General features: G+C 63.8%; 57 protein-coding genes (2 of these 57 only partly in view). 23 read left to right on the top strand and 34 right to left on the bottom strand.

The features are described from left to right. Window positions 1-135, bottom strand: partial view of a bleomycin resistance protein gene (locus AC25Z0_RS13490; RefSeq protein WP_488133529.1) — the 5' end (the start) only. The gene continues 324 nt to the left of window position 1, outside the view; the window shows 135 of its 459 coding nt (coding positions 1-135); it begins with the start codon at window positions 133-135; its stop codon lies beyond the left edge, outside the window. Window positions 136-205: 70 nt separating this feature from the next. Between AC25Z0_RS13490 and AC25Z0_RS13485 the strand changes: the two genes are divergently transcribed. Further along, a complete protein-coding gene (locus tag AC25Z0_RS13485) occupies window positions 206-532 on the top strand; it encodes a hypothetical protein (protein ID WP_488120165.1) in 327 nt (108 codons plus the stop codon). Between the two features lie 9 nt (window positions 533-541). After that, window positions 542-1,507 carry an ROK family protein gene (locus tag AC25Z0_RS13480; RefSeq protein WP_488133528.1) on the top strand — a complete coding sequence of 322 codons (966 nt, stop codon included), beginning with the start codon at window positions 542-544 and terminating at the stop codon, window positions 1,505-1,507. 158 nt (window positions 1,508-1,665) lie between these two features. Here the strand turns inward: AC25Z0_RS13480 and AC25Z0_RS13475 are convergent, their stop codons facing one another. Both AC25Z0_RS13475 and AC25Z0_RS13470 read right to left on the bottom strand, forming a co-directional pair. Then, entirely contained in the window at window positions 1,666-2,448 is a 783-nt protein-coding gene (locus tag AC25Z0_RS13475) for an alpha/beta fold hydrolase (protein ID WP_488120163.1), read from the bottom strand. 156 nt (window positions 2,449-2,604) lie between these two features. After that, window positions 2,605-3,828 carry a CynX/NimT family MFS transporter gene (locus tag AC25Z0_RS13470; protein WP_488120162.1) on the bottom strand — a complete coding sequence of 408 codons (1,224 nt, stop codon included), beginning with the start codon at window positions 3,826-3,828 and terminating at the stop codon, window positions 2,605-2,607. Between the two features lie 22 nt (window positions 3,829-3,850). Here AC25Z0_RS13470 and AC25Z0_RS13465 point away from each other — a divergent pair, with 22 nt between their 5' ends. Further along, the gene (locus tag AC25Z0_RS13465; protein WP_488133527.1) at window positions 3,851-4,513 is read left to right on the top strand and encodes a maleylpyruvate isomerase family mycothiol-dependent enzyme; all 663 of its coding nucleotides are present in this window, start codon (window positions 3,851-3,853) and stop codon (window positions 4,511-4,513) included. 233 nt (window positions 4,514-4,746) lie between these two features. On the opposite strand, the gene AC25Z0_RS13460 is transcribed toward AC25Z0_RS13465, so the two are convergent. The 5 genes from AC25Z0_RS13460 to AC25Z0_RS13440 are packed head-to-tail and all read right to left on the bottom strand — an operon-like array spanning window position 4,747 to window position 8,180. Beyond that, window positions 4,747-5,679 carry a bifunctional riboflavin kinase/FAD synthetase gene (locus AC25Z0_RS13460; protein ID WP_488120160.1) on the bottom strand — a complete coding sequence of 311 codons (933 nt, stop codon included), beginning with the start codon at window positions 5,677-5,679 and terminating at the stop codon, window positions 4,747-4,749. Beyond that, window positions 5,679-6,122, bottom strand: a complete 444-nt coding sequence (locus AC25Z0_RS13455) for a hypothetical protein (RefSeq protein ID WP_488120159.1) — start codon at window positions 6,120-6,122, stop codon at window positions 5,679-5,681. Before AC25Z0_RS13455 ends, AC25Z0_RS13460 begins: the two co-directional genes overlap by 1 nt. Window positions 6,123-6,160: 38 nt before the next feature. Further along, on the bottom strand, window positions 6,161-6,529 hold the full coding sequence (locus tag AC25Z0_RS13450) for a hypothetical protein (RefSeq protein WP_488133526.1): 369 nt from the start codon (window positions 6,527-6,529) through the stop codon (window positions 6,161-6,163). Beyond that, window positions 6,526-7,542: a tRNA pseudouridine(55) synthase TruB gene (gene truB, locus AC25Z0_RS13445; protein WP_488133525.1), complete on the bottom strand. Its 1,017-nt coding sequence runs from the start codon at window positions 7,540-7,542 to the stop codon at window positions 6,526-6,528. The genes AC25Z0_RS13450 and truB overlap by 4 nt, the downstream gene beginning before the upstream one ends. Beyond that, a complete protein-coding gene (locus AC25Z0_RS13440; protein ID WP_488133524.1) occupies window positions 7,539-8,180 on the bottom strand; it encodes a TetR/AcrR family transcriptional regulator in 642 nt (213 codons plus the stop codon). Before AC25Z0_RS13440 ends, truB begins: the two co-directional genes overlap by 4 nt. Before the next feature lie 70 nt (window positions 8,181-8,250). Between AC25Z0_RS13440 and AC25Z0_RS13435 the strand changes: the two genes are divergently transcribed. Next, window positions 8,251-9,702 (top strand): DHA2 family efflux MFS transporter permease subunit, encoded by a 1,452-nt coding sequence (locus AC25Z0_RS13435; protein WP_488133523.1) that lies wholly within the window; start codon window positions 8,251-8,253, stop codon window positions 9,700-9,702. On the opposite strand, the gene AC25Z0_RS13430 is transcribed toward AC25Z0_RS13435, so the two are convergent. Both AC25Z0_RS13430 and AC25Z0_RS13425 read right to left on the bottom strand, forming a co-directional pair. Further along, complete coding sequence (locus AC25Z0_RS13430; RefSeq protein WP_488120154.1) at window positions 9,699-10,055, bottom strand: TraR/DksA family transcriptional regulator; 357 nt, start codon at window positions 10,053-10,055, stop codon at window positions 9,699-9,701. The two genes, AC25Z0_RS13435 and AC25Z0_RS13430, sit on opposite strands and share 4 nt — an antisense overlap. A 169-nt stretch (window positions 10,056-10,224) precedes the next feature. Further along, window positions 10,225-11,088, bottom strand: a complete 864-nt coding sequence (locus AC25Z0_RS13425; RefSeq protein WP_488133522.1) for a helix-turn-helix domain-containing protein — start codon at window positions 11,086-11,088, stop codon at window positions 10,225-10,227. A gap of 102 nt (window positions 11,089-11,190) precedes the next feature. Here AC25Z0_RS13425 and AC25Z0_RS13420 point away from each other — a divergent pair, with 102 nt between their 5' ends. Next, window positions 11,191-11,883 carry an SDR family NAD(P)-dependent oxidoreductase gene (locus AC25Z0_RS13420; protein ID WP_488133521.1) on the top strand — a complete coding sequence of 231 codons (693 nt, stop codon included), beginning with the start codon at window positions 11,191-11,193 and terminating at the stop codon, window positions 11,881-11,883. Between the two features lie 74 nt (window positions 11,884-11,957). Here the strand turns inward: AC25Z0_RS13420 and AC25Z0_RS13415 are convergent, their stop codons facing one another. Further along, entirely contained in the window at window positions 11,958-12,566 is a 609-nt protein-coding gene (locus tag AC25Z0_RS13415) for a GNAT family N-acetyltransferase (RefSeq protein ID WP_488120151.1), read from the bottom strand. Window positions 12,567-12,787: 221 nt separating this feature from the next. Here AC25Z0_RS13415 and AC25Z0_RS13410 point away from each other — a divergent pair, with 221 nt between their 5' ends. The 5 genes from AC25Z0_RS13410 to AC25Z0_RS13390 all read left to right on the top strand — a co-directional run bounded on the left by AC25Z0_RS13410 (window position 12,788) and on the right by AC25Z0_RS13390 (window position 16,443). Continuing rightward, a complete protein-coding gene (locus AC25Z0_RS13410; protein ID WP_488133520.1) occupies window positions 12,788-13,414 on the top strand; it encodes a YdeI/OmpD-associated family protein in 627 nt (208 codons plus the stop codon). 69 nt (window positions 13,415-13,483) lie between these two features. Beyond that, window positions 13,484-14,011 carry a GNAT family N-acetyltransferase gene (locus tag AC25Z0_RS13405; RefSeq protein WP_488133519.1) on the top strand — a complete coding sequence of 176 codons (528 nt, stop codon included), beginning with the start codon at window positions 13,484-13,486 and terminating at the stop codon, window positions 14,009-14,011. 136 nt (window positions 14,012-14,147) lie between these two features. Continuing rightward, window positions 14,148-14,846 carry a helix-turn-helix transcriptional regulator gene (locus AC25Z0_RS13400; RefSeq protein WP_488133518.1) on the top strand — a complete coding sequence of 233 codons (699 nt, stop codon included), beginning with the start codon at window positions 14,148-14,150 and terminating at the stop codon, window positions 14,844-14,846. Between the two features lie 100 nt (window positions 14,847-14,946). Further along, a complete protein-coding gene (locus tag AC25Z0_RS13395) occupies window positions 14,947-15,354 on the top strand; it encodes a VOC family protein (RefSeq protein WP_488133517.1) in 408 nt (135 codons plus the stop codon). 90 nt (window positions 15,355-15,444) lie between these two features. Further along, window positions 15,445-16,443, top strand: a complete 999-nt coding sequence (locus tag AC25Z0_RS13390) for a ketopantoate reductase family protein (RefSeq protein ID WP_488133516.1) — start codon at window positions 15,445-15,447, stop codon at window positions 16,441-16,443. A gap of 89 nt (window positions 16,444-16,532) precedes the next feature. On the opposite strand, the gene AC25Z0_RS13385 is transcribed toward AC25Z0_RS13390, so the two are convergent. Next, a complete protein-coding gene (locus tag AC25Z0_RS13385; RefSeq protein WP_488133515.1) occupies window positions 16,533-17,135 on the bottom strand; it encodes a nucleoside/nucleotide kinase family protein in 603 nt (200 codons plus the stop codon). 20 nt (window positions 17,136-17,155) lie between these two features. On the opposite strand from AC25Z0_RS13385, the gene AC25Z0_RS13380 reads away from it, so the two are divergent. Further along, complete coding sequence (locus tag AC25Z0_RS13380; RefSeq protein WP_488133514.1) at window positions 17,156-18,097, top strand: HhH-GPD family protein; 942 nt, start codon at window positions 17,156-17,158, stop codon at window positions 18,095-18,097. Between the two features lie 253 nt (window positions 18,098-18,350). Next, on the top strand, window positions 18,351-18,638 hold the full coding sequence (locus AC25Z0_RS13375; protein WP_488133513.1) for a hypothetical protein: 288 nt from the start codon (window positions 18,351-18,353) through the stop codon (window positions 18,636-18,638). Between the two features lie 85 nt (window positions 18,639-18,723). Here the strand turns inward: AC25Z0_RS13375 and rbfA are convergent, their stop codons facing one another. From rbfA to nusA, 4 genes are all read right to left on the bottom strand, one after another. Beyond that, window positions 18,724-19,236, bottom strand: coding sequence for a 30S ribosome-binding factor RbfA (rbfA, locus tag AC25Z0_RS13370; RefSeq protein WP_488120143.1), 513 nt, complete (start codon window positions 19,234-19,236; stop codon window positions 18,724-18,726). Between the two features lie 244 nt (window positions 19,237-19,480). Further along, window positions 19,481-22,336 carry a translation initiation factor IF-2 gene (infB, locus tag AC25Z0_RS13365; RefSeq protein ID WP_488120142.1) on the bottom strand — a complete coding sequence of 952 codons (2,856 nt, stop codon included), beginning with the start codon at window positions 22,334-22,336 and terminating at the stop codon, window positions 19,481-19,483. 76 nt (window positions 22,337-22,412) lie between these two features. After that, the gene (locus tag AC25Z0_RS13360) at window positions 22,413-22,670 is read right to left on the bottom strand and encodes a YlxR family protein (RefSeq protein ID WP_488120141.1); all 258 of its coding nucleotides are present in this window, start codon (window positions 22,668-22,670) and stop codon (window positions 22,413-22,415) included. An 8-nt stretch (window positions 22,671-22,678) separates the two neighbouring features. Continuing rightward, the gene (gene nusA / locus AC25Z0_RS13355; protein ID WP_488120140.1) at window positions 22,679-23,689 is read right to left on the bottom strand and encodes a transcription termination factor NusA; all 1,011 of its coding nucleotides are present in this window, start codon (window positions 23,687-23,689) and stop codon (window positions 22,679-22,681) included. A gap of 208 nt (window positions 23,690-23,897) precedes the next feature. Here nusA and AC25Z0_RS13350 point away from each other — a divergent pair, with 208 nt between their 5' ends. The 3 genes from AC25Z0_RS13350 (at window position 23,898) to AC25Z0_RS13340 (ending at window position 25,957) form a co-directional block, all read left to right on the top strand. Then, window positions 23,898-24,824 carry an SPFH domain-containing protein gene (locus AC25Z0_RS13350; RefSeq protein WP_488133512.1) on the top strand — a complete coding sequence of 309 codons (927 nt, stop codon included), beginning with the start codon at window positions 23,898-23,900 and terminating at the stop codon, window positions 24,822-24,824. Window positions 24,825-24,826: 2 nt separating this feature from the next. Continuing rightward, window positions 24,827-25,036 carry a type II toxin-antitoxin system antitoxin gene (locus tag AC25Z0_RS13345; protein WP_488133511.1) on the top strand — a complete coding sequence of 70 codons (210 nt, stop codon included), beginning with the start codon at window positions 24,827-24,829 and terminating at the stop codon, window positions 25,034-25,036. A 165-nt stretch (window positions 25,037-25,201) separates the two neighbouring features. After that, the gene (locus tag AC25Z0_RS13340; RefSeq protein ID WP_488133510.1) at window positions 25,202-25,957 is read left to right on the top strand and encodes a DUF1206 domain-containing protein; all 756 of its coding nucleotides are present in this window, start codon (window positions 25,202-25,204) and stop codon (window positions 25,955-25,957) included. Window positions 25,958-26,039: 82 nt separating this feature from the next. Here AC25Z0_RS13340 and AC25Z0_RS13335 read toward each other — a convergent pair whose 3' ends face one another. The 6 genes from AC25Z0_RS13335 to AC25Z0_RS13310 form a co-directional block, all read right to left on the bottom strand. Beyond that, window positions 26,040-27,821 (bottom strand): proline--tRNA ligase, encoded by a 1,782-nt coding sequence (locus AC25Z0_RS13335; RefSeq protein ID WP_488133509.1) that lies wholly within the window; start codon window positions 27,819-27,821, stop codon window positions 26,040-26,042. A 182-nt stretch (window positions 27,822-28,003) separates the two neighbouring features. Further along, the gene (locus tag AC25Z0_RS13330) at window positions 28,004-29,626 is read right to left on the bottom strand and encodes a M28 family peptidase (RefSeq protein ID WP_488120136.1); all 1,623 of its coding nucleotides are present in this window, start codon (window positions 29,624-29,626) and stop codon (window positions 28,004-28,006) included. Between the two features lie 202 nt (window positions 29,627-29,828). Beyond that, window positions 29,829-30,989 (bottom strand): flavodoxin-dependent (E)-4-hydroxy-3-methylbut-2-enyl-diphosphate synthase, encoded by a 1,161-nt coding sequence (gene ispG / locus AC25Z0_RS13325; RefSeq protein ID WP_488120135.1) that lies wholly within the window; start codon window positions 30,987-30,989, stop codon window positions 29,829-29,831. 83 nt (window positions 30,990-31,072) lie between these two features. Next, on the bottom strand, window positions 31,073-32,173 hold the full coding sequence (locus AC25Z0_RS13320) for an alpha/beta fold hydrolase (protein WP_488133508.1): 1,101 nt from the start codon (window positions 32,171-32,173) through the stop codon (window positions 31,073-31,075). Continuing rightward, complete coding sequence (locus AC25Z0_RS13315) at window positions 32,170-33,102, bottom strand: alpha/beta fold hydrolase (protein ID WP_488120133.1); 933 nt, start codon at window positions 33,100-33,102, stop codon at window positions 32,170-32,172. The genes AC25Z0_RS13320 and AC25Z0_RS13315 overlap by 4 nt, the downstream gene beginning before the upstream one ends. Further along, window positions 33,099-33,845: a 3-hydroxybutyrate dehydrogenase gene (locus AC25Z0_RS13310; protein ID WP_488133507.1), complete on the bottom strand. Its 747-nt coding sequence runs from the start codon at window positions 33,843-33,845 to the stop codon at window positions 33,099-33,101. Before AC25Z0_RS13310 ends, AC25Z0_RS13315 begins: the two co-directional genes overlap by 4 nt. 204 nt (window positions 33,846-34,049) lie before the next feature. Here AC25Z0_RS13310 and AC25Z0_RS13305 point away from each other — a divergent pair, with 204 nt between their 5' ends. Continuing rightward, window positions 34,050-35,234 carry an acetyl-CoA C-acetyltransferase gene (locus AC25Z0_RS13305; protein WP_488133506.1) on the top strand — a complete coding sequence of 395 codons (1,185 nt, stop codon included), beginning with the start codon at window positions 34,050-34,052 and terminating at the stop codon, window positions 35,232-35,234. Window positions 35,235-35,517: 283 nt separating this feature from the next. Next, window positions 35,518-37,068 (top strand): Mur ligase family protein, encoded by a 1,551-nt coding sequence (locus AC25Z0_RS13300; protein ID WP_488133505.1) that lies wholly within the window; start codon window positions 35,518-35,520, stop codon window positions 37,066-37,068. A 78-nt stretch (window positions 37,069-37,146) separates the two neighbouring features. On the opposite strand, the gene AC25Z0_RS13295 is transcribed toward AC25Z0_RS13300, so the two are convergent. Together AC25Z0_RS13295 and AC25Z0_RS13290 are read right to left on the bottom strand one after the other, a co-directional pair. Beyond that, complete coding sequence (locus tag AC25Z0_RS13295; RefSeq protein WP_488133504.1) at window positions 37,147-38,139, bottom strand: DUF1648 domain-containing protein; 993 nt, start codon at window positions 38,137-38,139, stop codon at window positions 37,147-37,149. Beyond that, window positions 38,136-38,486 carry a GntR family transcriptional regulator gene (locus tag AC25Z0_RS13290; protein WP_488133503.1) on the bottom strand — a complete coding sequence of 117 codons (351 nt, stop codon included), beginning with the start codon at window positions 38,484-38,486 and terminating at the stop codon, window positions 38,136-38,138. Before AC25Z0_RS13290 ends, AC25Z0_RS13295 begins: the two co-directional genes overlap by 4 nt. 74 nt (window positions 38,487-38,560) lie before the next feature. Here AC25Z0_RS13290 and AC25Z0_RS13285 point away from each other — a divergent pair, with 74 nt between their 5' ends. The 3 genes from AC25Z0_RS13285 (at window position 38,561) to AC25Z0_RS13275 (ending at window position 42,525) form a co-directional block, all read left to right on the top strand. Beyond that, entirely contained in the window at window positions 38,561-39,079 is a 519-nt protein-coding gene (locus AC25Z0_RS13285; protein ID WP_488133502.1) for a hypothetical protein, read from the top strand. Between the two features lie 51 nt (window positions 39,080-39,130). Next, entirely contained in the window at window positions 39,131-40,726 is a 1,596-nt protein-coding gene (locus AC25Z0_RS13280) for an ABC-F family ATP-binding cassette domain-containing protein (protein ID WP_488133501.1), read from the top strand. Between the two features lie 182 nt (window positions 40,727-40,908). Next, window positions 40,909-42,525: an HNH endonuclease signature motif containing protein gene (locus tag AC25Z0_RS13275; protein ID WP_488133500.1), complete on the top strand. Its 1,617-nt coding sequence runs from the start codon at window positions 40,909-40,911 to the stop codon at window positions 42,523-42,525. A 156-nt stretch (window positions 42,526-42,681) separates the two neighbouring features. Here AC25Z0_RS13275 and AC25Z0_RS13270 read toward each other — a convergent pair whose 3' ends face one another. The 9 genes from AC25Z0_RS13270 to AC25Z0_RS13230 all read right to left on the bottom strand — a co-directional run bounded on the left by AC25Z0_RS13270 (window position 42,682) and on the right by AC25Z0_RS13230 (window position 51,154). Beyond that, a complete protein-coding gene (locus AC25Z0_RS13270) occupies window positions 42,682-43,347 on the bottom strand; it encodes a response regulator (protein ID WP_488120124.1) in 666 nt (221 codons plus the stop codon). Further along, window positions 43,340-44,599 carry a sensor histidine kinase gene (locus AC25Z0_RS13265; RefSeq protein ID WP_488133499.1) on the bottom strand — a complete coding sequence of 420 codons (1,260 nt, stop codon included), beginning with the start codon at window positions 44,597-44,599 and terminating at the stop codon, window positions 43,340-43,342. The genes AC25Z0_RS13270 and AC25Z0_RS13265 overlap by 8 nt, the downstream gene beginning before the upstream one ends. A gap of 167 nt (window positions 44,600-44,766) precedes the next feature. After that, window positions 44,767-44,904, bottom strand: a complete 138-nt coding sequence (locus AC25Z0_RS13260) for a hypothetical protein (RefSeq protein WP_488133498.1) — start codon at window positions 44,902-44,904, stop codon at window positions 44,767-44,769. A gap of 104 nt (window positions 44,905-45,008) precedes the next feature. Further along, the gene (locus tag AC25Z0_RS13255; RefSeq protein WP_488133497.1) at window positions 45,009-45,428 is read right to left on the bottom strand and encodes an SHOCT domain-containing protein; all 420 of its coding nucleotides are present in this window, start codon (window positions 45,426-45,428) and stop codon (window positions 45,009-45,011) included. A gap of 126 nt (window positions 45,429-45,554) precedes the next feature. Beyond that, a complete protein-coding gene (locus tag AC25Z0_RS13250) occupies window positions 45,555-46,304 on the bottom strand; it encodes a response regulator (protein WP_488133496.1) in 750 nt (249 codons plus the stop codon). Further along, complete coding sequence (locus tag AC25Z0_RS13245) at window positions 46,301-47,749, bottom strand: sensor histidine kinase (protein WP_488133495.1); 1,449 nt, start codon at window positions 47,747-47,749, stop codon at window positions 46,301-46,303. The genes AC25Z0_RS13250 and AC25Z0_RS13245 overlap by 4 nt, the downstream gene beginning before the upstream one ends. Before the next feature lie 135 nt (window positions 47,750-47,884). Next, window positions 47,885-49,273 carry a M50 family metallopeptidase gene (locus AC25Z0_RS13240; RefSeq protein WP_488120118.1) on the bottom strand — a complete coding sequence of 463 codons (1,389 nt, stop codon included), beginning with the start codon at window positions 49,271-49,273 and terminating at the stop codon, window positions 47,885-47,887. Window positions 49,274-49,406: 133 nt separating this feature from the next. Continuing rightward, entirely contained in the window at window positions 49,407-50,246 is an 840-nt protein-coding gene (locus AC25Z0_RS13235; protein WP_488120117.1) for an ABC transporter permease subunit, read from the bottom strand. After that, complete coding sequence (locus AC25Z0_RS13230) at window positions 50,243-51,154, bottom strand: ABC transporter ATP-binding protein (protein WP_488120116.1); 912 nt, start codon at window positions 51,152-51,154, stop codon at window positions 50,243-50,245. The genes AC25Z0_RS13235 and AC25Z0_RS13230 overlap by 4 nt, the downstream gene beginning before the upstream one ends. Window positions 51,155-51,330: 176 nt before the next feature. Between AC25Z0_RS13230 and AC25Z0_RS13225 the strand changes: the two genes are divergently transcribed. Beyond that, the gene (locus tag AC25Z0_RS13225; RefSeq protein WP_488133494.1) at window positions 51,331-52,254 is read left to right on the top strand and encodes an NAD-dependent epimerase/dehydratase family protein; all 924 of its coding nucleotides are present in this window, start codon (window positions 51,331-51,333) and stop codon (window positions 52,252-52,254) included. Here AC25Z0_RS13225 and dxr read toward each other — a convergent pair. After that, window positions 52,251-53,336: a 1-deoxy-D-xylulose-5-phosphate reductoisomerase gene (gene dxr / locus AC25Z0_RS13220; protein ID WP_488133493.1), complete on the bottom strand. Its 1,086-nt coding sequence runs from the start codon at window positions 53,334-53,336 to the stop codon at window positions 52,251-52,253. The two genes, AC25Z0_RS13225 and dxr, sit on opposite strands and share 4 nt — an antisense overlap. Before the next feature lie 352 nt (window positions 53,337-53,688). On the opposite strand from dxr, the gene AC25Z0_RS13215 reads away from it, so the two are divergent. Further along, complete coding sequence (locus tag AC25Z0_RS13215; protein WP_488133492.1) at window positions 53,689-54,465, top strand: AMP-binding protein; 777 nt, start codon at window positions 53,689-53,691, stop codon at window positions 54,463-54,465. Next, window positions 54,375-56,019, top strand: partial view of a Pls/PosA family non-ribosomal peptide synthetase gene (locus AC25Z0_RS13210; RefSeq protein WP_488133491.1) — the beginning only. Its footprint extends 1,868 nt past the window's final position; 1,645 of the gene's 3,513 nt are visible here — the first part of the coding sequence; the start codon lies at window positions 54,375-54,377; its stop codon lies beyond the right edge, outside the window. Before AC25Z0_RS13215 ends, AC25Z0_RS13210 begins: the two co-directional genes overlap by 91 nt.

Here is a 56,019-nt window from a genome sequence, read left to right as displayed (position 1 = left end):
CTCCGGGCGGTCGTAGAGCACCTCGAAGCCGCAGAGCGTCACCCAGAACCCGAGGCTCACGGCGAGATCCGTGACGGTCAGTTCGGGCACGAGCCTCGGAAATGGCGTCGGCTGCTCTGCAGGAGAGGATGTCATTCCCTCAGTATGGCAAGCAGGGCCGACACCGAAGGTGGTGCTTTCCACGCACGTGCATGACCATGGGGACATGCACATCGAGGACGTAGACGAACGAGACAGCACCTGGGAAATGTGGGAATCAACCTTTCGGGTGTATTTCGCCACAGGACCCTCCCGATCGATCCGCACAGTCGACGTGACAGACGCCACCTTCAGCGAGGTGCATGCCTGGGCGAAAGAATCGGCAGCTGCAGGCGTACTCATCGCAATCGCACTCGTCGGCCGCGACGACCGCGGATTGAAAGGGCTGACCTGGCTTCTCGGGATGGATCCGAATGACTACCCTGAAACGCCGTATCGAGAGCGGATGTTTGCGGAGCTACACGCAAACACGTCGCCGCCGACCACGCCCTAAACTCTGGGGATGCAGACCGAAGCCCCAGCACAGCAGCCAGCGACAACCCGTGGCGCGCTCGCCATTGCCATCGATCTCGGTGGCACCAAGGTCGAGTCCGCCCTCGTCGATGACATTGGTGCGCTGCTTCCGGGAACCCGGGCGCGCGCGGCAACCGGCCCTGCAGCGTCGAGCGCCGACCTGGCTGCGAGCGTGGCATCCGTTGTCAGGAGCGCGCTCAGTGCGCTGCCGGCCAATGCGACACTCGCCGGGATCGGCATCGGTACCGCCGGCCCGATCACCGTGGCCACCGGTGCGGTCTCACCCCTCAACCTTCCCGTCTGGCGCGGCTACCCGCTGCGCGACCTGGTGCAGGAGCTGGCACCGGAGACCACGGTGCGCCTCCGCATGGACGGCCTCTGCATCACGCTCGCCGAGCACTGGGTGGGTGCAGGCATCGGCGTTCAGAACCTCATGGGCATGGTGATCTCTACGGGCATCGGCGGTGGACTTATCCTGAACGGCCAGACTGTCGCTGGCCCGAGCGGCAACGCCGGGCACATCGGACACGTCGAGGTGGGCGGCTTCGACGATGCGTGCGCGTGCGGGGGCCGCGGCTGCCTCGAAGCCGTCGCATCCGGTCCGAACACGGTCGCCTGGGCCAAGCGTCAGGGCTGGGCTGGTCACACCGGCGAAGACCTCGCGGCGGCCTACGCGGCTGGTGACGAGATCGCCCGCGCGGCTGTTCGGCGGAGCGGCACGGCCATCGGCCAGGCCATCTCGTCAGCGACCAACCTGGTCGACCTCGATCGGGTGGCCATCGGCGGCGGCTTCTCACACGTGACGCCCGACCTGTTCGACTTCATCCGGGAGGCCATCGAGCGGCGAACGGAATTCGAGTTCGCGCGTCGCGTAGAGGTAGTACCGTCGTCGCTCTCAGGCGAAGGCCCGCTCATCGGCGCCGCGGCGCTGATTCATCGCGCAGCGCTCGTATAAGGTCAACGACTCCGCTCCGCGTCGCCAATACAGGATACGCGGTCTAAAACCGGCCGATTTTTCCTGTTTTCGGTGACAATCCGCCGATTCATCCTGTATTCGAGACACGGCAGCAGACTGCCGATGCGGATGCGCACGCCGACTGCCGAGGCAGGTGCCTAAACCTCCTGGCCGAACCACTGGGCCAGCACCGGGGCCAGCACGTCATCTGACACATTGTGGTCCTGGCCCTGCAGGATGACGTAGGTCGCCTCCGGAACATACTGCGCGATGGTGCGCGCGGCATTGCCCGCCCAGGCTGGACTCGCTTCGCCCGCGATCGCAAGAGTGGGCACGGTGACCTTCTCCAACCGGTCGGTCGGCGCCACTCCCCCATTGCCGAGTGCCACGTCGTAGGGAAGCGTGTGCGCCATGGCAGCCATCGACGGGAAGTACGGCGACTGCTTCACCTGGTCGATCATCTGCGGCGGCATGCCGACCAGCGCCATGAACTCCGCCGCGGCCTCGTCGCGGTGGCCATTCTCAACCAGGGAGCGAAGCTTCTCGGCAGCCTCGGCTGTCGGTCCGTCCTGGCCGGCATACGGCGGCTCGTAGACGGCCAGCTTCTGCATGGCCGCTCCTCGCGCCGAACTCTCGAGCGCGATGGCTCCGCCCGATGAGTGCCCGTAGACGAACGCGTCACCGCCCGTGGCCGCCAGGATTGCGGCCAGATCCTGAACTTCCCACTCGATGTCGTAGTCGCCGGCGTCGCGTGTGCCGCCGCTGTCGCCGCGCCCTCGCCTGTCGTAGCAATAGACCGTGAATCTGTCGCTCAGCAATGCGGCCAGGCCACTCGCCGACATCCGTGTGTTGAATGCACCGCCAATGATCACGAGCGGCAAGCCGCTGCCGGATCGGTCGAATGCGATGGCCGTGCCGTCGGCCGAATGAACGGTTTCCATGCTTCTTGCTCCCACCCGGCGCCCGTGCGCCTGAGGCACAGGGTACTCAGGGTCGATGCGCTTGGGGGCTCACGCGGCAAAGTTCAGAGAGCGACGAGAGGGATTTCGAGACGCTCGCTGGGGCTCGCTCCTCAATCGACGGGGAGAGCGGATGCCTTAACTCGGGATGCGCAGTTCGTCTTCCAGCATGTGCGGGCGCGAGATGACGGCGCCGGCGATGGCCACGACAAGGGCGGTGACGATGAGCACGACGAGCGGCCAGGTCCAGCCACCCGTCAGTTCGTGCAGGATGCCGACGGCCAGCGGGCCGAGCGCCCCGATGGTGTATCCGACGCTCTGGGCGAAGCCGCTCAGTGCCACTGCGCCGTCATGCGTGCGCGTACGCAGGTTGATGAGAACGAGCACCAGCGGGAAGAGCATCGGACCCAGTCCCGCGAAGAGGACCCAGAGCCACGTGAGCGATTCTGGCGCGAGCATCAGCCCGAGGTATCCCAGCACGAAACACAGCGCACCCGTGTAGACCAGAATGCCAACGTTGCGGATGCGCGCGGTGAGAATCGGAATGATCAGCGAGCAGGGAATGCCCATCGCGGCATAGAGCGACAGCAGCGTCCCGGCCTGCGCCGCGCTCACCCCCGCGCTCTGCATCAACAGCTCCGGCAGCCAGGCGAACATCGCGTAGGCGTTGAGAGAGGATGCGGCGAAAACGATGGCGATCGCCCAGGCGATGGACGAGTGCCAGATCTTCCCGAGTATCTGTGGCTCGGCCTCATCGATGGCCGTCGCCTGCTCAGGGGACGCGCGACGCTTGGTGATCATCGCGATCCACGGCACGAGTGCCACGAGAGCGAGCACCGACCAGAGGCCGAGGGATACACGCCACCCGGCCGACTCAGCGACCGGAACGGCGACGAGCGGTGGCACGAGAGTGCTGAAGGCAAGCACCGTGGCATAGAGGGACGTGAGCAGGCCGACCCTGTCGGGGAAGTATTTCTTCACCAACGGTGGCAGCAGCACGTTTCCGGCACCCATTCCGGCGAAGGTGATGATGCTGCCGATCAGCAGCACAGCCAATGACTCGGTCAGTCCCCTGAGGAGGTGCCCGAGCATGATCGCGCAGAGGGCGACGATCAGAACCTTCTCAAGCCCGAACTTTCGAGCGAGCACGGGCGTGAAAATGCCGAAGAACGCGAAGCAGACCGGCGGCAGCATGCCGAGAACGGCGACTGCGGTTGTGCTCAACGGCACATCAACGTTGATCTCCGACACGATCGGCGACAGCGCTGTGACAGCGGTACGAAGATTTGCAGCGACAAGCAGAATGCCGAGCAGCGCAAGTGTTCGACCTGCCCAGAGAGCGCGGGCAGGTTTTTCGATCACTGATGAAGTCTAGGCTGATGCCATGGCCAATTTCGCCAACTATCTTCCGCTGAGCCTCCGCGCGCACAGCGACGAATCACGGGTGAACTCGAACTGGGGCGGGCACACCGCCGCCACGCTCGGGGCTATTGCCGACATCCTGTCCGGGCTGACGCCTGAGCAGTGGGAGACGCCGAGTCTCTGCGACGGCTGGCGAGTACGGGATGTCGCCGGTCACCTCGTGTGGCGCACCGGGAGCTCAACGCGGACAATGCTCGGCAGCGGCATCCGTGCCTACGTCGGGCACCACGTGAACCCGAACAAAGCCATCGACGATCTCAGCCGTCGCGCGGCAGAGGCAGAGCCGGCTGAGCTGATCGCCCGCATCCGTGGCATCGCCGCCGACAAGGCGGCCGGCCGTGGCCGCACCGGCATCGGTGAACTCACCGAGGCTGTCGTGCACGGCATCGACCTGGCAGAGCCACTCGGCATCACGCTGAGAGTCGCTCCCGCAGCATCCGGTGCCGTGGCACTCAGGCGCAGCCTCATCACCCCCACCGAGATCAAGGCCGTCCTCCGCACTCGCACGCTGGTCGCAACGGATGCCGGCTGGAGCGTTGGCACCGGCGCCGCCCTGGAGCGCACGGCCCAGCAGCACCTCGTGTTCTTGTTCGGGCGCGAAAAGGGACCGCTCCCCGTTCGTTGAGTCCGTTGGTCGAGGAAGGTGCGAGCCTGCGAGCCCCTGTCTCGCCCGTACCGAGTGCATAACTCCTGCAGATTCGGCGAGAGGAGCCGGAACTGGCGCTTCACAGCGGGATACGGGCAAAGTGCAGGAGTTATGCACAAAAGTCTCGAGACCCGAACGAGCCGCGCTGCGTGCCGGAACGACCTGCTGGTTTCACGACGACCGCGAGCGGCCTCCTGAACCAGCGGCGGGAGCTACGCGGAGAGGACTGCGCGCACCTTGTCAACATCGTCGGCCATCTGCGCGATCAGCGGGTCGATGCCGGTGAATGCGACCATGCCGCGGATACGGTCAACGAACGACACGTCGACCACGTGGTCGTAGAGATCGATGTCTTCATCGAGTACGTAAGCCTCGACCTGTTTGTGCGGAACACCCTCAAACGTTGGGTTGTTGCCAACGGAAATCGCTGCCGGGTAGCGGATGCCGGCATCCGTCAGCCAGCCGGCATACACACCGTCTTCGGGAATGAGGCCCTCAGACTCCGGTGAGAGGTTGGCCGTCGGATAGCCCAGATCGCGGCCGCGGGCTGCACCGTGAACGACAACGCCGCGCACCGTCGGAAGGTGGCCGAGAAGGGTGCTCGCCGCACGCACATCCCCGTTGGCCAGCAGTTCGCGAATCCATGTCGACGACACCCTGCGCGTCGAATCAGGCTTCACATCATCGATGAGGTGCACCGTGTAGCCGTACTCGGTGCCGAGGTGCTGAAGCAGGGCGACGTCACCGGCGCCCTTCCCTCCGAAGCGAAAATCAGACCCGACCAGTACGTGTGTGGCGTGCAGCGATCGCACGATGATGCTCTCGATGAACTCGCGCGGGGGCAGCGCGGCGAAATCCGCGGTGAAGGCGAGAACCACTGTCGCATCGAGGCCGGTCTCGGCCAGCAGATCGAGCTTCTGATCGGTGCTCACCAGGGACTTCGGGCACGCGTGCGGCGCCAACACCGCCAGCGGGTTACGGTCGAACGTCACAGCAACGGATGCCAGTCCATCACGGTCGGCAAGCGCTTTGAGCTCGCCGATAACCGCGCGGTGGCCAGCGTGAACGCCGTCGAATTTCCCGATGCTGATCGCGGATGCTGGCCAGTCTGCCGGGATGTCTTCGATTCCGTTGAAGATCTGCATCAGAGCGTCGAACGCTTCGTTCGACCTGGCAGCGGGTGCTTGGCCAGCCACCACATGCCGAGGATGGGCAGGACCAGTGGGATGAAGAGGTAACCACGGCCGAAGACCGACCACACGGTGTCGTGCGGGAAGAGCGCTGGGTCAACGAGGCTGAGGGTGCCGACCACGAGAACGCCAAGCAGTTCGAATCCGATGGTGATCCAGGCGATCCGGTACCAGACACCCCCGCGGGCGATCAACGCGACAGTGGCGAGGATGTAGACGACAGCAGCCAGCGCCGAGAGCGAATACGCGAGCGGAGCCTCATCGAATTTGGCGATGATCTGTACGACAGAACGCCCGGTGGCGGCCAGCGCCAGGATGCCGTACACCGCAATCAGGAGTCGGCCAATGCCCGTCGCTCGAGTTGACGGGGCGCCTAATTCAGTCTTCAGTTCAGTCATCGCCTTGTAATTATCTCAGTATCGGGATGCGCCACAAATCAGGCGGCCTGCACAGTCCAAATCTGCAGCATCCGGTAGAGCATGACGCCCACAGACAGGCAGGCGACCCCCAGAATAACGGTGCTCCACTTGTTGCGTTCGATCAGCGCCCAGAACCCGGCCGCGAGCGGGAGCAGGATGGCACTGATCAGGTACACGTAGAACTCGAGAGGGCTACCGGTGGGGGAATTGCCAACGGCTGGCGCGACCAGGGCAATGACCAACTGCACGATGAGCAGCACCTCAACGAGAAGCGTTGCACCCATTGTCAGGTCGGTGGGCTTTCGCCCGATCAGGCCAAGGACGATGCACAGCACTCCGGCTGCGCCGGCGATGGCGAACTGGGCCCAGGCGAACCATTCGATCATTCTGCGGATACCTCTGTTGTCGTGGTGGTGGTGGTTGGTAGGTCAGTGTGAGCGCTCGCCTCGGCCGGCGTGCTCACGTCGTCTGGCGGGAAGTTCACCAGGACTCTGGACGTAGAGCCCTTGCGCTCAATGAGCCCGACGAGGCGCCCATCGGGGGCAAGCGCGGCGATGGGAGCGGATGCAGGCAACGCGGCATCCAGTTCGATGCGCTTGCCGTGGCCGAGGTCGATCGTCTGTTCGGCGGTGAGGTCCAGTCGGGGAAAGAGCAGGGTGGCTGCCTCTGCCGGAGGGATGAGGGCTGTGGACACGTCGAGATCGTCCAAGGTCGGTGCATCGGCGACGTGGAACGGGCCGATGCGGGTGCGCCGGAGGGCGGTGAGGTGTCCCCCGACGCCGAGCGCTGCACCAAGGTCGCGGGCGAGCGCCCTGATGTAGGTGCCAGACGAACAGACGACCCGCACCTCCAGATCGAGAAAGCCGTCGACGCTCGTCGACGACAGCACCTCGAAGGCACTGACCGTGACCGGGCGCTTGGGCAGCTGAACGTCTTCGCCGGCCCGGACGAGTGCGTACGCGCGCTTGCCATCAACCTTGATCGCGCTGACAGAGCTCGGCGCCTGTTCGATGTCGCCGGTGAGCGTCGCAATCTCAGCGAGGATGGCGTCAGTGCCGATCGCGGCCACAGCGCCGGGAGCCGCGCTCTCCAGCAACTCACCTTCGGCGTCATCCGTTGTGGTGGATGCGCCAAGCCTGATTGTGGCGAGGTATTCCTTGTCGAGCCCGACAATGTAGGTGAGCAGCCGGGTCGACGAGTTGATGCCGAGGATCAGCAGGCCGGTGGCCATGGGGTCGAGCGTGCCGGCGTGGCCGACCTTGCGCGTGTTGGCCAGGCGGCGAGTGCGGGCGACGGCGTCATGGCTCGTCCAGCCCTGAGTCTTGTCAATCAGCACGATTCCGCTGGCGGTTGACTGCACGCGCGGCGTTGATCGTTGCTGCTGCTTCTTTGTTCTCATGCACGGTCCTCCGCTTCGCAGGCCACGCCCATCACGAGGTCGAGCTTGGTGCGGAATGTCGCGCGCATCATTTCGTTCGCGGTCGCATCGTCGTTGAAGATATCGGGGAGCCGAAGCGCCAGGAGCGTGTTGAACAGCATGCCCTGCGCCAGGAATTCCATGGTCGCTTCCGGGTCAAACCCCGCCTCATCGCGCAGCAGGCGATAGATGGCGAGGAACCCGGCGCGTGCCCTGGCGCCGATCACTGGCTCGTGACCGGAGATGAACGCCTGCATGAGTGAGAGCAGGATGCCGCGATCCTCGATCAGGTCGACGTAGGTTGCCGCGAGGCGCGTTACCAGCACGTCACTGCGGCTTTCATCGGCCGGGGTCGGTTCGGCCAGTGCTGCGCGGAAGGCGCCCGTAAGCTTCTCAAGCGCACGTTCAAGCACCTCGACGAACAAGTTCTCCTTGGTGCCGAACATCCGCACGACGTATGGCTGGCTGATGCCTGCAGCCTGCGCCACCTGGTCGGTTGTCGCGCCGGAATAGCCGCGCTCACCGAACACCTGGCTGGCGGCGCCAAGGATTTGTTCGCGGCGCTGGACGGCGGGAATTCGCTCCGTGCCCGCGGATTTTTCGACTTTTGTCTCACTCACACTTGACATGTTATCAGTCGATTACTAACGTGGCGTCTTGTAATCATTCAATTACAACAAAGGATCACCGATGTCTCCTCAGTCCGCCCGACGCGTGCCTATTTGGCTCGCCGTGGTCGCATCCGCCCTGCCGATGTTCATGGCCACCCTCGACAACCTCGTGGTCACGAGCGCGCTCCCCGTCATCTCACGCGACCTGTCGGCATCCATTGAAGAGCTGCAGTGGGTCATGAATGCGTACTCGCTGAGCTTTGCCACCTTCATGCTCATGGCTGTCGCTCTCGGTGATCGTTTCGGTCGCCGCAGCGTGTTCCTGGTCGGCATCGGTGTCTTCACCGTTGCATCGGCGCTCAGCGCCCTCGCCGTCGAACCCTGGATGCTCATCGGCGCCCGCGCGCTGCAGGGTGTCGGAGCCGCTGCGCTCATGCCGCTGTCGCTGACGTTGCTGGTCGGCTCGGTCAGTGATCGGCTTCGCCCGGCGGCGATCGGTATCTGGGGTGGCATTGCCGGTCTTGGTGTCGCTCTCGGCCCACTCGTCGGCGGCGCCGTCGTTGAAGGGTGGAATTGGCAGGCCATCTTCTGGCTGAACGTGCCGCTCGGCATCATCTCCGTTCCGCTGGTGCTGTTCGCCCTGCCGAACAGTTTTGGAGCACGGGTGCGCGCCGACGTGATTGGACTGCTTCTGGCCGGTGTCGCCGTCTTCGGGCTGGTCTACGGCATCGTGCGCGGCAACGAAGCCGGCTGGGCAAGCGGCGAGGTACTCACGGCACTCATCGGGGGCGCCATACTGCTGGTCGCATTCGTGGTGTGGGAGTCGCGAGCAAGCGCTCCCCTGCTTCCGCTCCGTCTCTTTCGGGATCGCAGTTTCACCGTCGCGAACCTCGTGGGTGTCACGTTCAGCTTCGGCATCTTCGGCTCGATCTTCATCCTGATTCAGTTCCTGCAGGTTGTTCAGGGGTACTCACCTCTTGAAGCCGGCCTCATGACCATGCCGTGGACCCTCGCGCCGATGGTCATCGCCCCGCTGACCGGTTTCCTCAGCCCGCGAACCGGCACCCGGCTGCCGCTGGTGATCGGGCTGTCGTTCCTGACAGTCGCGATGTTCTGGTTGGCGACGACAATGTCGGCGACGGTGGAATACACCGAATTGTTGCCCGGCTTCATCCTGGCCGGAATCGGAATGGGTCTCGTCTTTGCGCCGAGCTCGACTGCGGTACTGGTGAACATGGCTCCGGCAGATCATGCCAAGGCATCCGGCACCAACTCAACGCTGCGCGAGATCGGGGTCGCGCTCGGTGTCGCCGTTCTCACCGCGGTGTTCACCGGTGCAGGCGGGGAACTTACCCCCACCGGCTACGTCGACGCTGCGATTCCCGCCGTCTTCGTTGGCAGCGCCGTACTTGCGGTGGCAGCCGTCATCGCCCTGTTCATGCCGTCCAAGCGCGTGGCTCAGCGGATCGTTGCGGCGAGAGCCTTGAGCGAGGAGAGCGCCGCGCGTCCCCTGGCTGATGCCGCTGTCTAGCGCCCCAGCCGCTCAGCACACGGGACGCAGAATTCGGCGAACGGCCGCACCTTGAGCCGCTCGACTGGAATCGGGTTTCCGCAACTCGCGCACCGCCCGTAGGTGCCGGCTTCCAGGCGCGCGATGGCATCGTCGACCTGCTGCAGCTCTAACCGTGCGGCATCAGAGAGCCCCGTCAGCCGCGACCATTCCGCCGACAGCGGCGCCCCGTCTGGGTCATGCTCGTCGTCATCGTTCGCGCCCTCCCTGTCGTGGGTGAGGGTAGCAAGCATCGCCGTTATGGAGGTGAGCCTCGTGGTCGCCTCCTCGCGCAGATTATCCAAGACCGCGCGCATCCGCTCGTCAACGTCCATGCCTCCACTCTAGGCACGCCGCCTGACACCTGCCCGGCGTGGCCGTGAGAACACCGAGCGGCGCCTCAACAGCCATGGCGACTTCTCTACCCGCTGCTTCGGGTCGCACACAGCTCGTCGCACGTAGACGTTATCTGCGCTCGCTCCGCTAGTGCCGCCGCACTCGTCGTCAGTCTGCGCGCACGGCCGCAGTCACGGCAGACACGCGCAAGAAGTCGAGCTTGTCGGCGGCCTCGGATCCGGTGGCGGCCGTGTACGCGACTATCCGCAGGTCGGTGCCTGCGACGCTCAGCACGTCGCAATCGAGCTCAAGATCCCCGACAACGTCACTGTGCACCACTTTTCGCTCCGACTGGTGCTCGCCCACGACCCCGCTCTCCCACAGTTCCCGGAACCTTTCGCTCGACGCCAGCAGCTCGTTGACCAACGCCTTCACGGCGCGATCGCCGGGGTATCGTCCGTGCACCCGGCGGAGGTCGCCCACGAGAGATGCTTCAAAGGCGTCGATACTGATCGACCGGCTGACGATTCTCCCGCTGTCTCCCAGTGCTGTCCCCGTGAAACGCGACCGCAAGAGATTCGGCCGCCCCGTTCCGGAACGAACGGGCCCGCCGAGAAGCGCCGCCCAGAGCGGACTCCAAGTCACAAGGTCCCATGAGGCGGTGAACACCGCCACCGGAATCTCCCCGAGGCGGGCAACCAGGCGCTGCACACCGGGCGGGATGTGCGATGGCACGTCGCCCGGCGACGGTGGAAGGAGGCCGGCGATGACAAAGAGGTGATCTCGCTCGGCGTTGTTGAGCTGGAGCGCACGGGCGAGCGCCGCTGCGACCTGGGCGGACGGCCGCCGGGATCGTCCCTGCTCGAGGCGCACGATGTAGTCGACGCTCAAGCCGGCAAGGGCTGCCAGCTCTTCGCGCCGTAGGCCCGCCGCTCGCCGGGCGTCGTCGGCGGGAAACCCCACATCGATGGGCGATAAACGGTCGCGCCACGAGCGGAGGAGCGCGCCGAGGTCACTGTGTGGATCCTGCATGGAGTCAGTCTGACAGTGCCTGCAGCATCCTGCGTGGTACTCCCAGTCCACCTGTTCACCCGGGCCACGACAACCGGATCGTCGCCGCTACAAACTCGAAGCATGACAACAACACTGATCACCGGAGCCAACAAGGGCCTCGGCTATGAAACCGCTCGCCGCCTCATCGAGGCCGGGCACGAAGTATGGATGGGCGCGCGCGACCAGGTGCGCGGCCAACAGGCAGCGGATGCCCTCGGCGGCCGGTTCGTACAGCTCGATGTGACGAGCGATACATCCGTCAGCAGCGCCGCGAAGACAATCGCGGATGCCGGTGGCCTCGATGTTTTGATCAACAACGCTGGCATCTCTGGCCCCCTCAAGACAGCCGCGGACCTGACGGCAGCCGACGCCTTAGCGGTCTACGGCACCAACGTCGTTGGCATCGTCCGCATGACTGCTGCTTTCGTTCCCATCCTTCGCGCCTCGAGTGCGCCCACCATCGTCAATGTGACCAGCGGCTTGGGATCATTTGCTTTCGTGAATGATCCCGAGTGGATTTACGCGAAGTTCACCGCCCCGCTCTACACATCCTCGAAGTCCGCCGTCACGATGCTCACCATGCAGTACGCCAAAGCGCTCCCGGAGATGCGCATCAATGCCGCCGATCCCGGCTACACCGCGACCGATTTCAACGGCAGCACCGGTACGCAGACCGTGCAGGAAGGAACCGACGCGATCGTTGAGCTGGCCACCCGTGGCGGCAGCGGCCCGACAGGAACGTTCATCGATCGCTCCGGCGTCGTCCCCTTCTAACGATTGAGTCAACGTCCATACGTTCTGGGCACGCCGGCCCAGTCTCATGTCAGAGACCGTTGGGGTCTTTATACCTAGATGACAGTGTCGGTGTGAATACCGAGCAGGCCGCCTGCGCCAGCATCCGACCGGAGCGAGCGAAAGCCGAGCCGCTGATAGAACGCTTGCGCGCCGGTATTTCCTGGCGACACATCTAGGTGCACTCCGGGGACGCCACGTTCGCGAAGCTCGGCGAGCAGGGTGCGGATCAGCTGCCGACCGAATCCCTGCCCCTGCAGTTCCGGAAGCAGGTCGATATGCAGATGTGCGGGGTACTCGTCCAGTTCGGGGATCATCATCCGATCCGGCTGCATGCCCATCCCGACGATATCGAGCGGTGCTGTCGCCAGCGGCACCGCTCGGGCGTACTTCGCAGCGAATCCGGGCAACCACTCGGTGCGATAACGCTCGATGAACGCGCCTGTGTTCGCCGTTGCGACGATGTAGCCGTCGACTCGTGCGCCCGTGTCGACGACGAACGCAAGTTCAGGCTCGAGCTCGACGTATGGAAGTACGAAAATGTCGGCGAGCAGGTCGTCGCTGACGTGCATGCCCGTTGCATCGGTCCCAGAGTCGCCCGTTTTCAGGCAGATCTCGGCGACAGCGGAACGATCGGACGCTCGATATCTGCGAATCTCAGGCACGCCTCCATAGTGGCATGTGGGCCTCAGACACAGTGGGATTCATGGGATTCACTGGCATGAGCCTGCGCGCGTGGCCGCAGCTACGGCGGAGACGCTGACCTGGGGATCCCCTTTACCGAGTTCTTCGAGACGGTGTCGATTTCGCGTCGTGCCGTTCGACCTATGGGGTGAGGTCGCACTGCTACCTTTCGGAATCACAGACCCCAAGGAGAATAGCCAAAATGCCACTCACGAATACTGACCCAAAAGTCACGGAATACATCGAAACGTCCGAGGAGTTTGCCAGGCCAATTCTTATTCATCTTCGAGAGCAGATACACAAGCACTGCCCCGACGTGGTGGAGTCAATCAAGTGGGCTAACCCACATTTTGACTACAAAGGTGATTTTATGTGCGTCCTGGAATCAGCTAAAAACCACTGTTCACTCACATTCATAAAGTCTGAATTCATGACGGATCCCCGGTTCGCGGGCGGCAAAAAGGTAAAGCCGGGCCAGCGATTCATGAGCAGAATCACAAGTCTGTCCGACCTGCCTTCGGACGAAGAACTCGCAGGCTTTATCAAGCAAGCGGTGGATCTGAATGACAGGGGCGTCAAGCTCGATAAGACAGCTAAAGCTGCGCCGAACAGCACACCAATAGAAACTCCTGCATTCTTCTTAGACGCACTGTCGACAAACGTCGCTGCCAAGCAAATCTTCGAGAACCAATCAGCCTCATTCCGCAAGGAATATATCCTTTGGCTTGAAAGTGCAAAGACGGCCGCCACGCGACAACGGCGAATAGATGAAGCCCTGGAATGGATCGCTGAAGGTAAGCGTCGATTCTGGAAATACGACAAAAAATAGGGGTGCTGCGCATCTGCTTCGATTCCCCGGCAACCCGTCTATGTCGGTGCCACCGACTATGTTCGAGCCATGAATAGTCGTGTTGAGTTACGCCCATGGGCGGCCGATGATTTGCCGGTGTTGCAGCGCAGCAACACCCCTCAGATGACCACGTTCCTCGGCGGTCCTGAATCCCCTGAGCAGCTTCTGAAACGTCAGGCGAAGTTCCTTCGTATGTGGGAGGAGGGTGAAGCCTGCATGTTCACGATCAGGGCCGACTCCGAGGACGAGCCAGTCGGGTCGGTCGGGTACTGGAAGACGAAGTGGGGCAACAAAGACGTCTACGAATCCGGATGGAGCATAGCGACCCGCTACCAGGGACAGGGATATGCGTCCCTGGCTCTGCGGGCGTGTCTTCAACACGCGGCGGACTTCGGCGACCGGCAGGACGTGCTCGCGTTCCCTCGAATCGACAATGCGGCGTCGAACTCGCTCTGCAGATCTGTCGGCTTTGCCTTCCTGTCTGAGGAGGACTTCGAGTACCCCAAGGGGAATCCGATCAGGGTGAACGCGTGGTCGTATGACTTGGCGGCGCTCCGGGAGGAGGGTCCGCGCTGATGCCTGAATCGCAGCCGACTCGGTGGTGCTCCACTTGCGTCGGGACAGAACCATCGGCAACCTAGGCTGGACGCATGCGAAATGCAGTGACCGACACCGGAGCGCTTCGTAGTGCGTTCGCCACCCCTCCCGTTCGATGAATCGAACTGACCGTTTGTACGCACTCGTGGAGGAGTTGCGTGTCGTCGCCCCTCGCCCCCGCAGCGGTCGGTGGCTCGCTGACCGGTTCGAGGTAAGCCTGCGGACTGTCGAGCGTGACATCAGCGCCCTTCAGCAAGCTGGCACACCGATCTGGGCAGAGCCCGGCCGAACCGGCGGATATTGCCTTGATCGCCAGAAGACGCTGCCGCCGGTCAATTTCACCCCGCCAGAGGCCGTCGCGATGGCCGTCGCGCTCGAAAACCTGGCCGGTTCCCCGTTTCAGCAGGCAGCGCAAACCGCTCTCCGCAAGTTGGTCGCTGCCATGCAGGAGACCGACGCCGACGCCGCCCGCGACCTCGCATCGCGAGTGCATCTGCTCGGCTCAGCTTCGGCTCTTTCACCGATCCCTTCTCTGATCGCAGACGCGCTCTCCGCCGGGCGCGTGCTTAGGATCAGGTACCAAGACAAAGACGGTGTCATCACGTCGCGGGAGGTCGAGCCCCTCGGCTATGTCGGAACGCCGACGAACTGGTACCTGATCGGCTGGTGTCGTCTTCGTGACGGAATCCGAGCATTGCGAACAGACCGCATCCTGTCGAGCGTTGCGACGGCAGAGAACCCCGCAGCGAGGACGCTCCGGACGGAGGATCTCGACATCCCCTACGGCGACATCAGGCAACTGCACCTGATGTGACACCACGAAAGTTTCTCGCGCTAAACACCGACAGGGGGTTGTCGCCGCCGCCCTCCAGTATGAGACGTGTCGGCATCCATCCGGCAGAAACGGAACCCTCATGAACCTCGTCTCCATCCGCCTCATCACCGACAATGTCCCCGCGCTGGCCAGCTTCTATGAGCACGTCACCGGCGGTACCGCAGTGCACCTGAATGAGCACTTCGCCGAGGTGCGCACCCCCTCAGCAACGATCGCGATAGGCAGCACCGCTACCGTCGGGCTCTTCGGGCCTGGGTCGGCACGGCCGGCCGACAACCACACGGCGATCATCGAGTTTCTCGTGGACGACGTCGACCAGGAATTCCAGCAACTGCAGAACTGGATCACCACGTTCGTGAACGAACCTACGACCATGCCGTGGGGCAACCGGTCTCTGCTATTCCGCGACCCTGACGGGAATTTGATCAACCTCTTCACCCCAGTTACTGCCGCAGCGATTGAGAAGTTCGCGACGTTCGCACGGTAGTTTCAGGCGCCCTGTGGCCGCAACCGGTGCCCACGGGGCGCCCCCTCGAGATGGCACGGTACAGAACCGCCAGCAACCTAGGCTGGACGCATGCGAATTGCTGTGATCGGCGCCGGAGCGCTTGGCGGTACATTCGCCACCCTTCTCGAGCAGGCCGGCCACCAGGTCACCGTCACCGCACGTGGGGCCGGCCTGGCCGCGATCCGCGCCGACGGCATCCGTCTCACGGGCGAATACGGCGAGACGCACGGCCATCCGCTCGCCGTTGAAACGTTGACGGAGACCCCCGACCTCGCTCTGGTGTGCACGAAAGCGCAGGACGCGGCAGCGGCAATCGAGGCTAATACCGCCGCGCTCGGCACCGCACCCGTCGTCGTCGTCCAGAACGGGCTGGCCGGCGTTGCCACCGCCAAGGCGCTGCTGCCAGACTCCGACTGCTTCGGCGCCCTGGTCATCATCGCCGCAAACTACACCGAGCCCGGCGTGGTTCGTGTCACCACGGCCGCCCCGACCTACATCGGGCGCGGGACAGGGCCAGCGGATGCCGCCACCCAACACTGGGCAGGCGTGCTTTCCGCCGCCGTTCCCACCATCGCGATCGGCAATTTCGTCGGCGCGCAGTGGACGAAGCTGATCGTCAACATGCTGAACGGCATCCCGGCGATCACCGGCATGAGCGTGCAGGACGTGGTCGACAACCGCGAACTACGGCGGGTGATGACGGCCAGCATGCGAGAAGCTGTGCGGGTGGGGATGGCGAATGGCGTGCACTTCGGCTCAATCCAGTCACTCAGCGACAGGTCACTTCGAGCGTTTTCGCGTAGTCCGCTCTGGGCGGGCCAGATCGTGCCGCTCCTCATGCGCAAACGCATGGGCGACGTGCCGAACCTCGGTTCAACCCAGCAGAGCCTTCGCCGCGGCCAGCTAACCGAGATCGATTTTCTGAACGGGGCTGTCGTGCAGGAAGCTAGGCGAGCGAGCATGCAGGCACCGGTCAACGCACTGATCACCGCGATGGTGCACGAGGTTGAGCAGGCTGGGAAGTCGCTCTCCCCGACTGAGGTGGTTCGTCGGTTCGGGGCGCTCTAGGGGGCAGGCGTTGAGTGAGCGGGCGTGCGCCACAGGCATCCGCTCTCAGCAAGCAGCACGCAGAGCAGGCACTCCGACCGCACGTACTGTCAGCAGCTGTCGCGGAACAGGCGACGCGGCGAGGCGGGATCCGAATTGTCAACGAGGGCGCTGGCCAGGGCATCCGGGTTCACTTCGGCCAGGTACAGCTCGTCGGCTTCGGTCTCCGCACCGCTGTCGACGCGGATGCTGTACGCCCAGAGATCGCGAAGCTCGCGCCGGAGCATGAAGTCGCCGTCAACGATCAGCGTCGCGTCGAGTGGTGCCGTCTGCCAGGTCGGTTCGATCCAGGCGTCGCGGTCAGGGTCGAACGACTGCGTGACGAAGCTCGTGGTCACGCCCATCCGGAACGGTTCGGTCAGCACCCGGCGGAATGTCGCGTAGTCGTACCCGTAGCGATAGGTGCGCTCAGCTGATGCCCCGCCAAATCTGTCCTGCTCCTCGCGCGAGCGCTGGAAATACGTCATCGAGGCCCTGAAGACAGGGTGCTCTCGTTCCTCGAAGACCTCGGCCAGGTCATCGGCAAATGCGGTGCGACCGGAGCCTGCCGCCCCATCGACGGCGACGATGCTGCGACCCCTGCCGTAGTTGTGCAGGATCTCCGTGGACAGTGCGCGGAGGAACTCGACGCGGGGCGTGGAAACGAGCTTCATGAATCGAGCCTAGGTTAGAGATGATGAAAGGCATATCCAACCCCGCTGGCACGGCACCTTCCCCCACCGGCGACTCTGCCGCCCCCGACGCCTCCCCCATCGCACCCGGCATCATCGCCTGGTTCAGGGACAACGCGCGCGACCTCCCCTGGCGCCGTGACGGCTTCACGGCCTGGGGCACCCTGGTGAGTGAGTTCATGCTGCAGCAGACGCCGGTCAGCAGGGTCATCCCCCGACTCGAGGAATGGCTCACGCGGTGGCCGACTCCTGCGGCGCTGGCCGCCGAACCGCCGGGTGCCGCGGTGCGCGCCTGGGCGAGTCTCGGCTACCCGCGCCGCGCACTCTGGCTGCATGCTGCGGCCGTTGAGATCACCGAACGCCACGGTGGGATCGTGCCAGACGACGTCGATGACCTGCTGGCGCTGACCGGTGTCGGCGACTACACGGCCCGCGCCGTTGCCGTGTTTGCCTATGGGCACCGGCATCCGGTCGTTGACACCAATACCAGGCGGGTCATGGCCCGGGCGGTGAGCGGCCAGGCAGAGCCCGCCCCGCCGTCGCGCACCAGGGACCTCGAGATGATGAGCGCGCTGCTCCCCGCCGACCGGAATGCGGCCGCCGCATTCAACGCTGGAATCATGGAGCTCGGCGCCATCGTGTGCACCTCGAAATCGCCGGCCTGCGACGTGTGCCCCATCGCGAACAGCTGCGCGTGGCGTGCGGCCGGCTACCCCACCTACGACGGACCGCGAAAGGCCATCCAGAAGAAGTTCGAGGGCAGTGACAGGCAGGTCCGCGGCCTGATCATGGCCGAGCTCCGTTCCACCCACAGGCCTGTGACGGATGCCGAGATCGATGGACTCTGGCCAGACGACGTGCAGCGCGCCCGCGCCCTGGCCGGGCTGATCAGCGACGGACTCGCGGTCCCTGCGCCGACGGGTGGATACGTGCTCCCGCACTAGGTTCTTTCGCCCACGGTTCTGCAGCCCAAGGTTCTGCGGCATAGATTCGTCGGCACTCGGCACGAGGGCTCGTCGACATTTTGGGTCTAGCGCCCAACGCTGCGCTGCCGTCATAATCATGGCAATGCGCTGACCTTCATGGTGTGCGCAATGATCGCGCCAACCCGAAGGGCCGATGTGAACCACATTCAATGTAGAACGTGTGCACCCCAAACATCTTGTGCTGTGGCGCTTGGTGCCGATAGTCCATCCCGTGGCAACAGTGCACACCATGATGACCGTCCGCACCATGACAACCGGCCTGGTGCCCGCAATGGGTAAGGCGTGGGAAGAGGTGCTGGCCACGCTCACCGGCCTGGTCGTTCTTCTGGTCTTCGGCGGAGTCTTCATGGGGGCCAGAAGCCCCCGGATCATTTCTGCGCTGCAATTCGACGACATGCAGGCGTTCATCGTCATGGTTGCGGCGGCCACAGTATTCGTCGGCGCATCCGTCACAACCATCGCCACGGTGGTCGGCACAGCGACGAGGCGAAGGCGCTAGCCATCGCCACCGGCGCTGTCAGGTTCGAAAAAGCGGCAGGAAGCTCAGTGCCTCCTGCCGCTTGACATCGACTGTCATCGCCTTGTTACGGGGCGACGTGCTTTCCAGTCGGTGCAGAATCGTCTTCGTCGGTCTCTTCGATGGCGTCATCGTCGGAGTCGGCGTCGTCTTGGTCGTAGTCGCGCGGCTTCACGTACGGGTCGGCGTCGCCGGCGTACTGTGCGGCCTCTGCGAGCTGGCCGACCTCTGTGTCGCGCTCACGCGCTTCACGGAGGAGCTCTTCGATGAGCTTGGCGTTCTCCGGAATGGCGTCTGCAATGAACTCGATCGACGGAGTGAGTCGTGCGGTGATGTTCTTGCCCACCTCGCTGCGCATCATGCCGGTTGCAGCCTTGAGGGCTGCGGCACTGTCTGCGCGCTCTTCGTCGGTGCCGTACACCGTGTAGAAGACCGACGCGTGCTGCAGGTCGCCCGTCACCTTGACATCCGTGATGGTCACGAAGCCGAGGCGGGGATCGCGGAGGCCGCGCTCGAGCCGCTTGGCGATGATGACCTTGATGCGGTCGGCCATTTTACTGGCGCGTGCCTGGTCTACCATGTGTTCGCTCCTTCTGTTGGCGGCCGTGAGCCGCCGTTCTTAAGCTTTTCAAGCCTTTCAGCTCTTAAGCTTTTCAGCTCTTGAGCTTTTCAGCTTTTCATCCCTCCCGCCGTCTAATGACGGGAGACAATCTGCGGTTGATGTCGCAGCTCGATCCCCTGAAAAGGGAATCGGGGTAGGGGTCCCCGCTCTCTTCCCTTTTCAGGGGATCGAGCGGAGACCCGCTACCCACACACCGGAGTCATTAGACCCGCGGCTTCTCCTTCATTTCGATCGTCTCGATCTCGTCGCCGATCTGGATGTCGTTGAACTTGCCAAGGCCGATACCAGCCTCGAAGTCCGTACGAACCTCGGTGACGTCGTCCTTGAAACGACGCAGCGATTCGATGGCCAGGTTGTCTCCGACGACGATGCCGTCGCGGATGACACGAGCCTTCGCGTTGCGGGTAATCGTTCCAGAGCGCACGATGACACCGGCGATGTTTCCGAACTTGGAGGAACGGAATACCTCGCGGATTTCGGCGACACCACTCTGGACCTCTTCGTACTCCGGCTTGAGCATGCCCTTGAGGGAGTTCTCAATGTCCTCGAGTGCCGAGTAGATGACCGAGTAGAAGCGCACGTCGACACCTTCACGGGCAGCGCGTTCGCGAGCCTTCGTGTCGGGGCGAACGTTGAATCCGATGATGATGGCGTTGTCGACGGTGGCGAGGTTGACGTCGCTCTCCGTGACAGCACCGACACCGCGGTGGATGATGCGCAGCTGCACTGAGTCGTCGACCTCGATCTTGAGGAGCGACTCTTCCAGTGCTTCAACAGCACCGGAAACGTCACCCTTGATGATGAGGTTGAGCGATTCGACCTTGCCCTCTTCGAGTGCACGGGTGAAGTCTTCGAGGCTGATGCGCTTGCGGGCCTTGGCCAGCAGTGCGTTGCGCTCGGCAGCTTCACGCTTCTCAGCGATCTGGCGGGCGGTGCGGTCTTCTTCGATAACGAGGAAGGTGTCACCGGCGCGAGGAACGCTGGAGAGTCCCTGAACCTGAACCGGACGAGACGGCGTGGCTTCGAGGACGGTTGCACCGTTCTCGTCTGCCATCGCACGAACGCGACCATAAGCCGTGCCCGCGACGATTGCGTCTCCGACGCGCAGCGTTCCCGACTGGATGAGCACGGTTGCAACAGCACCGCGACCCTTGTCGAGCTTGGCTTCGATCGCGACACCACGTGCATCCTTGTTCGGGTTTGCACGCATGTCGAGGCCAGCGTCAGCGGTGAGCAACACAGCGTCGAGGAGTTCCTGGATGCCGATGTTGTTGCGAGCCGACACGTCAACGAACATGACGTCTCCACCGTATTCTTCGGCGACGAGGCCGAATTCGGTGAGCTGCTGGCGAACCTTCTGCGGGTTGGCGTCTGCCTTGTCGATCTTGTTCACTGCAACCACGATCGGCACGTTGGCGGCCTGTGCGTGGTTGAGCGCTTCAATCGTCTGCGGCATGATGCCGTCGTCTGCTGCGACCACGAGGATCGCAATGTCGGTCACCTGCGCACCACGAGCACGCATGGCGGTGAACGCCTCGTGACCAGGGGTGTCAATGAAGGTGATCGGACGTTCGACGCCCTCGTGCTCAGCAACGACCTGGTACGCACCGATGTGCTGCGTGATGCCGCCGGCTTCGCCTTCGACAACCTTCGAGTTGCGGATGGCGTCGAGCAGGCGAGTCTTACCGTGGTCGACGTGACCCATGACGGTCACGACGGGCGGACGAGGCTCAAGCTGTTCGTCAGTCTCTTCAGCCAGTTCTTCATCGAGGTCGATGTCGAAGGTGAGGAGCAGTTCGCGGTCTTCGTCTTCCGGCGAGACCATCTGGATCTTGTAGCCCAGCTCTTCACCGAGCACGCCGAAGGTCGCCTCATCGAGGGACTCTGTCGCCGTTGCCATCTCACCGAGGTGGAACAGCACGGTAACGAGGTTTCCGGGGCTGGCGTCAATCTTGTCGGCGAAGTCCGTGATGGATGCTCCGCGACGCAGACGAACAACGGTGCCGCCATCGCCGCGGGGTACGCTCACGCCACCCAGCGACGGAGCTTCGCGAAGCTCGAATTCAGCCCTCTTCGTACGCTTTGACTTGCGAGCCTTGCTCTTGCCGCCACCGCGACCGAATGCACCAGCGGTTCCACCACCGGGTCCACGACCACGGCCACCGCCGCCACCGCCACCGGCCGGACGCGGAGCGCCGAAACCGGGGGTTGCGCCGGGGGTTGCACCCGGACGGGAGAAGCCTGGACGCGCTGCGCCACCTGCTCCAGGAGCGCCACCGGGGCGCTGGAAGCCACCCGGACGCTGGCCGAAGCCGGTCGGGCGCTGGCCCTGGCCTGGTCCACCCGGACGCGGTGCGCCCGGACGGGGTGCTGCTGGGCGTGGGATGTTGCTCGGGGTCGGCGTCGGACGCTGACCCATGCCCTGTGCGCTGGCGAACGGGTTGTTACCCGGACGAGCAGCTGGGCGCTGGCCCATGCCCTGGTTGCTGGCGAACGGGTTGTTACCCGGACGAGCAGACGGGGGCTTCGGGATGCTGCCGCCAGGCTTTGCAGCCGGCGTCGCAGACTTGCCTGCAGGTGCGGCCGGAGCCGCGCCTTCCGGCGCCTCGGTAGCCGCAGCCTTGTCGGCAGCGGCGGCCTTCTCTGCAGCCGCAGCCTTCTCCTCAGCCTGCGCCTGGCGCTCTGCGACAGTCAGCGGGGCTGCGGGAGTGGGAACCTCAACCGCGGGAGCAGCATCGGCAGGTGCCGGTGCTTCTTCAACGGGTGTAGGTGCCGGCTTGGCCGACGGACGAGCACCTGGCTTGACGCCGGTGCTCGGCTTCTTGGGGCCTGGCGTTGCCGCCGGGGCCGCAGGAGTCGCTGCATCAGCGGCAGGAGCCGCTGTGCCCGTTACTCCGTCGGCCTCGAGCGCGGCACGAAGGCGCCGGGCAACGGGAGGCTCAACACTGGAGGACGGTCCCTTGACGAACTCGCCCATCTCTTTCAATTTTGCAAGGGCTACCTTGCTGTCAACTCCGAGGTCGCTTGCGATCTCGTGGACGCGTGGTTTTGCAGCCACAATTCTCCTGTTCCGGGCCTGCACCCGGAAAGGGGCAGACCGTTAGTAACGGACGGGTCTCATTTCGAGCCGCTCATTAGTTATCCATTAGCCAATTCAGCCTGTTCTCTAGGTGTCTCGCGTCCAGGGATCTGGTCACGCGAAGGGCACGCCCGAAAGCGCGTCGCCTTACGGCCTCCTGAAAGCACGACATCGTCGGATGCAGCCACGCACCACGCCCAGGGAGTGTGGCGGTTTCATCCACCACAAGCTCTGATTCCCGGGCAACGACCCTCAATAGCGAGGAGCGAGGTGCGCGCAGACGGCATCCAATGCACGTTCTAACGGCTTCCATCGTACCCCCTATTCGGCATCCTCCAGAATGCTGTCAGGTTGGATGTCAATTTTGGCACCGGTCAGCTTGGCCGCGAGGCGGGCATTCTGGCCTTCCTTGCCGATGGCGAGCGACAGCTGGTAGTCGGGCACGAGTGCCCTGACCGCCTTGATCGACTCGTCGATGACATAGGCGCTCGTCACCTTGGCCGGCGACAATGCGCTGGCCACGAAGGTCGCGAGATCGGCGGAGAAATCGACGATGTCGATCTTCTCGTTGTTCAGTTCAGTGGTGACCGCGCGAACACGCTGTCCCAGCTCACCGATGCATGCGCCCTTGGCATTGACGCCAGGCTCTGTGGCGCGCACAGCGATCTTGGTGCGGTGCCCGGCTTCCCTGGCAAGGGACACGATCTCGACAACGCCGTTGGCAATCTCCGGCACCTCGAGCGCAAAAAGCTTGCGCACGAGCGACGGGTGCGTGCGCGACACGGTGATCTGCGGACCCTTCAGTCCCCTGCTCACGCTTGTCACGTACACGCGGATGCGCTGGCCGTGCTCGTAGCTCTCGCCAGGAACCTGCTCTTCGGGGGGCAGGATCGCTTCGACGGTACCGAGGTCAACGTGAATCATGCGAGGGTTCGGGCCCTGCTGGATCACGCCGGCGATGATGTCGCCTTCGCGGCTCTTGAATTCGCCGAGTACTGCGTCGTCAGCCAGATCGCGCAAGCGCTGGTTGATGACCTGCTTTGCGGCGAATGCCGCAATGCGACCAAAGTCGCTGGGGTCGTCGACGGCTTCGCCGATGACGTTTCCCTCTTCGTCGTGCTCTGGAACGTAAATCGATACGTGTCCGGTCTTGCGGTCGAGTTCGACGCGCGCACCCGGTTCTTCGCTCACTGCCTGCTTCATGTGCTCACCCGGGTGGATGTGCTTGAGGTATGCGGTCAGGATGGCTTGTTCAATGATCTGCGCGAGCTCCTCAAATGGGATCTCTTTCTCGCGCTCCATAAGCCGCAACATACTGAGGTCGATGTCCATGGCCGGCCTCCTCTATTCAAATTGTGCCGCCGCGAAACTGCGCGGGGGGCTTCTCTCTACGGTACCGGATTCTTGAGGGGGTCGTCACCCACAGGCGGCTGTCTGCGGCACTCTCGGGCGATTCTCTGGCGGTTCGTGTGGCGTATTGCGCCTGACTGCCCGACGCCATAAAGTGATATCACTTTACTTACACGACGAGCGGAGCACGATGAGCATCTTGAGCGACACCCCCGCGGTCGAGACGGTCCCGGTGGGCCACGACGGCGTGCGCGTCGAGATCGAGGAACGCCGCGCCGCGTCGGTGCCGGGCGGCGTGGGACTTCTCGCCGCGCTCGCCGCGCTCGCCATCGGGATTGGGCTCCTTGTCATCGGCAACGAGTCGGGCTTGCTGGTCGTACTGGCCCTCATCTTCCTGGCCGCGTTCGTGGTGCTGTTGTCATCCCTGATCATTGTGCAACCGGGGCAGACCAAGGTTGTGCAATTCTTCGGGCGCTATATCGGAACAGTGCGCCAGCCCGGAATGTCGTTGGTGGTGCCGTTCTCGAACCGCCACAGCGTCAGTGTGCGGGTACGCAACTTCGAGACGAATCTCCTGAAGGTCAACGACGCCGACGGCAGCCCCGTCGAAATCGCCGCGATCGTTGTCTGGCAGGTTGCCGACACATCGAAGGCTACTTATGCAGTCGACAACTACGTAGATTTCGTGTCGGTCCAGGCCGAGTCAGCGTTGCGCCACACGGCGACGACGCACCCGTACGACGGAACAGAAAGCGGCGGCACCTCGCTCCGCGGCTCAACCGATCAGGTTGCCAAAGAACTGGCATTCGAGGTCGCAGAACGCATCTCACTCGCCGGTGTCGAAATCGTCGAAGTGCGCATCAGTCACCTCGCCTACGCGCCAGAAGTGGCACAGGCAATGCTCCGCCGCCAACAGGCCAATGCCGTCGTCGCCGCGCGTACCCGCATCGTGGAGGGCGCCGTCGGCATGGTCGAACTGGCGCTGAACAAGTTGAGTGAAAACAACATCGTCGAGTTAGACGACGAGCGAAAGGCCGCGATGGTCAGCAACCTTATGGTCGTGCTCTGCAGCGACCAGCCCGCCTCCCCCATCGTGAACACCGGGACGTTGTACTAACTGTGACCCGAGAGCGTAAGCAACTCCTGCTGCGCATCGACCCGGCACTCCACGACGCGCTGGCCCGGTGGGCGGCTGATGACCTGCACAGCGTCAACGCGCAGATTGAGATGATCCTGCGTCAGGCGCTCGTGAGGGCGGGCCGCGCACCGTCGAACCTCAGCCCACCGAATCCGCGGGGGCGTCCGCGAAAGGATCAGCCCGACCCGTAAGTGGGGCTGCCCACATCGCGGGCCCCCAACAGGCCCAGGCGGTGCGTAGAGGCGCGCTGGCCGGGCTACCCTTAGGACGTGAAGGACAAATCGGTGCGCAGATCCGCGAAGGCGGCGAAAGCAGCGACGAAAGCCGTAGCCAGGCGCGCCGAACAGCGAACACCGATGAGAGTCCTGACGCGTGCCGGGATTGCAACCATCGGCCTCCTGCACATCATGATCGGCTCAATCTCTCTCGGCATAGCGACGGGTGCAACGAGCGGTGAGGCAGATCAGTCGGGTGCGCTCAGGCAGATTTCGGCCATCCCTGGTGGCGTGGTGCTGCTCTGGGCCGTCATGGTCGGCATGCTGGCGCTCTGCGCTTGGGAGATCCTCACTGCACTGCTGGCTACCAAGCAGTCCGTGCTCCGCCGCTGGGGTTTCCGCGTCGTTGAGCTCGGCAAGGGCGTCGGCTATCTGGTCATCGCCGCAACAGCCTTCACGTTCGCCAGGGGCGAGTCGACGAGCACTGCGGAGATCATCAGGAAGACGAGTACCCGACTGCTTGACCTCCCCGGCGGCGGCGTCATCATCGTCATCGTCGGCCTGATCGTGATCGCGACCGGAGTTTCTTTCGCGGTCAGCGGCGTCACCGCTCGTTTCAGTTCCGCCATTCGGGTGCCAGATGGCGTGGGCGGCATTGCGACGATGGTGCTCGGAATCCTCGGCTACACGACAAAGGGCCTTGCCCTCTGCCTCGTCGGTGTCGTCTTCGTGCTGGCACCGTTCACCACCGACCGGGATCGCGTCAGCGGAATGGATGGCGCATTCAAAGCGCTCCTTGAGCTTCCCTTCGGCGACACGACGCTGGCCGTCATCGGCGCCGGCCTGATCGCATACGGCATCTTCTTCGTGCTGCGCGCCCGGCTGGTTCGACTCTAACGTCGCGCAAAAAACCGCAGGTGCGGACGGCATTCTTTCGAATACCGACCACGCCTGCGGTTCTGTTGGTGCGAGGTTCCGCTTAGCCGAGGCGTGCGGCGACGTCTGCGATGGCCACCTGTTCGCGCTCGCCCGTCCTGCGGTCCCAGAACTCGACGATTCCGTCGGCAGCACCGCGTCCGACAATCACCAGGTTCGGGATGCCGATCAGTTCTGCGTCACCGAACTTCACGCCGGGCGATACCTTGCGACGGTCGTCGTAGAGCACGTCGCGGCCGGTGGCCTCGATTGCGGCGACAACGGTCTCAGAGGTCTCGAAGACGATCTCGTCACGCCCGGTAGCGATGACCTGCACGTCGAACGGCGACACCGACTCTGGCCAGATCAGGCCCTTCTCGTCGTTGTTCAGCTCGGCGATGATCGCGAGGATGCGGGTCACACCGATGCCGTACGAACCCATCGTGACGGTGACGAGCTTGCCGTTCTCATCGAGCACCTTGAGGCCGAGCGCCTCTGCGTACTTGCGTCCGAGCTGGAAGACGTGGCCGATCTCCATACCGCGGGCGATCTCCACCGGGCCTGAACCATCGGGAGCAGGGTCGCCTGCGCGTACTTCTGCTGCCTCAACGGTGCCATCTGCCTGGAAGTCACGACCGGCGACGAGGCCGAAGACGTGCTTGCCTGCTTCGTTGGCTCCGGTGATCCACTCTGTGCCATCGACAACGCGGGGGTCGACCAGGAAACGGATGCCGGTGCTCGACTTCTCGCCGAGCACGGCGCCTGCCGGTGACCACGGGCCGATGTAGCCCTTCACCAGGCCAGGGTTGCCCTCGAGCTTGTCGAGGCGCGCGAAGTCGGCTTCGGTTGCCGCTTCGGCTTCTGCCGGAGCGAAGGCGACCTCGACACGCTTGAGGTCGACGTCGCGGTCACCAGGGATACCGATGATCACGAGTTCGCGGGTGCCATCCGGCTGCACGAGCGCGAGAACGACGTTCTTCAGCGTGTCGGCTGCGGTCCACTCCCTGCCATCTGGGCGCGGGTGGTTCGCGTTGGCGCTGTCGACCAGCGTCTGGATGGTCGGGGTGTCTGGCGTGTCGAAGATCTCCGCTGCCGGCAGGCCGTCCCAGCTGCGTGCGGGAGGGGCCAGCGTCGTGAATGCCTCGACGTTGGCGGCGTATCCGCCGGCCGAACGCACGAAGCTGTCCTCGCCGACGACGGTCGGGTGCAGGAACTCTTCGCTCTTCGAGCCACCCATGGCACCGGCATCCGCTTTGACGATCACGTATTCGAGGCCGAGGCGGGTGAAGATGCGCTCGTAGGCGTCGCGCTGGGCCTGGTAGCTGGCGTCGAGGCCGGCATCTGTGTAGTCGAAGGAGTATGCGTCCTTCATGGTGAACTCGCGGCCACGCAGCAGACCGGCACGGGGTCGTGCTTCGTCGCGGTACTTGTCCTGGATCTGATAGATCGACAGGGGAAGGTCTTTGTAGCTGTTGTACAGGTCCTTCACGAGGAGCGTAAAGACCTCTTCGTGGGTGGGGGCCAGCAGCAGGTCGGAGCCCTTGCGGTCCTGCAGGCGGAACAGACCGTCGCCGTATTCATCCCAGCGGCCGGTGACCTCGTACGGCTCGCGCGGCAAGAGCGCAGGGAAGTGCACTTCGTGCGCGCCGGCGTTGGCCATCTCTTCGCGAACGATCGCCTCGATCTTGCCCTTCACCCGCAGGCCAAGCGGGAGCCAGGCGAAAATACCTGGCGCCTGGCGGCGGATGTAGCCGGCCCGCACGAGCAGGCGGTGGCTGGTCACCTCTGCATCAGAGGGGTCTTCGCGAAGGGTTCGGAGGAAATAGTTGGAGAGGCGTGTAGGCACGCCTTCTACTTTAGCTTCCCCGCTGCGCGGCCCCGGCTGGATGACCGTGATGGACTCACGGCGGGCTCGCAATGAGCCATGGCCCAGACGTGCGCGAGTCCGGTCGGCTGTGTACCGGCCGACCGGACCCGCGGTCATTCAGCGCTTGCTCAGCACAGACTCGGTGCTGGCTCAGCACTCGCTCATCGGAGCTGCTTGCTCCCCCAGTAATCGAGGTCGTCAACCGAGATCTGCGGTGACGGAGCAACCCGGCTGCCGTCTTCGAAGAACCCGGTCTTGGTGAGCGCGAGCGTCATCACGGCGTGCGCTGCCGCATCGCCGAGCTCGTTCAATGCCGCGGTGCTCAGGTTCGTGATGTCGTCACAGGCCTGGTGATAGCAGGGGTCAAGTGGCGCTCCCGCTGTTCCACCGAACACTGCGGCTTGCTCCTCGGTCTTCAACTCCTCTGCTCCGCTGAAGAGTCCGCCGGCCGGGATGCCCGCAGCGATGAACGGCCCGTAGTCTGAGCGGCCGTCAAAAGCTGTCGGGGCACTCGCCAGTCCCACCTTGGCGAAGTAGTCGTTGAAGATGGCTTCGATCTGCGCGGATCCGGGAGGGCCTGACAGACCATCGGGATCTGCGGAGCCATCACCGTCGTAGACGAAGCGCACATAGTTGGTCGACCCGAGCATGTCGAAGTTCAGATTCGCGTAGATCTCGGCCAACTGGTCATCGGTGAGGGTGTCGACGTAATGCGTGGATCCAAGCAGGCCGGATTCCTCGGCTCCCCAGAACGCGTACCGCATTTGTTGCTGCGGCTTAATGTTCTGCTTCGCCATCTGGATCGCGGTCTCCAACGTCACGCTGGTACCGCTGCCGTTGTCGTTGATTCCTGCCCCTGCAAGTACGGAGTCAAGGTGAGCACCCACAACGACCACCCTGTCGGGGGTGACCTCTGGAGTGGAGCCGCCGCCGTTGCCGTGGTTGCCCTTCTTGCCCTTGTCTTTGCCCTTACCCTTGTCGTTCTTGTCATTCTTGGCCTTCGGGGCGTCGGCCAGGATGTTCGTGGTGGTGCGTGTCTCTGCGATGACCTCGGCGTGCACGGCCACGGTGACCGGCCCGACCAGTGATGCCTCATACAGCGCAGCGCCATCCGCGTAGCTCAGGCCAACCACCGGGATGGCCACCGGCCCACCGAGCGTCACGCCGGTGAGCAGATCGGTTCGCCCAGGGTTGCCTTCGTTGAAGACCACTGCGGCGTCGTACCCAGCTTCGATCGCGGCGGCGACCTTCTCGGCAAACGTGCATGTTCCGCGCTGGATCAGTGCGACCTGCGGCTCCGTCGCTGATGCGGGCACGTAGTCGGTGACCAGGCATCCTGAGGCCGAACTTGGCACCTCTGTGGCAGGGATCACGACGTTCGTCGTTGGCACGATTGCGCCGACGACATCGCCGCTCCCCGAGTATTCCAGTGTCGCGGTTTCATAGTCGGTCGGAGTAGGTGACACCTGGCTCAGCGTGGCAGGGGTGACCTCCTCGTAGTACGGGAAGTCGAACTTCTGCTCCGTCACCTTGTAGCCGGCGCGGGTCAGCTGGCTCTTCACATATGCCGCTGATGCCTCATAGCCGGGAGTGCCGGAGGCCCTGGTGCCTCCGTTGTTGTTCGCAATCCGCTGCAGCGCTCTTTCATGCTGCAGGATGCCATTCACCGTCACTGCCTTCAGCAGCTTGTCGGTATTGATGTCGTCGACAGCCACCGCCGTCGTCGCCGGGACTATGACGGCCGCGATGACCAGCCCGGTGAGAACAATTGCTCTACCTCGCACGATTTCCTCCGATCGGCCCTGCGGGGGCCGTTTCACCTGAGGAGAGCGCCCCGGCCGGGGCGCTCTTCCACTGGGGAGAGTGCCCCCGACCGGGGACTTTGGTTCTCGCCGTTATCGGATCGTTATCGAAACTGTGAAAACGCTGGGAGCCATGCGGAGGCGGGGTGAAATCGGACTGGCGCGCTAGTTCGAGCCGACAGTGTTAGTTCGAGCCGACGGTGACGACGGGCTGACCGACGCTCGTGTCGCTGGCGGGCATCTCGGCTGCCAGGCGGTTCGCCTCTTCGATCAGCGTCGCAACGATTTCCGCTTCAGGAACAGTCTTGATGACCTGCCCCTTCACGAAGATCTGGCCCTTGCCATTACCGGATGCCACACCGAGGTCTGCTTCGCGCGCCTCGCCTGGTCCGTTCACAACGCAACCCATCACGGCAACGCGCAGCGGTACCGTCATGCCTTCAAGACCATCCGTCACGTCGTTGGCAAGCTTGTAGACGTCAACCTGGGCACGACCACAGCTCGGGCACGACACGATTTCGAGCTTGCGCTCACGCAGGTTCAGCGACTGCAGGATCTGCAGGCCGACCTTGATCTCCTCGACCGGCGGTGCGGACAGCGAGACGCGGATGGTATCGCCGATGCCTTCTGACAGAAGGATGCCGAACGCCGTTGCGCTCTTGATGGTGCCCTGGAACGACGGTCCGGCCTCTGTAACGCCGAGGTGCAACGGCCAGTCACCGCGCTCGGCGAGCAGGCGGTATGCCTTCACCATGATGATCGGGTCGTTGTGCTTGACCGAGATCTTGAAATCGTGGAAATCGTGCTCTTCGAACAGGCTGGCTTCCCAGACGGCACTCTCGACGAGCGCCTCAGGGGTGGCCTTGCCGTACTTCTGCAGCAGGCTCGGCTCGAGCGAACCGGCGTTGACGCCGATACGAATCGAGACGCCAGCGGCTTTGGCCGCTGCCGCGATCTTGCCAACCTGGTCGTCGAACTTGCGGATATTGCCCGGGTTCACGCGCACGGCAGCACAACCGGCGTCGATCGCCGCGAACACGTAGTTCGGCTGGAAGTGAATGTCGGCGATCACGGGGATCTGGCTCTTCTTCGCGATGATCGGAAGAGCTTCAGCGTCGTCACGGCTTGGCACTGCGACGCGAACGATGTCGCATCCGGATGCGGTCAGCTCGGCGATCTGTTGCAGGGTCGCGTTGATGTTCGGGGTCGGGGTCGTCGTCATCGATTGGACGCTGACTGGCGCGTCACCGCCGACAAGGACCTTACCGACTTTGATCTGACGGGTCTTACGTCTGGGAGCGAGTACCTCAGGTACTTTGGGCATCCCTAAGTTGATTGCAGCCACGGAACCTAGCTTACGCGTGTGCACAGCTGGCATCCTGAACGCGCGCAAAGCGCACGAGCGTCCGGGCTCGTTAGGACACGGGCTCACGCAGATGGATCCAGTTCGTCGGCACCGCTGTAAACACGTGCAACGTGCTCGGCCAATGCGGCTACGAACATGTCCGGATATTCCAGGTGCGGCGAATGGCCGCACTCGGCGAACTCGATTTCTGTCACCTCTCCCCCGGCTGCTCGATAGCCGTCAAGCACGGCGCGCGTCTGGGTGATCATGGGCTGTGCCGGCGCGACATCCGCTCCCGGCCAGCCGGGGATGACGCCCAACTGCCCCAGGGAGTTGAGGTCGAAGACGGAATTGTCGCTCACGATGACGTCGTCTGTGCCATGCACCCACAGGATGGCTGGTTTGTCGTCGAGTCCGACGATCCCACTGGCATCGAAATACTGCGGCGCCATCGTGTTCAGCACGCCGAGCGTTCCTGGAGCGAAGCCGGGCCAGTGCGCCGATGGCACAGAATCGCCCGGGTAATTTGCGGGTCCGGTTGCCGTCGTCAGCATCGATTCAACCCAGATGTCGTCGTACTCAGAGGAGAACGGTGGCTTCACGTACGCGGTCTGATACACGGCCAACGGTGATGTCGCCGAATCCGCTGTCCGGTCACCGGCTTCCAGCCTGGCCACGAACTCGGGGTTCGCGCCGCCCGCCCCTGTTCCGGCGTCGTCGTCGGTCAGCCGAGTGCCGGACGTCCCGGTTGTTCCGCCGAATCCATAGGGAGACACCGGCGCCTGCAGCGTCACAGATTCCACACGACCAGGGTGCTCCAACAGGAACTGCAGGACAACGCCGCCACCCATGCTCCAGCCGACCAGGTGCGCGCGCGCAATCCCGAGCTCGTCGAGCACAGCCAGGACGTCGTTGGAAAAGTCTCCCAGTCCGCGAGTTGCGTCAACGGGCAGGGTCTCGCTCGCGCCGAAGCCGCGCAGGTCGATGGCGAGAGCGCGGATGTCAGCGGGAAGCGTCAGCATGACCTGCTGCCAGAACAAAGCGGATGAGACGTTCCCGTGGATGAATACCAGGGTGGACGCAGGTTCAAGCGGGGAGCTGCTCGCTCGTTCAAGCACCCCGGCGCTCAGCCGGGACGTCGGCACGATGAGCTGGGTGATGCCGTCGAGAATCGTCTTCCTCATGGCGCGTGAACCTTTCTGACTGTGTCGGGTTGGGATAACTGGGCAGTGAGAACGGATGCCACGGCATCCGCTCCCGCCCTTGTCATGATGATGCTGTAATGATTTGTGTCATCAACGGTGTGCATGCCGATACCGGGTAGCTGTGCAGCGAACGCGTCGAAGTCCGCAGCGCTGTACAAGCCGCTGGGTTCATCCATCAATCCCCGCGGCGAGCGCAGGAAATCGACCATGGGTCGCAGGGACCGAAGAGCCTCCGCATATCCGTCAGAGCCGTCGAGCTGCATGACGTCCTCTGCCATGGCGGCAACCCTGGTTGACGGGTGCAGTTCCGGCTCATCGCCGTCCAGATCGTAGTCGCTGTATGCCTCAACTTCGGGCGACCAGATATCAGCGAACGCCGGGTGTGCGCGCCAAAACTGCCTGTATGCCTCACGGCTCACAAATGTTCGGGTCAGACGTTCGGCGGCGGGCCCCAGCATCGCCGTTGGATCGACACCAGCTGGCCTGGGAATCGGCAAGCCACCGTCAACCAGAACGAGTGCCTGGGCCAGGCCCGGATACAGGTCAGCACATCGAACAGCGACGAAAGCACCCATCGAGTGCCCGACAACGCGGACACGCGGCACGTCGATGGCGGCCAGTAACGCCGCAATGTCCCTCGCGTGCTGCCGCAGGCCATACGGGCCTGATAGCCCGTTGCTGCGTCCGCGACCGCGGAGGTCTGGCGCGATGATGCGGGCGCCAGGCAGCGCCTCGGAGAGGAATTGCCAGGCCATGTGGGAGGCGGTGATGCCGTGGATGGCGAGGATCGGCAGCTCATCAGCGCCGAGCCCGCTGAGCCCGCCGGCAATGGCGCCTCCCGGCTCCCAGATTGCGCCGGACAGCATCCCGCCATCGATCGGCACCCTAAACGGTGAGCGAGTGCTCATCTGGCACTCCACCCGCCATCCATCATGTGACTGGCGCCCGTGATCATCCCGGCATCCGGTCCTGCGAGGAAGAGCGCGAGACGTGCCACCTCCTCGGGTTCGACGAGGCGTTTGACCACACTTTCAGTGAGCATCACGGTGGACACGACGTCTGCCTCCGAAATGCCGTGCAGTCGCGCCTGCGCCGGCAGCTGGGCCTCGATCAGGGGCGTACGCACGTACGTCGGATTGATGCAGTTGCTGGTCACCCCGTGAGGCCCACCCTCAAGCGCTGTCACCTTGGAGAGGCCTTCCAGCCCATGCTTGGCCGCGACATAGGCAGATTTGAACGCCGATGCGCGCACACCGTGAACACTGGACACGTTGATGACCCGGCCGAAGCCCTGCCGGTACATGTGCGGAAGCGCCGCGCGAATCAGCAGGAACGGCGCCTCAAGCATCACGGTCAGCATGAAGGAGAATGTGGTTGGGTCGAAGTCCTCGATCGGGCTGACGTGCTGCATCCCGGCGTTGTTCACCAGGATGTCGCAGTCGAGAGTGAGGGATGCCAGCGCCTCCGTATCTGACAGGTCGACCTGCCACGCACGTGCGCCGAGTTCATCGGCCAGGGCGCTCGCTCCGTCGCCGTTCACGTCGGCAATCGTGACCATCGCACCCGCTTCGGCAAACCGTCTCGCAATCGCGGCCCCAATGCCGCTGGCTCCCCCGGTGATGAGTGCGGACCGGCCATTCAGGTCTGTCATGGTGTGCAGCCTTCCCCGCCGAGTGGCGTGTGCCCCTGCGCCAGTGCGGGAACTCAGTGATCACCAGTGATCATCCGTGAGGCAAAACTCCCAGCAGCCAGCGCTACTGTCAAGAGGCAATCAAGCGGCATGACATCATTTCTTCACTGGTGCAGTTGCAGCTGTAAACCTTCACCTCTTATCCATGACAAAGGAGTCATCACAATGAGCGCAACCGACGTCGTCATCCTGGCCGGTTCACGCACCCCACAGGGTCGCATCAACGGACAGCTTGCCGCGCTCACCGCAGTGCAGCTCGGAGCAGCAGCAATCACCGGTGCGCTTGCCCGCGCCGGCGTCGCTCCAGAGCAGGTCGACGCCGTACTCATGGGACAGGTGCTCCAGGCCGGTTGCGGCCAGAATCCGGCCAGGCAGAGCGCGATCGCTGCCGGCATCCCCTGGCACGTTCCGTCGATGACGCTCAACAAGGTCTGCCTGTCTGGGCTGGCTGCCGTGGTGGACGCGGCCAGGCTCATCCGTTTGGGAGAAGCCAGCGTTGTCGTTGCCGGTGGCCAGGAATCGATGACCCACGCCCCGCACTTGCTGCCTGGCTCCCGGCAGGGCTGGCCGTACGGCGCCGTTACCGCCTTCGACCATGCCGCCCATGATGGGCTGACGGATGCCTTCGACGGCCTCTCCATGGGCCTGTCCACCGAGACGGTCAATGGCAGGCTCGGCATCAATCGGGTGAGCCAGGACAGGATCGCCGCTGTGTCGCACCAGCGCGCGGCACGAGCATCCGCTGCCGGCGTTTTCGACGACGAGATCACGCCATTGTCCGTGCCGCAGCGACGCGGTGAGTCGATTGTTATCAGCGCCGATGAAGGGGTGCGCGGCGACAGCACCGTCGACACTCTCGGAAAGCTGCGCCCGGCATTCACAACGGATGGAACCATCACTGCGGGCAATTCCTCGCCACTGTCGGACGGCGCGAGTGCTCTGGTACTGGCAAACCGTGAGTGGGCAGAAGCGCACGGGCTCACGTGGCTGGCCGTCGCCCAGGCATCCGGTCATGTCGCAGGACCCGACAATTCGCTGCACTCCCAGCCGGCACACGCCATCTCACACGCTCTCACGCGCCAGGGCTGGACCACGAGCGATCTCGATTTCGTGGAGATCAACGAGGCCTTCGCCGCAGTCTCGTACCAGTCGACGATCGATCTCGGCCTCGACAGCGACCAGGTCAACATCCATGGCGGAGCAATTGCGATCGGCCACCCCATCGGTGCCTCTGGCGCGCGGCTGGCACTGCACGCAGCACTCGAGCTCTCGAGGCGGGGGGCGGGCAAGGCTGCAGTCGCGCTTTGCGGCGGTGGCGGCCAGGGCGACGCGTTGCTGCTGTCACGCTGACGCACGTCATTGTCTGCGCTGTCACGCTGACGCACTGTGTTGTGTGAATCGGCGTTGTCTGAATTGGCACTTTCTGGATGGACCAACCCGCTCATCCGTGTGAACTGACGCCTCTTTCGCGGCTCAGCCGCCCTGTCATTCCGGCGCGCCCACTCCGGCGCCGGACGCCCGCTCCCCTTGTCGCACCGCTGAGCGCGGTGATACTGTCCGACACTCTCGGGGTGAGAATTCCCACATCGTTCGGGGCAGACCGGGAGGGGTTTGATCGGCAGGGGGTTCGGGCATGGCACTCGAAAGCATCCCCCCTGTCATCCGGCCCCGCACGCCTCCGCACATCCGGCTGGCCGACCTCGCCTCACACGTTGGGTCTCGGCATGCGGCTGATGATGTTGCGACGATTGTGACGGGCATCGCCCTCTCGACAAGGACCGTGCAGCCCGGCGACCTGTTTGTTGCCCTGCCAGGAAAGAACGGCCATGGTGCCGAATTCAGCGACCGTGCGGTGCAGGCCGGCGCGGTCGCCGTGCTCACCGATGCCGCAGGCGAGATAGCAGCGCGAGCCGCAGGCGTGCCGTACATCGTGAGCGACAATCTGCGAGATCGGCTCGGCGAGCTCAGCGCATTCCTCTACAGCACACACGAGAACGCCCCGACCCTGTTCGGCATCACGGGAACGAACGGCAAGACCACGACGACTCACGTTCTTGAGGCTGCCCTGCGGCAGATGGGAATCGTCACTGGCCTCTCAAGCACGGCCGAGCGTCATATCAACGACGAGATCTTCGTTTCCCAGCTGACGACACCGGAGGCCACCGACGTCCATGCGCTGCTGGCTCGGATGGCGGAAGAGCGCGTGGAGGCTGCCGTGCTCGAAGTGAGCGCACAGGGCCTCACCCACTCCCGCGTCGACGGCATCCTCTTTGACTGCGTTGGCTTCACCAACCTCTCGATCGACCACCTCGACGACTACGGCACGATGGACACCTACTTCGAAGCCAAGGAGATGCTGTTCAGTCCGGCTCGAGCGCGCGTCGGTGTTGCGAGCCTGGAGACGCCGTGGGGCGCCAGGTTGATGTCAGGTCATGGGATCCCTGTCACGTCGATCTCCGCCGACGCCGGCAACGACCCCGACTGGCAGTTGGAGATTCTCGAGGTGCTGCCGGAGGCAACCCGCTTCCGTGTGCAGAACAGGGCAGGGGAGGCCGTTGAGACATCGGTCGCCCTGCTCGGTGACCATCTCGTAGCGGATGCCGGGCTCGCGATTGCGATGATCGTCACGGCCGGCTACCCCATCTCCCAGGTCGCGGCTGCGTTGCAAGACGGAATCGACGTGTACATTCCCGGCCGCACCGAGAGCGTGTCAGGGCCGACGGGACCTCGGGTGTACGTGGACTTCGGCCACAGCTCAGACGCATTCGAGAAGACACTCCGGGCTGTACGGACTGTGACCCAGGGCCGCGTCATCATGTTGTTCGGCGCCGACGGCGACCGCGACCCGCACAAACGCCCCGAAATGGCCAGGGTCGCCGCCGCCAACTCCGACATCGTCGTCATCACCGACCATCACCCGCGCTTTGAAGACCCGGCCAGCATCCGCCGAATGCTGCTGGATGCCGCCAGGGAGGCTTTCCCCCACAAGCAGATCGTGGAGGTGTCGCCACCGGAGGCCGCCATCGACTACGCGGTCGACCTCGCCGATGCCGACGACGCGATCCTGTGGGCGGGACCTGGGCACCAGGACTACCGCGACATCAGAGGCGTGCGCACGCCGTACTCCGCGCGCGCACTGGCCAGGGAAGCACTCACGCGACACGGGTGGCCGGCGTCGGGCTGAGGCCCGCCCCTGGCCAGCTGGTCCGCTCGTACACGGCGCCGGGGCGGCATCCGCTCATTCAGGCCTGTGTATGAGACCTCAGGGGGCCGGCTGGCCGGCAATGGCCAGCAGCACACCGGCGCCGGTGCGCGCGTCGTCGACGGTGACCACGAAACGCTTACCGTTCGCCTTCGTCACTTCGATGGCTTCGCCGCCCCGCAGGATGATTCCGCTTCGCCCTTGAGCACCGAAACGGTAGCCCCATCCCCCGAAGTCAGCCATCGGCACGATGTCGACGACCTGCACGTCGCGGATCTCTGACACGGGAATTTTCACCCGAGGCCAGCCGAGCATGCTGCGCACGACAAGACCGCGGCGGTCGGCGCTCACCCGCCAGACCGTAGTCGTCGCGGCGAGGACCAGCACGAGCACGAGGGTTGCCATTCCGAAGAGCGCGGTGCCGCCTGAGGTCACAACCGCGACGATCAGCGACACCAATGCCACCAGGATCACCGCTGAGATCAAGACGAGCACACCAGGGGCCATGCGCGCGCTGCGTGACCAGGCCACGCGCTCACCAGGAGCAAGCCGGATCGCGGTCGGCTCTTCGCCCTCTGGGAGGGAGTCATCGGCGGCGGGCAGCAGCAGCCAGGCGATGCCGGCGACGACGAGGCCGATGCCAGCGCCGGCGAGAAGCCAGAGGACGGGATCGCCCGCGTCAGCGGCATCCGCTAACCCACGCTGGATCCAGGCTGAACCCGCAACGCCGACGCTCAGGAGAACGCTGAGCCACACGCCCATCACGACGACGAATTTCTGGTTGAAGCCGGGTTGGCCGGTCGAGCGTGCAGTCAGCAGGGAACCGAGGGCGATCGCGCAGAACAGGACGGTAACGCCGAGAGGTATGAATACGAGGGTCCAGGCTGAACCGAAACCGTCGACGCCTGAGCCGTTCCAGTGGGTTGCGACCGGGTTGGGGAGCTCTGGAATCCACGTGATCATCAGGATCGACGACGCGAGAGCGATCACGACCGGCACGACTCCCCCGATCACGACGAAGCGCCTGGTCGTGGATACGGATGCTGCGGTCATTGGTATGCCTCTCTGATGATGGCCAGGAGTGCCGAACGTGACACCCCAACGGCGCGAGCCTCTGCGACAACCGAGCTGACCGCTGTGGTCAGGCCGGCATAGTCGGTCACTCGCTCTGTGACAGTCGCTCCCCTGCCGGGGCGCAGCTCAATCAGTCCTTCGTCGCGGAGCGTTTGATACGCCCGCAACACGGTGTGCAGATTGACATCGAGCGAGTGCGCGAGTTCACGCGCGGACGGAAGCCGTTCGCCAGCCTGCAGCGACCCGTCAATGGCTGCTGCACGGATGCTCGTTGACAGCTGCTCAAAGAGGGGAACCTCGGAGGACGGATCGACTCGAACTAGCATGCGTCCATCCTATTGTTCTAGTTGTAATAGAACAACCGGTAGGGCTGCATCCCCTTCTCGTCTAGTCTTCCGGCATGGGGGAAATACATAAAGCCAGCACTGTCGCTCGCAACTGGATCCGGCGGCCGACCGTGATTCTGGCTGCATCAGTAGGCATCTTGCTGGCCGCAATGGTCGCTGTCAGCCTGAACACCCGGACGGATCGCCCAACGACGGAAGCCGGAGTCTCCGCGGAGGTGAGCGTCGAACTAGATGCGATGGAAAACTCGCTTCCGGCCGAGGCACACGCACACTCAACGGAGGAACGCACGACCGAACCGTGCCCGGATGGCGGCGGCGGGATGCAGGCGGCCTTCACCCGCACCATCACCGTCACCGCCGAGTTCGATCGGCTGGCCTGGCTGAACGAACTCTCCAGCCGCTACGAGGCCAAGGGCTGGTCGACGTCATCCACCATGAATCCGGGCAGCGGGTACCACACCGTCACGGCGGTCGGTCCGCTCCTCCTGATCTACAAGATCACCGAGCGGATGCCGGCCGACGAGCCCCACATCGTCATCACTGCCAGCTCACGCTGCACCGGAGGTTTGTAGACTCTTCTCTGGCCGCAGACCATAGAGCCTGCGCCCGAGAGGACAGCAGTAATGAGCCTGATCAGGCTGCACGATGTAAGCATCCGTTTTGAGAACACACAGATTTTGCGGGAAGCATTCTTCCGGCTCGAGCCTGGCGACCGAGTTGGCCTGATCGGCAAGAACGGGTCTGGCAAGTCGACGATCCTGAAGCTGATCCTTGAGCAGGTGATGCCAGACTCCGGCACGGTCACCGTGGAATCCGGTACGAAGATCGGGTACTTCTCCCAGTTCTCCGAACTCGACGGCACCGCAACGATTCTCGAGGTGCTCGACGAGCTGTTCGTCGACATCAAGGCGATCGAGGCCGAGCTGGCGTCGATCGATGTCGCGATTGCGGCCGACCCGTCTGGCGGCGCAGAACTCGACCGGTTGATCATGCGCCAGGCCGAGCTGTTCGAAGACATGGACCGCCTCGACGGCTGGGACTACACGCGCCGCATCGACACGGCGCTCACCACTCTCGGCTTCAACGAGGCGCACCGGGTGTGCGCTATCGACGAGCTGTCTGGCGGATGGCGCAACCGTGCGGCCCTCGCCAAGATCCTGCTGGAGCGCCCTGACGTGCTGCTGCTCGACGAGCCCACCAACTTCCTCGATGTCGCCGGCGTCGAATGGCTTGAGGCCTGGTTCCGCGACTTCCGCGGCGCGGCAGTCATCGTCTCGCATGACCGGAAATTCCTGGATGCCGTTGTCACTCGCATCATCGAAGTTGAGAACTTCCACCTGCATGAGTACCCGGGCAATTTCGGCGAATACGTGGTGCAGAAGCAGTTCAAGCTGAAGACGCTTGAAGCGCAGTTCGTGCACGAATCAGAGCTGCTGGCGTTCGAAGCTGAGGGCATCGCCGATCGCCGTGAGGCAACAAAGGCGGCGAGTCGCAAGCTCGGCAGCCAGCTGGCGACGATCAAGAAGTCGCGTGCGCCACGCCCCGTCGACCAGATCATCACCGAGATCTACGGCGGACTGCACATCAAGGACGTGCTCTGCCGCGTCGAATCGCTCAGCAAGTCCTACGGCGCCAAGACGCTGTTCAACGACCTCACATTTGAGATCCGTCGCGGCAACCGCTTCGTGGTGTTGGGATCCAACGGCAGCGGCAAGTCGACGCTGCTCAAGGTCTTGACCGGCGAAGAGAAAGCGGATGCCGGCACGGTCAACTGGGCCAGCGGCGCCGGAGTCGTGTCGTACAACCAGATGCTCGCGGATCTTGACCCTGACGACACTGTCACCCACGCCGTGAACGCGCTGCCGGGCAGCCTCGCCTTCACCGCCACGCGCAAATCGGTGAACAGGTTCCTGGCGATGTTCCAGTTCTCAGAGGCAGACCTCAAGCAGAAGATCGGCAACCTCTCCGGAGGGCAGCGCGCACGCGTCGCGATGGCGCAGTGCCTCTTGTCTGGCGCATCCGTTCTGCTGCTCGACGAACCGACCAACCACCTCGACATGTCGAGCACGCAGGTGATGGAGCGAGCACTGCTGCACTTCCCCGGCGCGATTGTGGTTGTCAGCCACGACAGGTTCTTCACCGAGAAGGTAGCCAACCGGCACCTGGTGTTTGGCGGCGCGGATGCCGGTCTGGGCGAGATCGAGGTGCGCGCGGCGTAGGTTGCGGGGGCTGGTTGCTCTCGGGGCCGATTGTTCTCGGGGCTTCTCGGGGCCGATTGTTCTCGGCATCGGGCTGGAGCGGGGTTCGAGGGCACCTCCTCCACAGAACGCCTGTTCGATAGTTCTGCACAGATTACCGAAAGACACTAGAACTAAGTTTCCCTCAGTTCTAGTGTGGAGGTATGGAATCATTCGTCGATGAGCGGCCGGGCCAGCAGGCCCCACCGCTGCCGTATCAGCAGCAACCGCCCCCGCATGATCAGGCCATCGCGCAGCTCCCAGAGCAACTGGTGAACGTCGCAACGGAGGTCGCCCAGCTCGGTGACTGTGCGGCATCCTTCGCCGCGCATAGCGACACCCGGTTGATGCAGGGCCAGGATCAGATTACGGCGCTCCGCCGACACGTCGACCGATACGCCGCCTGGATGGCAGGTGAGATCGCTCGCCGCTCCACCCACGATCTCGGCTATGCGGGCCTTGCGCAACGCAATGGCTTCCTCACCCCAGAAGCCATGATCCAGGCGACGTCCGGTGGCACGCGAACGGATGCCGCGAAACTTGTCGCCGTCGGCACACTGCTGAACCAGACCGAGGCTGCCGAAGAGTTCCAACAGGATCCAGGTTCACCGTTCGCGGAGTTGCCCTGGCTGGCAAGCGTTGCGGGAGCCGTGCGCACCGGCGCACTCTCTGTGGACGCAGCGGATGCGATCCGAAAGGGCTTGGGCGACATCGACGCCGGGGTTCCCGCAGAGAAGCTTGCCGCAGCAGCGCGGTTCTTGCAGGACGAGGCCGGCACGTTGAACGCCGACCAGCTGCTTCGCAGGGCTCGCCACCTCCGCGACGAGCTCGACGCCGATGGCATCGCTCGCCGTGAGAGAACTCAACGCGACGCGCGCAGCTTCCGCATTTGGAAGCAGCCAGACGGCATGTATCGCGTCTCCGCGCTGCTCTCCCCTGAAGATGGACGCCTGGTCGAAACGATCATCGACGAGGCCACCTCACCTCGACGCGGCGGACCCCGGTTCGTCGACAAGGAACTGGCCGAACGCGCTCAGGAGCTCCGCAACGACGAGCGTTCGACCGAACAGATCGCGGCCGACACCATTCTCGCTCTGCTTCAGATCGCTGTCGAAGCCGATCCGAACACCGTGTTCTTCGGACGCCGTCCCACCGTCCGGATCCTTGTCACCGAGAAGGCACTGTATGAACACCAGTCCCACGGGAGCGGCAGCGGTGGTGGTGGTGGTGGTGGTGGTGGTGGTGGTGGTGGTGGTGGTGGTGGTGGTGGTGCTCGCACAGGCACTGGCACTGGCACTGGCACTGGCACTGGCACTGGCACTGGCACTGGCAGCAGTGACACAGAGCGGGCTGGCCATGGGACGATCGAAGGCCATCCCGACCCGGTCTCGATGGAAACCGTCGAACGGCTCCTGTGCGCAGGCTACACAGGCATCAAGTTCGATGACGACGGGCAATGCGTGAACGTCGGTCGCAACCAACGCCTCTTCACCGAGAGGCAGCGCATCGGGCTTGCTGCTCGCGACGGAGGCTGCCGATGGCCTGGTTGCGACAGACCCACTTCCTGGACTGAAGCACACCACATCGACCATTGGGGTGCCGACAACGGCAAGACCGACATCGCAGACGGAGTGCTGCTCTGCCGCGGACACCATTTGCTCCTGCACAACAATCATTGGCACGTAACCCGCGACGGCAACAACTACTGGCTGATTCCGCCCAGAGCTATCGACCCGGGCCAGTCTCCGATCCCGATGCCGAGCAAGAGCCCACCATCGTGAACCGAAACCGGGACCGGGACGGGAACGGGAACGGGAACGGGAACGGGAATGGGAATGGGAATGGGAATGGGAATGGGAGTTGGAGTGGCAGCGGCTCGACTCGATTCGGCTCGATTCGGCTCGACTAGACTCCGCTCGGCTCGACTCCGCTCGGTACTAGGCCACGACAAGCTTGTTCTCGTACGCGAACACCACAACATGTACACGACTGCGCAATTCCAACTTCTGGAACACCGCACGAACGTGTGTCTTCACCGTCGCCGCGCTGAGATAGACGGCATCGGCAATCTCCGCATTGCTCAAGCCGCGCGCCACCAGGAGAAACACTTCCCGTTCGCGCGGAGTGAGCTTATCGAGGACAGCCTGACGTGGGCTCGTCACCGACGATCGACTGAATTGCTCGATGACACCCATCGCCTCGACGCCACCCGGAAGTCGCTGCCCCGACTGCGCATCCCGAATTGCAGCCAACACCGTATCGGGGTCAGCATCCTTCGTCAGAAAGGCACTCGCGCCAACTCGCAATGCACCATAGACAGCTTCATCGTTGCTGGTCGTGGTCAATACGATCACCCGTGGTCGCTCGTCAGCGATACCGCTTGCGAGAATCTGCTTGGTGGCATCCAGGCCATTCAACACCGGCATTCTGAGGTCCATGAGAATGACATCAGGCTGCTCGCGATCATTGAGTCGCACCGCTTCTTCGCCATTAAGCGCGGTGCCAACGCACTCCATATCGGTTTGAGCCTCGATCAACATGCCGAGGCCTGCCGAAAAGAGCGGCTGATCATCCACCACCGCGACGCGAATGAGCTCAGACATTCGTCAGCTCACCCTCGACGGCCGGCTGTTCGATCGAAATGATGTCATGGGCAGGAATGAACGCAGTGACGACGAAAGTGCCGTCCTCCTCCGAATACTCGGCCGTTAGCCAGCCGCCAGCCAACCGCGCACGCTCCCGCATCCCTTCGACACCTACGCCACGTATCCCGACGCTGGTGGAGTCGACCAAGGGCAGGTCTCCACTCGACGTGACGAGCAACGCCAACCCAGGACCGCGCCAATCAAGTACAACGGCAACCCTGCTTGCCGTACCCGAATGTTTGAGCGCGTTGGTAAGACACTCCTGGACAATTCGAAATACGGCTAGTTCATGCATACGCTGCAGGTCACGGCGCTCCCCCATCACGCGCATCGTGGCCGCCATTCCGAGATCACCCATGTGCTCGACGAGCGGTTCCAGATCGGCAATGGATGCTGCAGGGGTCAGGGAATCCGCATCATCCTGAATGCGCGCCACCAGCTCTCGCACCTCCACCAGAGCAGTGCGTCCCACAGTTGCGATGTTGCCCAACGACTCTGCTGCCACCCCTGGACGAACGGATTGCAACGCAAGCGCGCCCTGTGCCTGCGACACGATGACGGCCAGCGAATGAGCAAGCGCATCATGCACATCACGAGAGATACGCGCGCGATCCTGCGCCAGCCGCAACTCAAAGCTGGTCTCCTCGATTTGGCTATTCGCTGAACGAAGCTCGTCACCGACGCGCAACGCACGCGCAATCGCGGCCCCTGCGTAACCAAGCGCCCACGCCGCAATGTAGAGCCCGAATGCGCCCAGGCTCAGAGTCAGCATCTCCGCCACTGCCGGCTTCGACAAGTCCGGCTGCCCGGTCCACGACATCCAACCGATGGAACCGCCCGGATAGAACATGTTCACTGCAACGAGTGTCGATGCCATGGCGCCAACCGGGATGGCCAGGTATCGAATGACTCCGCGCGCACACCACCCAACGAAAAATGCGGCAAAGGCCGCGGCGAGATACGTCGGCCAACTTGTGCTCGTTGGCGGGGCGAGCCACCCGAACAGCTGGAAGGCAGGTACCGCGAACAGGATCGCCACTGACGCGACGGGAATCCAGGCAGAGACCGCAACAGAGACCGCCAGCAACCCAAGAACGACATACTCGCCAGCAGTCGCTCTGCCAGCTTCCGCAAGGATCCACAACCCCAAAAAGACGATGGCAACGGATGGCGCGGCCCACACTCTGAGCAGTTTCCGCAAGTTCTTCATGACGTCACCCTAGAGTCCGGTGTCGCCGTCTGACCCTCATCCGCGCTCGAATTCATCCGAAGTGATGAGAATGAGTCGCGCATCGGTTGGCATCATCGACGACGTAGCGCCGGTGACAGCGAAAACTCCGCAGCCCCCGCTCACGGGGACTGCGGAGCACAGGACTGCTACGAATCCTTCTTGATATGCGTTACCGCATCGGAATCGTCGATCATCGTGCCCTTTGCACGCTTATCGGCGCGCTTCTGCTTGATGGTCTTGCCCTGCTTTTTATTCAGGTGCCGGTGAGGCGACTTGTCTGGCATATGAACCTCCAAACTGTGTGGGCCTCGCGTGACCCCCACGATCAATTGATCCCCGATTGCAACGTACGCCTCTTTGCTTGGGATCGAAAGTGAACTCCGATGAGCTACTGCGCCGGCGTTTGTCCATCCGGACGATTCGCTCTCAGCACCTCAAGCCTGGCTCGATACTCCACTTCATCGATATCGCCCTGCGCAAATCGTTCAGCGAGGGTGCGCTCGGCAGATCGAGCCCCAGCACCCGGCCCAGCGACCTCAGCCCAATACTGCGGACCGCCGTAATAGCCCGGTCCCCCCGGACCGACCCAACCCCGGCGCCAGCGACGACCAAAGATTGAAAAAATGATGACAAAGAACAAGATCCAGAACAGCGGAATCAACAGGAAGAACCAGCCGAATCCGCCGCCCCAACCCCACCCTGGATGAGCTGCTACGCCCAAAATGACCGCACTCGTGAGCATGATGTGTCCAATCGCTTGTGGTTGGCCCACAGCCGCGGTAGATCCGCTGCCGATGAACCCTGTCACTCCAGAATCGCCATTGCTCGACCGTTTCGAATCTGCCCCAGGAAGACACTTCCGTTACTCCGTTGGGAGTATGCGCTCGACTCGACTCGGCTCGGCTCAGCTCAGCTCAGCTCAGCTCAGCTCAGCTCAGCTCGACTGTTCTACCTGACCGACCAGGCCGGTCTCATACGCGACGATCACCAGTTGCACACGATCACGCGCCGCCAGCTTGCCCATGATCCGAGACACATGCGTCTTCGCCGTCAACGGACTGAGAAACAACCGCTCGCCGATCTCGGCATTCGTCAGCCCATGTCCGACCAGCGCAAGCACCTCCCGCTCCCGCTCTGTCAGCACCTCGATCGCTGAGGTATCGGCAGGAGCAACGGCAACACCGACGCCAGAGATGTCGGTTGAGCTGCCCATAGAGCCGCCAGCCGGACCGCCAACAGTTCTACGTCCAGACGCACCTGCAGCGGCCATCCGCTGCAGCAATCGCCTGGTCACACTCGGCGACAACAGGCCATCACCGGCGGCAACCACCCGCACCGCCCTGATCAACTCGGCCGGCTCGGTGTCCTTGACCAGAAACCCACTTGCTCCCGCACGAATCGCATGCGCGACATACTCATCGAGCTCAAAGGTAGTCACCACCACCACATGCGTTGCACCGAGGGTCGGATTGGCAACGATCTGCTCCGTCGCCCACAGACCATCGCCGTCCGGCATCCGAATATCCATGAGCACAACATCGGGTTTCGTCTCATCCACAACACGCACCGCCTGTCGCCCCGTCGCAGCCTCCCCCACCACATCGAGATCAGGCTCCGATTCGAGCAACGCCCGAAAGCCAGCCCTGATCAAGTGCTGGTCATCGGCAATCACGACCCGAATCACTGAACTGCCCAGCTTCGAGCCCGCGGTTCAGGACGTTGCGGCAACCGAGCCGTGATGTGAAATCCATCGCGATCACCGAAGCCGACCTGCAAACTGCCGCCCAGAAGCTCAGCGCGCTCACGCATTCCGAGCAGACCGCCGCCGTGCACGATGGCATCACTGGCGGCATCCGCTGTGCCGTCATCCGTCACCGTGAGCAGGTATTCGCCACGATCAAAGCCCAGATAAACGGATGCCCCAGAGCCGTTTGAATGCCGCAGAACGTTCGTGAGCGCCTCCTGGCAGATGCGATAGATGGCCAGCTGGGTGGCAGCGGATGCCGCTGATTCGGCCTCGAGCGCCGTCACATAGGTGACGGTCATCCCCTGGGCCCTGAAGGAATCGATCAAGGCAGGCAACGCAGCGAAGTCAGGCTCAGGAGTCAGCGGAGCATTGGGCCGCATCTGGCCGTCTGCACGATCGTCGACGCCACCACCGATGTGCCTGTCGGCAGCGCTCGATAAGCCACCCGCGGCACTGCCTTTGCCGCCGGCGCTGTTGCCGCCAGCGCCGCTGCCTCCGGTGCCGTCACTCGTGGCTCCCCCAGCACCCGCTGCACCGTCTGCGCCATCAGATCGCAGGATCCCCAACACCGAACGCACCTCATCGAGTGCGTTCTTGCTCGAGTCCTTGATGTTGGCCAGCGCCTCGGCCGCCTTCTCAGGCTGGCTATCGATCAGATGCAAACCGACCCCCGCCTGCACATTGATCTGCGACAGCGAATGAGCAAGCACATCATGCAGCTCTCGGGCAATGCGCACGCGTTCACGCTGCTCAGCCGACATCCGCCTGTCATCGGCCAGGCGTCGAAACTCGCGGAAGCGTTCGCGCCGAGCACGCGCCATCTCACCGATTCCCATGGCGAATGCCAGGGCGAGTGTCAGCACGGCAACGCGAACGGGTGCGAACTCGAGACCGAACACACTGGCCAGCACGATGGTGGCCACCCACACCGCCGCAACGCTTGCGTACACCCAGATGCGTGCACCCCGCACGATCCCGAGCGCAATTGCGAAGCCAAGCGCGAGATATGGCGTTCCAATATCCGGGCGGATCAGCAGCAGCGCCGCAGCCGCTAGCGCCGTCACGACGACGACAGGACCAGGGAACCTGCGCGCACCAATCAACGCCAGCGGACCGATGAGCGCAAGGGCAATCGCCAGTACTCCGCCGGAGCGATCCGGGAATCGAGCTACAAAGAAGATTGCAGCCGGCACCTGTACCAGGAACGAGAGCACCACAGGAATCCAGAGCCGGAGCGCTGGGGACAACCACGGGCCAGACGACCAGCCGTTGGCTGGTCCACCCTGCCAGCCCGCACCAGGCGCATCTCCCACGCTGCCGGCACCGCGCCGCTCAGCGGCACGCTGGTGCCAGCTGAAATCCGGAGGCCGGGATTGAGGCATACCCCGATGCTACGTCCGCATGGTGAGCGAAGCCTGTCCGGAGCGCATCATCCGGCCAGAGACCGGCCAGATTACTCCCCGTGGAGTAGTGGCGGAGGAGTAATCGCGGAGTAGTCGAGGCGCTGTCGGTGCGAACTAGCCGAACAGGTTAATCGGCTTCACGATGTCTGCGTAGATGAGCAGCAAGCTCATACCACCGAGGATGATGACGACCGCAAACGTCAGCGGCATCAGCTTGGCGGTGTCGACCGGCCCCGGATCCTTGCGCTTGAACAGCTTCGCGAACGTGCGACGGATGCCTTCCCACAGCGCTCCGGCCACGTGTCCACCGTCAAGCGGCATCAGCGGCACCAGGTTGAACACGAACAAAGCGATGTTCAGCGAGGCGAGCAGTCCGATCATGGTCGCGGCCTTGTCGGCGACCGGAATGGTGTCGATGCTTGCGATTTCGCCAGCCACCCGGCCGACGCCAACCACGCTGATGGGACCATTCGGGTCACGCTCGCCAGGGCCGAATGCTGCGTTGGCGACATCGACAAGGCGCTCAGGCAGGTTGAGGATCATGTGCACAACGCCGCCGACGTTCTCGCCGACAGCGGGCAGAACCGCGGTGACCGGCTGCCGCACCATTTCGGCTGCCGCACCGATGCCCACGAAGCCGACTTCCTGGGTCTCAGATTCGCCGGATTCATTCTTGACGACGTTGCCTGTGGCATCCGTCACATAGCGTTCGGTGAGCTTCGGGGTGAGCGCGAGTGTCACATCATTGCCGTCGCGCTCAACGACGACGCTGAGCTCCTGGCCTGGAGAGTTGCGGATGATCTCCGTTGACTGTTCCCAGCTGGTGATCTCGGTACCGTTGATGCTCACCAGACGATCGCCCGGCTGGATGCCGGCAGCTGCGCCCGGTGCGGCCTCCGCAGAGGAATCGCAGGTCTGCGTTGAACTGGCGGCGGGAATCACACAGGCAGAGACACTGCCGACGGTGGTGGACGACTGGGCGGTACCGAAGCCCATGAGCAGCACCGCGTACAGCACGATGGCGATCAGCAGGTTCATGAACGGGCCGCCGAGCATGACGACAACGCGCTTCCACACCGGAAGCTTGTAGAACGCGCGGTGCTCTTCGCCTTCACCAATGGTCTCGGCGCTGGCCTGCCTGGCCTCTTCGACCATGGTGCTGACGGCGCCAGCCTTCTTGGTCTCTGCGCCGTCGACGCCACCCTCTTGAACGAGGGTATTGAAGAAACCGGTGCTGGCGCTCCGCGCTTCGCCACCATCCTTGGGCGGGAACATCCCGATCATCGAAATGTAGCCGCCAAGCGGAATGGCTTTGACGCCATATTCGGTCTCGCCCTTGCGCTTCGACCACAGCGTCGGGCCGAACCCGATCATGTACTGGGTCACCTTGACCCCGAACAGCTTTGCGGGAACCAGGTGCCCTATTTCGTGCAGGCCGATGGATACGGCGAGGCCAATGACGATGATGGCAACGCCCAGGATGAATAGCAGCACGGATTCCACAGCATCAGCGTATCCGCAGAATGCTTGGAAGCTGCTGGCCGTTCACCGAACGGCTCCGCTGGCCACAACGCGAAAACCTCTCTCCCGCCGACACTGCTGTCGGCGGGAGAGAGGGTGGGTGTGGCAGCTGCCGCTACGCGTCCCTGCGCTTCAACAGCACAGCACCGGCCGCCAGTGCGACGAACGCCCAGACGAGCGTGACCACGATCTGCTGCCAGGTGTCGAGGGGGCTCTCGCCGGTGAAGGCAGACTGGCCAAAGGATGACATGCCGGCATTCATCATGAGGTAGGGACCAGCATCCGCCATCCACTGAAGTCCGGCTATCGCGAAGGTCAGCGGCAGAATCAGGATCAGGCCGACAGCCGTCGCGATTCCGCCGGCGCTACTGCGCACGATTGTGCCGAGCCCCAGAGCGAACAGCGACACAACAGCCAGGTAGAGCGCAGACGCCAGGATCGGCGTGTAGACGTCTGGGTTGGCGAGGCTGGCCTCGATACCCTTGGTCGCCAGGATCGGCGCTGCAATGGCGTATGCACCGACGGAGCTCACCAGCCCAATAACGAACGACGAGACGAACAGCACAACCGCTTTGGCGAACAGGGCCGGCAAGCGGCGCGGAACTGCCGTGAGCGTCGACTTGATCATGCCGGTCATGTATTCGCCGCTGATGACGAGTACGCCGAGCACCGCGATCACCAGCTGGCCGAAGAAGGTGCCGAATGTCGCTGCCTGCACCAGCATGCTTGTCTGCACCTCAGCTGGAAGATCCTGGACGTACTCTGCGCTCAGGCTGATCGACATCAGGAAAGCCAGCCCGACAGACATCAGCACGACTATCGCAAACGACCACACGGTTGAGCGCAGCGTCGTGAGCTTGATCAACTCAGAGCGGAGAACCCGGCCAAAAGTGACGCCGGTCTTCTCCGGGCGGGCGGGCGTGAAGGCGGTACGGGGGGTCAATGTGGCGGTCATCGTGCAAGCTCCGTTTTGTACTCGACGTCGTCTTCAGTCAACGACAGGTATGCCTCTTCGAGCGAGGCGGTGACAGGGGTGAGTTCGTGCAGCGCGATACCGGCCTGAGCAGCAGCCTCGCCGATCTGCGCTGCAGCCAGGCCGGTGATGTTGAGGAGGTCGGCCTGCGTGCTGGTGACGGTGACATCCGCGCTGGCGATCAACCTCGCGAGATCGCCGGCCCTCGGCGTACGCACGGTAACGGATGTTCCGGTCGCGGCAGCCAGGATCTCAGCGACGGGCGCATCAGCGACAACACGGCCGCGGCCCAGCACGATGAGGTGGTCGGCCGTCTGCGCCATTTCGCTCATGAGGTGGGAGGACAAGAAGACGGTGCGACCCTCTGCGGCAAGCTGCCGTGACAGCTGGCGCACCCACAGCACACCCTCTGGATCGAGGCCGTTGACTGGCTCATCAAAGATCAGCGTTGAGGGGTCACCGAGGAGGGCGACGGCGAGGCCGAGGCGCTGACCCATTCCGAGCGAGAAACCGCCGACGCGCTTCTTGGCCACGGATTCGAGGCCGGTCATGGCGATGACCTCGTGGACACGGCGCTGGCTGATGCCATGAGTCGCGGCCATGGCGCGCAGGTGGTTGTAGGCGGTGCGGCCGGTGTGGATGGCCTTCGCGTCAAGCAAAGCCCCGACTTCGTGGAGGGGCGCAGCGTGTTCCGCGTAACGCTTGCCGTTCACCAACGCGGTGCCTGCACTCGGACGGTCAAGACCGACGATCATGCGCATCGTGGTGGACTTGCCCGCACCGTTCGGCCCCAGGAAACCGGTGACCCGTCCTGGCGCAATCGTGAATGTCACATCGTCGACGGCGGTCTTGGCGCCGTACGTCTTGGTCAAGCCCTGAATTTCAATCATGCGTCAAGCCTAGAAATCTGAGCGCACGTTGGCATCCGCCGCAAGGAGGGCGTTCGCGACGGCGCTGTCATACCTGAGTACTACGTGAACGCCTTATGCAACGCGAACGCGGCCAGCAGCAGTCAAATGTGCCGTCTTCATCTAGAGTTCCAAGCAAACCAGTTGAGGAGACAGTCATGGCACATCAACTCGTCGTTGGCGCCGGTCTGATCGGACGCCCTGTCGCCGAGCGGCTCGCCGCACGCGGCGATGACGTCACCATCGCAACCCGCTCGGGCTCACGTGCGGCCGGTGCGACTCCGCTCACGCTCGACGCAAGCGATCCATCGGCGTTCAGCCGGGCAGCCGACGGTGCCGCCACGATCTTCCTCTGCACGAACCCGCCGTATACCGACTGGGAAACCGACTGGCCGCCGATCTTCTCTGCAGCCATTGCTGCGGCATCCAGCAGCGGTGCGAACCTGGTCGTGATGGGCAACCTGTATCCCTATGGTTCGCCGACGGGTGTGATGACCGAGCATTCGCCGGAACGCACCACGGAGAAGAAGGGGCTCATTCGCAAGGCGGGCTGGCAGCAGGTACTTGCGGCGCACCGGCGCGGGGAGATCAAGGCCGTTGAGGTGCGGGCAAGCGACTACTTCGGTCCCGGTTCGGGAGGCACAGCCCACCTCGGCGAGTCCTTCTTCACGGCGGTACTGGCATCCAAGACCGCCCGTGTGGTCGGTAAGCCAGCCGTCACCCATAGCTGGAGCTATCTGCCCGATATCGCGACGACGCTGATTGCCGCCGCCGACTATCAGGGTGAATGGGGGCGCATTTGGCATGTGCCGAGCGCCGCGTACAGTCGCAACGAGATCGCCGCCCAGCTGAATGCCATGTACGGCACCAGGGGAAAGGTCTCGGGTTACCCACAGTGGATGCTGCGTGCCCTGGGAATGGCCAGTCCGATGATGCGAGAGATTTCGGCATCGAGCTATCAATTCGTTGTGCCGTTTGTCATTGATGCCACGGAGACGAAAAGAGAGCTGGGCTTGCAAGCTCCCGACTGGGATGCGTCGCTCCGGACGACCGCAGAGAGTTACCGCGAGCCGACGGACTAGTTGCCGCTGCCGATCACCTTGTCTGCCGCACGCCGCGCCCACTCTTCAGCAGCAGCCAGCGAGTCCAGGCTCAGCGCACCATCCTGCTCATGTGATTCAACGACAGCCCGCACGGTGTCAACAATGCCGAGGAACGGCAAGCGCCCATCGTGGAATGCGGCGACAGCCTGCTCATTGGCGGCATTGAACACCGCTGGATACGTACCGCCGGCGCGACCGACGGTCTTGGCCAGTTCGACTGCGGGGAATGCCACATCGTCGAGTGGCTCAAAAGTCCAGGACTGTGCAACGGTCCAGTCGATGGGCGCGCCAACAGCACCTACGCGGTTCGGCCAGTCCAGTCCGAGTGAAATGGGCAGACGCATGTCGGGCGGAGACGCCTGGGCGATGGTCGACCCATCGATGAACTCCACCATGGAATGCACGACAGACTGCGGGTGCACCACGACATCAATGCGGTCATAGCCGACATCGAACAAGAGGTGCGCCTCGATGATCTCCAGGCCCTTATTGACCAGGGTCGCCGAATTCGTGGTGACAACCATGCCCATATTCCACGTCGGGTGGGCGAGGGCCTGGGCTGGCGTGACGGATGCCAGCTGCTCACGGGTCCTGCCACGGAATGGTCCACCGGATGCCGTCAGCACCAGCCGACGCACCTCATCCGCTGTCCCTGAGCGCAGCGCCTGCGCGATGGCTGAGTGCTCCGAATCGACGGGCACGATCTGGCCGGGAGCCGCGATTGACTTCACCAGGTCGCCACCCACGATGAGAGATTCCTTGTTCGCCAGCGCGAGCGTACGACCTGCCTGCAGCGCGGCCAGTGTCGGGCCAAGCCCGATGGAACCGGTGATTCCGTTCAGCACGACGTCGGCATCGACATCCCGCACCAGCTGTTCTGCTTCTACGGCGCCAAGCGCGGTGTTCTCAACGTGGAATTCCGCTGCCTGCTCGTCGAGCAGGGCACGATTGCTGCCCGCCGCCAGTCCGACCACGTCGAACCGGGTGGGGTTCGCCCTGATCACGTCGAGCGCCTGGGTTCCAATAGAACCGGTTGATCCGAGGATTATTACTCTCTGCACCCTCCCCATGCTAGGCCCGCCTCCGTTTCGGCGCTGGCGAGGTCAGCTCTGGAGGTCCGTTCTGCGAGTGGCGAGCGGCGAGCGCGGCAACCGGCAAGCGGCGAACGCGATAGCGCTGGCAGGCGCAGATGCAGCAGCTTCGGCTGTGGCTGGACTCTAGCTGCGGCAGCGGATACGGCTGCGGCTGCGGCTGCGGCTGCGGCTGCGGCTGCGGCGGTGGGCCGCGTGTCCCGTTCACCCGTTGGACACCGAGCACCCCTAGCCTTCGGCGAGCGCCGGTGTTGCGCCAATACCGTGCCGGTGTTGCGCCAGTGCTGTGCCGGCGTGTGCAGGACAGGAGCGTATTTGCGACATGAACGGTGCAGAGCGCCCGGATTGCGCAATCATGGAAACGGGGAGGACAGGGGAAAGCATGACCGGAGTGGCAGTGACTGATCTGGCGGAGGTGCCCAACCGCGCCACCGGCCTGTTGCTGGCGGGCGATCGTGCGCCAGAACCGCGCACCCTGATCGACATTCTTCGTGAGAGCGCGGAGGCCAATCCACAGGCATCCGCTCTCATCGACGCCGACGGCTCGTTGAGCTACCGGCAGCTGATGCGGCTGGTCACGGCACAAGCGGCCGCACTGATCGCCGCCGGTGTCACGAACGGCGATCGCGTCGGCATCCGTATTCCGTCTGGCTCACGCACCCTGTACGTATCGATCCTGGCCGCCATCGCCGCCGGCGCGAGCTATGTGCCCGTCGACGCCGATGATCCAGACGAACGCGCAGAGCTCGTCTTCGGCGAAGCGGATGTCGTCGGCGTTGTCGGCGCCGATGGCTCGTTCGTCCCGCGCGGGCAGGGCAGCATTCCGGCTGCGGCGGCCTCGGATACAGATACCGCTACGGCTACGGCTACGGCTACGGCTACGGCTACGGCTACGGCTACGGCTACGGCTACGGCTACGGTGCAGCCACCAGCACCAAGTCCAACGCCAACNTACGTACGGCTACGGCTACGGCTACGGCTACGGCTACGGCTACGGCTACGGCTACGGTGCAGCCACCAGCACCAAGTCCAACGCCAACGCCAACAGGCACGCTCCCCCGCATCACCGACCCCACCCCAGACGACGACGCCTGGGTGATCTTCACCTCTGGCTCGACGGGCGTCCCCAAGGGCGTCGCCGTCTCGCACCGCTCCGCCGCGGCATTCGTCGACGCCGAAGCCAGGCTCTTCCTGCAGCACGACCCCATCGGACCCGGTGACCGCGTGCTCGCCGGCTTGTCGGTTGCCTTCGACGCGTCCTGCGAAGAGATGTGGCTCGCCTGGCGGAACGGCGCATGCCTGGTGCCAGCACCCCGGTCGCTCGTGCGCTCCGGCGTCGACCTTGGTCCCTGGCTCATCACCCACGGCATCACCATCGTCTCAACGGTGCCGACGCTCGCTGGCCTGTGGCCCGTCGAATCGCTCGAGCTGGTGCGCCTGCTTATCTTCGGCGGCGAAGCATGCCCGCCAGAGCTTGCCGAACGCCTCGCCGTCGAAGGCCGTGAAGTGTGGAACACCTACGGGCCAACGGAAGCGACCGTGGTCTCCTGCGCCGCGCTGCTGAACGGCACTCCCCCGATCCGGATCGGACTCCCCCTCGACGGCTGGGACCTCGCCGTCGTTGACGCCGACGGCCAACCGGTCGGCGCAGGCGACGTCGGCGAACTCATCATCGGCGGCGTCGGCCTTGCCCGCTACCTCGACCCCGCCAAAGACGCTGAGAAGTTCGCTCCCTTTCCGAGCCTCGGTTGGGACAGGGCATACCGCTCGGGCGACCTCGTGCGCTACGAACCAGCCGGTCTTCTCTTCCAGGGCCGCGCAGACGACCAGGTCAAGCTCGGCGGACGACGCATTGAACTGGGCGAAATCGATGCCGCACTGGCCGCCATTCCCGGAGTCGGCGGCGCAGCAGCCGTCGTCCAGACGACGCCGGCCGGCAACCACGTGCTCGTCGGCTACCTCGCGCCCACCGACCCAGCGGCGCCTTTCGACACGGATGCCGCCACCCGGCGACTCCGCGATGAACTCCCCGCTGCCCTGGTCCCGCTGCTCGCCATCGTCGACTCACTGCCCACCCGCACGTCGGGCAAAGTTGACCGTGCAGCACTCCCCTGGCCGCTGCCAATGGTCGGTGATGCAGAGGCCAACCTCGCCGGCCTCGGCGAGACAGCGACCTGGCTGGCCAGCCAGTGGAGCGCCATCCTCGGCACGCCGGTAGCCGGACCCGATGATGACTTCTTCGCACACGGCGGCGGGTCGTTGTCTGCTGCACAGCTGGTCTCCGCCATCCGCACCCGTTTTCCCGAAACCACGGTCTCTGACATCTACGACCATCCCCGCATCGGCGCCCTCGCCGTCGAGCTGGACTCCCGGATACCGCGAGAGGCACAGGAACGCCGTACCGTCACGCCGACCCCGCTGAAAACGCAAGTGATACAGACCGTGCTCGGGATTCCCCTGCACGTGATCGTCGGTCTCCGCTGGATCGTCTATCTCGCCATCGTGAACAACCTGCTCGCCCTGACCGGGATCGCCCACTGGGCCGACTCCACGTCCTGGTGGTGGATCCTGGCCGGGTTCATCCTCTTCGTCACCCCAGCCGGTCGCATGACCATCTCGGTCGTTGCCGCCAGGGCGCTGCTCACCGGCGTGA

The organism is Leifsonia sp. Y862 (assembly GCF_057669585.1).
This window is presented reverse-complemented; position numbering and strand designations above follow the sequence as displayed.

Coding starts and splice junctions, on each gene's coding strand:
- AC25Z0_RS13350 (WP_488133512.1), top strand. CDS start 23,898: ATGAGCATCTTGAGCGACACCCCCGCGGTCGAGACGGTCCCGGTGGGC.
- AC25Z0_RS13410 (WP_488133520.1), top strand. CDS start 12,788: ATGCCACTCACGAATACTGACCCAAAAGTCACGGAATACATCGAAACG.
- AC25Z0_RS13295 (WP_488133504.1), bottom strand. CDS start 38,139: ATGACCGCAGCATCCGTATCCACGACCAGGCGCTTCGTCGTGATCGGG.
- AC25Z0_RS13225 (WP_488133494.1), top strand. CDS start 51,331: ATGGCACATCAACTCGTCGTTGGCGCCGGTCTGATCGGACGCCCTGTC.
- AC25Z0_RS13300 (WP_488133505.1), top strand. CDS start 35,518: ATGGCACTCGAAAGCATCCCCCCTGTCATCCGGCCCCGCACGCCTCCG.
- AC25Z0_RS13460 (WP_488120160.1), bottom strand. CDS start 5,679: ATGCAGATCTTCAACGGAATCGAAGACATCCCGGCAGACTGGCCAGCA.
- AC25Z0_RS13280 (WP_488133501.1), top strand. CDS start 39,131: ATGAGCCTGATCAGGCTGCACGATGTAAGCATCCGTTTTGAGAACACA.
- nusA (WP_488120140.1), bottom strand. CDS start 23,689: ATGGACATCGACCTCAGTATGTTGCGGCTTATGGAGCGCGAGAAAGAG.
- AC25Z0_RS13450 (WP_488133526.1), bottom strand. CDS start 6,529: ATGATCGAATGGTTCGCCTGGGCCCAGTTCGCCATCGCCGGCGCAGCC.
- AC25Z0_RS13275 (WP_488133500.1), top strand. CDS start 40,909: ATGGAATCATTCGTCGATGAGCGGCCGGGCCAGCAGGCCCCACCGCTG.
- AC25Z0_RS13455 (WP_488120159.1), bottom strand. CDS start 6,122: ATGACTGAACTGAAGACTGAATTAGGCGCCCCGTCAACTCGAGCGACG.
- AC25Z0_RS13430 (WP_488120154.1), bottom strand. CDS start 10,055: ATGGACGTTGACGAGCGGATGCGCGCGGTCTTGGATAATCTGCGCGAG.
- AC25Z0_RS13435 (WP_488133523.1), top strand. CDS start 8,251: ATGTCTCCTCAGTCCGCCCGACGCGTGCCTATTTGGCTCGCCGTGGTC.
- AC25Z0_RS13245 (WP_488133495.1), bottom strand. CDS start 47,749: ATGCCTCAATCCCGGCCTCCGGATTTCAGCTGGCACCAGCGTGCCGCT.
- AC25Z0_RS13420 (WP_488133521.1), top strand. CDS start 11,191: ATGACAACAACACTGATCACCGGAGCCAACAAGGGCCTCGGCTATGAA.
- AC25Z0_RS13380 (WP_488133514.1), top strand. CDS start 17,156: ATGATGAAAGGCATATCCAACCCCGCTGGCACGGCACCTTCCCCCACC.
- AC25Z0_RS13395 (WP_488133517.1), top strand. CDS start 14,947: ATGAACCTCGTCTCCATCCGCCTCATCACCGACAATGTCCCCGCGCTG.
- AC25Z0_RS13265 (WP_488133499.1), bottom strand. CDS start 44,599: ATGAAGAACTTGCGGAAACTGCTCAGAGTGTGGGCCGCGCCATCCGTT.
- AC25Z0_RS13260 (WP_488133498.1), bottom strand. CDS start 44,904: ATGCCAGACAAGTCGCCTCACCGGCACCTGAATAAAAAGCAGGGCAAG.
- AC25Z0_RS13230 (WP_488120116.1), bottom strand. CDS start 51,154: ATGATTGAAATTCAGGGCTTGACCAAGACGTACGGCGCCAAGACCGCC.
- AC25Z0_RS13390 (WP_488133516.1), top strand. CDS start 15,445: ATGCGAATTGCTGTGATCGGCGCCGGAGCGCTTGGCGGTACATTCGCC.
- rbfA (WP_488120143.1), bottom strand. CDS start 19,236: ATGGTAGACCAGGCACGCGCCAGTAAAATGGCCGACCGCATCAAGGTC.
- AC25Z0_RS13360 (WP_488120141.1), bottom strand. CDS start 22,670: ATGGAAGCCGTTAGAACGTGCATTGGATGCCGTCTGCGCGCACCTCGC.
- truB (WP_488133525.1), bottom strand. CDS start 7,542: ATGAGAACAAAGAAGCAGCAGCAACGATCAACGCCGCGCGTGCAGTCA.
- AC25Z0_RS13315 (WP_488120133.1), bottom strand. CDS start 33,102: ATGAGCACTCGCTCACCGTTTAGGGTGCCGATCGATGGCGGGATGCTG.
- AC25Z0_RS13305 (WP_488133506.1), top strand. CDS start 34,050: ATGAGCGCAACCGACGTCGTCATCCTGGCCGGTTCACGCACCCCACAG.
- AC25Z0_RS13290 (WP_488133503.1), bottom strand. CDS start 38,486: ATGCTAGTTCGAGTCGATCCGTCCTCCGAGGTTCCCCTCTTTGAGCAG.
- AC25Z0_RS13425 (WP_488133522.1), bottom strand. CDS start 11,088: ATGCAGGATCCACACAGTGACCTCGGCGCGCTCCTCCGCTCGTGGCGC.
- AC25Z0_RS13400 (WP_488133518.1), top strand. CDS start 14,148: ATGAATCGAACTGACCGTTTGTACGCACTCGTGGAGGAGTTGCGTGTC.
- AC25Z0_RS13270 (WP_488120124.1), bottom strand. CDS start 43,347: ATGTCTGAGCTCATTCGCGTCGCGGTGGTGGATGATCAGCCGCTCTTT.
- AC25Z0_RS13235 (WP_488120117.1), bottom strand. CDS start 50,246: ATGACCGCCACATTGACCCCCCGTACCGCCTTCACGCCCGCCCGCCCG.
- AC25Z0_RS13480 (WP_488133528.1), top strand. CDS start 542: ATGCAGACCGAAGCCCCAGCACAGCAGCCAGCGACAACCCGTGGCGCG.
- AC25Z0_RS13285 (WP_488133502.1), top strand. CDS start 38,561: ATGGGGGAAATACATAAAGCCAGCACTGTCGCTCGCAACTGGATCCGG.
- AC25Z0_RS13475 (WP_488120163.1), bottom strand. CDS start 2,448: ATGGAAACCGTTCATTCGGCCGACGGCACGGCCATCGCATTCGACCGA.
- AC25Z0_RS13340 (WP_488133510.1), top strand. CDS start 25,202: ATGAGAGTCCTGACGCGTGCCGGGATTGCAACCATCGGCCTCCTGCAC.
- AC25Z0_RS13485 (WP_488120165.1), top strand. CDS start 206: ATGCACATCGAGGACGTAGACGAACGAGACAGCACCTGGGAAATGTGG.
- AC25Z0_RS13465 (WP_488133527.1), top strand. CDS start 3,851: ATGGCCAATTTCGCCAACTATCTTCCGCTGAGCCTCCGCGCGCACAGC.
- AC25Z0_RS13310 (WP_488133507.1), bottom strand. CDS start 33,845: ATGACAGACCTGAATGGCCGGTCCGCACTCATCACCGGGGGAGCCAGC.
- AC25Z0_RS13405 (WP_488133519.1), top strand. CDS start 13,484: ATGAATAGTCGTGTTGAGTTACGCCCATGGGCGGCCGATGATTTGCCG.
- AC25Z0_RS13385 (WP_488133515.1), bottom strand. CDS start 17,135: ATGAAGCTCGTTTCCACGCCCCGCGTCGAGTTCCTCCGCGCACTGTCC.
- AC25Z0_RS13320 (WP_488133508.1), bottom strand. CDS start 32,173: ATGAGGAAGACGATTCTCGACGGCATCACCCAGCTCATCGTGCCGACG.